The organism is Azospirillum agricola (assembly GCF_020005195.1).
Classification (GTDB): domain Bacteria; phylum Pseudomonadota; class Alphaproteobacteria; order Azospirillales; family Azospirillaceae; genus Azospirillum; species Azospirillum agricola.
Genome location: NZ_JAIFZR010000003.1, coordinates 173,014 through 214,469 on the forward strand (window position 1 = coordinate 173,014; position 41,456 = coordinate 214,469).

General features: G+C 66.9%; 36 protein-coding genes and 1 pseudogene (1 of these 37 running past the window's edge). 31 read left to right on the top strand and 6 right to left on the bottom strand.

Features of this window, described 5'->3' with window-relative positions:
• The 3 genes in view from JN22_RS08810 to JN22_RS08820 are tightly spaced (at most 12 nt apart) and all read left to right on the top strand, a layout consistent with a single transcriptional unit that may run on beyond the window.
• Positions 1-114: the 3' end of a glycosyltransferase gene (locus JN22_RS08810; RefSeq protein WP_085553598.1), read on the top strand. The gene continues 1,593 nt to the left of window position 1, outside the view; the window shows 114 of its 1,707 coding nt (coding positions 1,594-1,707); its start codon lies beyond the left edge, outside the window; the stop codon is at positions 112-114.
• Complete coding sequence (locus JN22_RS08815; protein WP_085553599.1) at positions 111-902, top strand: SDR family NAD(P)-dependent oxidoreductase; 792 nt, start codon at positions 111-113, stop codon at positions 900-902. The genes JN22_RS08810 and JN22_RS08815 overlap by 4 nt, the downstream gene beginning before the upstream one ends.
• A 12-nt stretch (positions 903-914) precedes the next feature.
• Positions 915-1,541, top strand: coding sequence for a GNAT family N-acetyltransferase (locus JN22_RS08820; protein ID WP_085553600.1), 627 nt, complete (start codon positions 915-917; stop codon positions 1,539-1,541).
• Here JN22_RS08820 and JN22_RS08825 read toward each other — a convergent pair.
• Entirely contained in the window at positions 1,460-2,623 is a 1,164-nt protein-coding gene (locus tag JN22_RS08825; protein WP_085553601.1) for an exo-alpha-sialidase, read from the bottom strand. The two genes, JN22_RS08820 and JN22_RS08825, sit on opposite strands and share 82 nt — an antisense overlap.
• A 111-nt stretch (positions 2,624-2,734) precedes the next feature.
• Between JN22_RS08825 and JN22_RS08830 the strand changes: the two genes are divergently transcribed.
• The 7 genes from JN22_RS08830 (at position 2,735) to JN22_RS08860 (ending at position 10,039) form a co-directional block, all read left to right on the top strand.
• Positions 2,735-2,971: a hypothetical protein gene (locus JN22_RS08830; protein WP_143268244.1), complete on the top strand. Its 237-nt coding sequence runs from the start codon at positions 2,735-2,737 to the stop codon at positions 2,969-2,971.
• A 266-nt stretch (positions 2,972-3,237) separates the two neighbouring features.
• Complete coding sequence (locus JN22_RS08835) at positions 3,238-4,176, top strand: thiamine pyrophosphate-dependent dehydrogenase E1 component subunit alpha (RefSeq protein ID WP_085553602.1); 939 nt, start codon at positions 3,238-3,240, stop codon at positions 4,174-4,176.
• 31 nt (positions 4,177-4,207) lie between these two features.
• On the top strand, positions 4,208-5,251 hold the full coding sequence (locus JN22_RS08840) for an alpha-ketoacid dehydrogenase subunit beta (protein WP_223677637.1): 1,044 nt from the start codon (positions 4,208-4,210) through the stop codon (positions 5,249-5,251).
• A 35-nt stretch (positions 5,252-5,286) separates the two neighbouring features.
• Complete coding sequence (locus JN22_RS08845) at positions 5,287-6,456, top strand: DegT/DnrJ/EryC1/StrS family aminotransferase (protein WP_085553604.1); 1,170 nt, start codon at positions 5,287-5,289, stop codon at positions 6,454-6,456.
• Between the two features lie 19 nt (positions 6,457-6,475).
• Positions 6,476-7,420: an NAD-dependent epimerase/dehydratase family protein gene (locus JN22_RS08850; RefSeq protein WP_085553605.1), complete on the top strand. Its 945-nt coding sequence runs from the start codon at positions 6,476-6,478 to the stop codon at positions 7,418-7,420.
• A 24-nt stretch (positions 7,421-7,444) separates the two neighbouring features.
• Positions 7,445-8,980 carry a B12-binding domain-containing radical SAM protein gene (locus JN22_RS08855; RefSeq protein WP_085553606.1) on the top strand — a complete coding sequence of 512 codons (1,536 nt, stop codon included), beginning with the start codon at positions 7,445-7,447 and terminating at the stop codon, positions 8,978-8,980.
• A gap of 54 nt (positions 8,981-9,034) precedes the next feature.
• Positions 9,035-10,039, top strand: a complete 1,005-nt coding sequence (locus JN22_RS08860; RefSeq protein ID WP_085553607.1) for a GHMP family kinase ATP-binding protein — start codon at positions 9,035-9,037, stop codon at positions 10,037-10,039.
• 52 nt (positions 10,040-10,091) lie between these two features.
• Here the strand turns inward: JN22_RS08860 and JN22_RS08865 are convergent, their stop codons facing one another.
• Complete coding sequence (locus JN22_RS08865; RefSeq protein WP_085553608.1) at positions 10,092-11,072, bottom strand: hydrogen peroxide-inducible genes activator; 981 nt, start codon at positions 11,070-11,072, stop codon at positions 10,092-10,094.
• A 231-nt stretch (positions 11,073-11,303) separates the two neighbouring features.
• On the opposite strand from JN22_RS08865, the gene ahpC reads away from it, so the two are divergent.
• From ahpC to JN22_RS08880, 3 genes are all read left to right on the top strand, one after another.
• Positions 11,304-11,867: an alkyl hydroperoxide reductase subunit C gene (ahpC, locus tag JN22_RS08870; RefSeq protein WP_085553609.1), complete on the top strand. Its 564-nt coding sequence runs from the start codon at positions 11,304-11,306 to the stop codon at positions 11,865-11,867.
• 172 nt (positions 11,868-12,039) lie between these two features.
• Entirely contained in the window at positions 12,040-13,632 is a 1,593-nt protein-coding gene (gene ahpF, locus JN22_RS08875) for an alkyl hydroperoxide reductase subunit F (protein WP_085553610.1), read from the top strand.
• Positions 13,633-14,162: 530 nt separating this feature from the next.
• Positions 14,163-15,233 (top strand): IS630 family transposase, encoded by a 1,071-nt coding sequence (locus JN22_RS08880; RefSeq protein WP_085553611.1) that lies wholly within the window; start codon positions 14,163-14,165, stop codon positions 15,231-15,233.
• A 158-nt stretch (positions 15,234-15,391) separates the two neighbouring features.
• On the opposite strand, the gene JN22_RS08885 is transcribed toward JN22_RS08880, so the two are convergent.
• The gene (locus tag JN22_RS08885; protein WP_085553612.1) at positions 15,392-16,288 is read right to left on the bottom strand and encodes a recombinase family protein; all 897 of its coding nucleotides are present in this window, start codon (positions 16,286-16,288) and stop codon (positions 15,392-15,394) included.
• Between the two features lie 594 nt (positions 16,289-16,882).
• Between JN22_RS08885 and JN22_RS08890 the strand changes: the two genes are divergently transcribed.
• The 10 genes from JN22_RS08890 (at position 16,883) to JN22_RS08935 (ending at position 30,452) form a co-directional block, all read left to right on the top strand.
• Entirely contained in the window at positions 16,883-18,415 is a 1,533-nt protein-coding gene (locus JN22_RS08890) for a class I adenylate-forming enzyme family protein (protein WP_211099615.1), read from the top strand.
• A gap of 176 nt (positions 18,416-18,591) precedes the next feature.
• Positions 18,592-19,398, top strand: a complete 807-nt coding sequence (locus JN22_RS08895) for a CmcI family methyltransferase (protein WP_085553614.1) — start codon at positions 18,592-18,594, stop codon at positions 19,396-19,398.
• Complete coding sequence (locus JN22_RS08900) at positions 19,395-19,670, top strand: acyl carrier protein (RefSeq protein WP_085553615.1); 276 nt, start codon at positions 19,395-19,397, stop codon at positions 19,668-19,670. Before JN22_RS08895 ends, JN22_RS08900 begins: the two co-directional genes overlap by 4 nt.
• Positions 19,667-20,812, top strand: coding sequence for a hypothetical protein (locus JN22_RS08905; protein WP_085553616.1), 1,146 nt, complete (start codon positions 19,667-19,669; stop codon positions 20,810-20,812). Before JN22_RS08900 ends, JN22_RS08905 begins: the two co-directional genes overlap by 4 nt.
• A complete protein-coding gene (locus JN22_RS08910) occupies positions 20,809-21,894 on the top strand; it encodes a radical SAM protein (RefSeq protein WP_085553617.1) in 1,086 nt (361 codons plus the stop codon). The genes JN22_RS08905 and JN22_RS08910 overlap by 4 nt, the downstream gene beginning before the upstream one ends.
• Before the next feature lie 10 nt (positions 21,895-21,904).
• Complete coding sequence (locus JN22_RS08915) at positions 21,905-26,074, top strand: non-ribosomal peptide synthetase (protein ID WP_085553618.1); 4,170 nt, start codon at positions 21,905-21,907, stop codon at positions 26,072-26,074.
• A complete protein-coding gene (locus JN22_RS08920) occupies positions 26,071-27,282 on the top strand; it encodes a radical SAM protein (RefSeq protein WP_085553619.1) in 1,212 nt (403 codons plus the stop codon). Before JN22_RS08915 ends, JN22_RS08920 begins: the two co-directional genes overlap by 4 nt.
• Before the next feature lies 1 nt (position 27,283).
• Positions 27,284-28,156 (top strand): glycosyltransferase family 2 protein, encoded by an 873-nt coding sequence (locus JN22_RS08925; RefSeq protein ID WP_085553620.1) that lies wholly within the window; start codon positions 27,284-27,286, stop codon positions 28,154-28,156.
• Entirely contained in the window at positions 28,144-29,094 is a 951-nt protein-coding gene (locus JN22_RS08930; protein ID WP_085553621.1) for an NAD-dependent epimerase/dehydratase family protein, read from the top strand. Before JN22_RS08925 ends, JN22_RS08930 begins: the two co-directional genes overlap by 13 nt.
• A 62-nt stretch (positions 29,095-29,156) precedes the next feature.
• On the top strand, positions 29,157-30,452 hold the full coding sequence (locus JN22_RS08935; protein ID WP_085553622.1) for a nucleotide sugar dehydrogenase: 1,296 nt from the start codon (positions 29,157-29,159) through the stop codon (positions 30,450-30,452).
• Positions 30,453-30,461: 9 nt separating this feature from the next.
• Here JN22_RS08935 and JN22_RS08940 read toward each other — a convergent pair whose 3' ends face one another.
• Positions 30,462-32,234 (bottom strand): hypothetical protein, encoded by a 1,773-nt coding sequence (locus tag JN22_RS08940; RefSeq protein ID WP_085553623.1) that lies wholly within the window; start codon positions 32,232-32,234, stop codon positions 30,462-30,464.
• 320 nt (positions 32,235-32,554) lie between these two features.
• Here JN22_RS08940 and JN22_RS08945 point away from each other — a divergent pair, with 320 nt between their 5' ends.
• From JN22_RS08945 to JN22_RS08955, 3 genes are all read left to right on the top strand, one after another.
• Complete coding sequence (locus tag JN22_RS08945; protein WP_085553624.1) at positions 32,555-33,370, top strand: ABC transporter permease; 816 nt, start codon at positions 32,555-32,557, stop codon at positions 33,368-33,370.
• A 3-nt stretch (positions 33,371-33,373) separates the two neighbouring features.
• On the top strand, positions 33,374-34,156 hold the full coding sequence (locus JN22_RS08950) for an ABC transporter ATP-binding protein (RefSeq protein ID WP_085553625.1): 783 nt from the start codon (positions 33,374-33,376) through the stop codon (positions 34,154-34,156).
• An 82-nt stretch (positions 34,157-34,238) separates the two neighbouring features.
• Positions 34,239-35,231, top strand: a complete 993-nt coding sequence (locus JN22_RS08955) for a glycosyltransferase family 2 protein (RefSeq protein WP_085553626.1) — start codon at positions 34,239-34,241, stop codon at positions 35,229-35,231.
• 22 nt (positions 35,232-35,253) lie between these two features.
• Here JN22_RS08955 and JN22_RS08960 read toward each other — a convergent pair whose 3' ends face one another.
• Positions 35,254-37,182: a tetratricopeptide repeat protein gene (locus JN22_RS08960; protein ID WP_085553627.1), complete on the bottom strand. Its 1,929-nt coding sequence runs from the start codon at positions 37,180-37,182 to the stop codon at positions 35,254-35,256.
• A gap of 537 nt (positions 37,183-37,719) precedes the next feature.
• Between JN22_RS08960 and JN22_RS08965 the strand changes: the two genes are divergently transcribed.
• The 5 genes from JN22_RS08965 to JN22_RS08985 all read left to right on the top strand — a co-directional run bounded on the left by JN22_RS08965 (position 37,720) and on the right by JN22_RS08985 (position 40,779).
• The gene (locus JN22_RS08965) at positions 37,720-38,421 is read left to right on the top strand and encodes a ParA family protein (protein ID WP_085553641.1); all 702 of its coding nucleotides are present in this window, start codon (positions 37,720-37,722) and stop codon (positions 38,419-38,421) included.
• A 138-nt stretch (positions 38,422-38,559) separates the two neighbouring features.
• On the top strand, positions 38,560-38,955 hold the full coding sequence (locus tag JN22_RS08970; protein WP_085553628.1) for a hypothetical protein: 396 nt from the start codon (positions 38,560-38,562) through the stop codon (positions 38,953-38,955).
• Between the two features lie 710 nt (positions 38,956-39,665).
• Positions 39,666-39,848 carry a class I SAM-dependent methyltransferase gene (locus tag JN22_RS08975; RefSeq protein WP_179166096.1) on the top strand — a complete coding sequence of 61 codons (183 nt, stop codon included), beginning with the start codon at positions 39,666-39,668 and terminating at the stop codon, positions 39,846-39,848.
• Positions 39,812-40,135 carry a hypothetical protein gene (locus tag JN22_RS08980; protein ID WP_143268245.1) on the top strand — a complete coding sequence of 108 codons (324 nt, stop codon included), beginning with the start codon at positions 39,812-39,814 and terminating at the stop codon, positions 40,133-40,135. The genes JN22_RS08975 and JN22_RS08980 overlap by 37 nt, the downstream gene beginning before the upstream one ends.
• 26 nt (positions 40,136-40,161) lie before the next feature.
• On the top strand, positions 40,162-40,779 hold the full coding sequence (locus tag JN22_RS08985) for a class I SAM-dependent methyltransferase (RefSeq protein ID WP_223677638.1): 618 nt from the start codon (positions 40,162-40,164) through the stop codon (positions 40,777-40,779).
• A 498-nt stretch (positions 40,780-41,277) separates the two neighbouring features.
• Here JN22_RS08985 and JN22_RS08990 read toward each other — a convergent pair.
• Positions 41,278-41,409, bottom strand: a pseudogene (locus tag JN22_RS08990) (glycosyltransferase); the annotation flags it as partial.
• Between the last annotated feature and the right edge of the window lie 47 nt (positions 41,410-41,456).

Below are 41,456 nucleotides of genomic sequence, written 5' to 3' on the forward strand. Positions count from 1 at the left end.
CGCCGCAACGCCCGCCAAGGCGCCGCACGCGACCACCAGGGCCGGCGCTGGGCAGCCGAGGTCTCGGACTTCATGGAACGGGCGCTGGGCAGCAGGACGGAGCCGTCCCGATGAATGACGCCTCTTCTCCTTCCTGCGCAACCGTAAATCCGCTCGACCTGACCGGTCGCCACCTGCTGGTGACCGGCGCCTCGTCCGGCATCGGGCAGGCGACCGCCATCCTGCTGTCGCAGCTCGGCGCGCGGGTGACGGCGGCCGGGCGCGACGCCGGACGGCTGGCCGGCACGCTGGGGCTCCTGACGGGCGATGGCCATGCGGCGGCCGCGCCGCTCGACCTTGCCGAACTGGACGCCGTGCCGGGCTGGGTCAAGGGCGTCGCGGAAGCCGGCGGGCCGCTCGCCGGGCTGGTCCATTGCGCCGGCGTGCAGGAAACGCGGCCGATCCGCTCCTTCGACGCCGCCTTCTTCGACCGCATCGTCGACGCCAACCTCGGCAGCGCCCTGGCGCTCGCACGCGGCTTCCGGCAGAAGGGCGTCCATGCCGACAGGGCCGCGCTGGTCTATGTCTCCTCGATCGCCGGGCAGATCGGCACGCCGGGCAACGTCGTCTACGCGGCCAGCAAGGGCGGGGTCCAGGCGGCGACCAAGGGGCTGGCCCTGGAGTTGCTGCGCGACGGCATCCGGGTCAACTGCGTCGTGCCCGCGCTCGTGGAAACCGAACTGGTCCGCCAGGCCCGCGTCAAGCTGACCGCCGAGCAGTTCGCCCGGATGCTCGAGCACCAGCCGATGGGCCTCGGCCAGCCGGAGGACGTGGCGGGCGCCATCGCCTTCCTGCTGTCGGACGCCGCGCGCTGGATCACCGGGGTGCTGCTGCCGGTGGACGGCGGCGCGCTCGCCTATTGAGGGAGGCCCGCCATGTTCCGTTTCCGCCCTCCGATTCCGGACGACGCCGCCCTTCTGCTGGAATGGCGCAAGCGGCCGGACGTGACGCGCTGGATGTTCACCGACATCGACCATGGGGTGGAGGCGCAGCGCGGCTGGATCGAGCGCAGCGCGGCACGCGCGGACCTGCGCCATTTCGTGATCGAGGCGTCCGGTGACGGACACCGTCCGGTCGGTTATCTCGCCTTCGCCCAGATCGATGGGACCAGCCGGCATTGCTCGACCGGCCATTATTTCGCCGACGCCGAGGACCGGCGGCGATTCGGCGGCTACATGCACGCCTTCATCCTGGATTACGCCTTCTACCGGCTCGGCATGAACAAGGTGGTGAACAGCTTCATGGCCGGAAACTCCAAGGTGCTGAAGCTCCAGTCCATCCTGCGGTACCGGCCGGTCGGCGTCTACCGCGAGCATGTCTTCAAATACGGGGCGTGGCACGACGTCCATGTCTTCGAGATGATGGAGCGCGAATGGGCGACCCATCCCCACCCCTTCCCGCGCGATGCGACGCTGGGCGCCTATATGGATTGCCCGGAGGACCAGCCGGGCTCGATCAGGCTTCCCGCGATGTGGCGAACGCCTTCCGCGTCGCTTGTGTAGTGGACGACCAGCGCCCGCCCGTCCGGCAGGGCCGTCGCCCAGGGATAGCCGGTGTCGCCCGAAGGGGCGTCGTCGCGCAGCACGAACTCCGACGCGCCGCCGATCCCGCCCGAAGCCGGATCCCACAGCCGGGCGCGCAGCCCGTAGGGCTTGTGGCGGTAGCCGCCGCAGATCAGGATCCGTCCGTCCGGCAGCGGGCAGGCGTCATGGGGATGGCCGATCACCGTCTCCTCGACCCGCCACGCCTCCCAGCTCCGTCCGCCGTCGCGCGACCGGGACGTCGCCAGCCGGTCCTTCAGCCCGGTGGTGCGGTGGAACGCGAGCAGGTCGCCATCGGGAAGCGGCGTGAGGGCGGTCTCGCAGAAACCGGCGACGCCTTCGCGGTCGAAGGCGATGATGCCGCGATACTCCCAGCCTTCGCCCCGGTCGGTCGAGGCGTAGAGATGGCTGGCGTATTGCCCGGTCGCCGGATGATGGGCGTAGGTCGCCTGGAGGATCGTTCCATCGGGACGCTCCACCGCCCGCCCGCGCAGGGCGCCGCCATGCAGCGGCCGCAGCCCCGGCACGAGGTCGCCATGGCCGGGCAGGGGCGGAAGGAAACGGTGCGGCGACCATGTCAGGCCGTTGTCGTCACTCCAGCGGGCGTAGGCGCCCCAGAAGAGATAAAGATCGCCCGCTCCCTGCGGGCTGCCGACCAGCCCGATGCCCAGCGCCCGCAACGCCTGCCCGTCCCTGGCCGGGACGGGGTACCAGCAGAAGCCGGTCAGCAGGATGCGCCCGTCGCGCAGGACCAGCAGGCTGGCGTCCTGGTCGGCCGCCTGCGGGTCGGGCGGGAGGATCCGTGGTTCCGGAACGTCACCGTCTCCGGGCAGCCCGTCCAACAGGACGATCTGCGAGCGGCTGTCGAGATGGTCGACGCTGTTCCGCCCGGCCTCGTCCAGCCGATAGGACGGACTACGCAGCCAGCGGTGATCGCGGGCGCGGCGGAAGGCGATCAGCGGAACTCCGTCCGGCCGCAGGGCGACAGTTGGAAAGGCGGCGTAGAAACGCGGGTCATGGTACAGGATGCGGTGATCGACCATCGGATTATCGGTCTTTCGCGCAGTCATCTCGCCCGCCCCTCTCAACTCACGATCTTCACTCACGATCTTCCATGAACCATCCGCCCGGCGGCAAGCAGAGCGATGGTCAGCATGGACGACAAGGAGAGCATCGTTGGGCGCTCGATGACGGGCCTGAGTCCGCCATGTCGCGTTCCTGCCGAACGATTGAAGGGCGTCCGCATCATGAAAACAAGGGGGGCCGTTTTCCCGCCCCACAGCCGCCAGGTCGCCGGGATGGCGCCAACCGTCGGCTTTGTGCTCTTCCGGCTGTTCACGCCGATTACCCTTTTGGAACGCTCAAGATCGACAGATATTTCCCGAAAATAAAACACCCGTGAGGAAAATCATTGCGCACCCATGAATTATTTCATACGACCAGCACGCCGCTCAAACAAGAAGAGTTTTTCTGCGTTTATTAACATTTCATTAACATAATGAAAATTAACATTTCAAGTTTGCTGTTGCACAAAACAACTCAAGATCTCAATAGCCGTAGGAAGATTGCGCATTGAAACGAAAAACAACAGAGATTAAAATGAGGTACATTTTGTTGGTTGAAGTCGGCCATCGAGTTGAAGTATGAGCGGTAAAGCATGGAACATCATCGTCGCCTGTACCGCACCCTGCGGCTGATCCGCGTGGTCGAGGAGGAGGTGGCGCGCGTCTACCCGACCGACGTCATCAAGAGCCCGGTCCACCTATCGATCGGCCAGGAATTCATCGCGGCCGGGGTCTGCGACGCGCTGGAGCCGCGCGACCATGTCTCCATCACCTACCGCGGGCACGCCGCCTACCTCGCCAAGGGCGGCGACCTGAACGCGATGATCGCCGAGATGTACGGCAAGAAGACCGGCTGCTGCGAGGGGCGCGGCGGGTCGATGCATCTGGTCGACATGAAGGCCGGCGTCATCGGCGCCTCGGCGGTGGTCGGCACCTCGATCCCGGTGGCGACCGGCTTCGCCCTGGCCGCCAGGCGCAAGCGGACGGGCGGCGTGGTCGTCTGCTTCATCGGCGACGGCGCCACCGAGGAGGGCTGCTTCGCCGAGAGCCTGAATTTCGCCGCCCTGCACAAGCTGCCGATCCTGTTCGTCTGCGAGAACAACGGCTACGCCATCCACGAGCCGCTGGCCAAGCGCTGGGCCACCGACCGGCTGTGCGAGCGGGTGGCGACCTACGGCATTCCCGCCCGGCGGATCGAGGATGGCAGCACCGTCACCGTGCACGACGCGGCGGCGGAGGCGGTCACCGCGATGCGCGACGGCGGCGGCCCGGCCTTCCTGGAGATCCTCTGCTACCGTTGGCGCGAGCATGTCGGGCCGAACGAGGATTTTGATCAGGGCTACCGCTCCGCCGCCGAGAAGGCGCCCTGGGCGGAGCGCGACGAGGTCGCCCGGCTGGCCGGCCTGCTGCCGCCCGAAGACGTCGCCGCTATCGAGGTTGAGATCACCGCGACGGTGCGCGCCGCCTTCGCCTTCGCCGAACAGAGCCCCTTCCCGGTGCCCGAGGATCTCCATGACCACGTCTACGCCTGAGTCCCTTCCCGGCGCTGCATCCGGGGGCCGGATGCTGCGCTACGTCGACGCCCTGCGCGAGGCGTTCGCGCAGGAGATGGAGCGTGACGGGGACGTCTTCGTCTTCGGGCTGGACGTTGACGACCACAAGGCGATCCAGGGCTCGACCGCCGGGCTGCTGCAACGGTTCGGGCCGGAGCGGGTGTTCACGACGCCGCTGTCGGAGGACGCCATGACCGGGGTCGCCATCGGCGCCGCCATGGCCGGGATGCGGCCGATCCATGTCCACATCCGCATGGACTTCCTGCTGCTCTGCATGAACCAGCTCGTCAACGTCGCGGCCAAGGCGCGCTACATGTACGGCGGCGCGGTCAAGGTGCCGCTGGTCGTGCGCTCGATGGTCGGCAAATCCTGGGGGCAGGGCGCTCAGCATTCCCAGGGCCTGCAGTCCATGTTCATGCATGTGCCGGGGCTGAAGGTGGTGGCGCCGAGCAACGCGCACGACGCCAAGGGCTGCATGATCGCCGCCATCCGCGACGACAACCCAGTGATCGTGATGGAGCACCGGCTGCTCTACCCGACCGAGGCCTATGTTCCCGAGGCCCCTTATGAGGTGCTGCCGGGCAAGGCGCGGGTGGTGGCGCCGGGCGGCGATGCGACGCTGGTCGGCATCTCCCACATGGTGGTGGAGTGCCTGCGCGCCCGCGAGCTCCTGGCGGAGGTCGGGATATCGGCCGAGGTGATCGACCCGATCTGGCTGTCGCCGTTGGACATTGGCGCCATCGTGGACTCGGTACGGCGGACGCGGCGGCTGGTGGTCGCCGACACCGGCTGGATCGCCTGCGGCGCCGGGGCGGAGATCGTCGCGGCGGTGCTGGAGCAGCTCGGGCCGGAGGGCGGGGTCGCCGTCAAGCGCATCGGCTTCGCCCCGACCACCTGTCCGCCATCGCCGGCGCTGGAGGCCGCCTTCTACCCCAACCCCGGCACGGTGGCCGCCGCCGTCCACGCGCTGGTCCGCCCGCGGGAAGCAGCCTGGACCCCCGACCCGGAACGGACCAAGCTCGCCCATCAGGTGCAGTTCCGCGGTCCTTTCTGAAGTAGGCTGGATCCGGATTCAGGAGAGTGCAAGCGATGTTCTACGAGTTGGCGGCGTCCACCTGGGGACCGGAGGAGATCGCGGCGATCGAGCGGGTGGTCGCCTCGGGCCGCTTCACCATGGGCGAGCAGGTGGCCGCGTTCGAGCGGGAGTTCGCCGAGTATTTCGGTGTCCGCCACGGCATCATGGTCAATTCCGGCTCCTCGGCCAACCTCGTGGCGGTCGCAGCACTCGCCCACCGGAAGGAGCGCCCGCTCCAGCGCGGCGATGAGGTGATCGTCCCGGCGATCTCCTGGGCCACCACCTACCACCCGCTCCAGCAATACGGCCTGAAGCTGCGCTTCGTCGACGTCGAGCTGGACACGCTGAACATCGACGTCTCCAAGCTGGAGCAGGCGCTGACGCCGCGCACAAGGGCCATCGTTCCGGTGTCGATCCTCGGCAACCCGGCGGCGCTCGACGTCATCCGCGCCTTCGCCGACGCCCACGGGCTGTGTGTGCTGGAGGACAATTGCGAATCGATGGACGCCGAGCTGAACGGTCGCAAGGCCGGCACCTTCGGCGACCTCAACACGTTCAGCTTCTTCTTCTCGCACCACATCTCGACCATGGAGGGCGGGATGGTGCTGACCGACGATCTGGAGCTGGCCCATCTCTGCCGCGCCCTGCGCGCCCATGGCTGGACCCGCGACCTGCCGCACGACACGCCGCTCTACCAGCGCGGAGCGTCCGACCATTTCGAGGCCTACCGCTTCATCCTGCCGGGCTACAACGTCCGCCCGCTGGAGATGGAGGGCGTCATCGGACGGGAACAGTTGAAGAAGCTGCCGGCCCTGACCGCCGCCCGCCGCCGCAACATGGCGCTGTTCCACGAGCTGTTCGCCGGGGACGACCGCTTCGTCATCCAGCGCGAGAACGGCGTCTCCTCCTGCTTCAGCTTCACGATCATTCTCAACCCGGACCGCAATCCCGACCGGGAGAAGGTGTTCGCGGCGCTGAAGGAGGCCGACATCGGCTTCCGCATCATCACCGGTGGCTGCTTCCTGCGCCACGACGTGCTGAAATACTATGACTACGACACGGTCGGCGAGATCAGGAACGCCCACACGGCGCATGATCTGGGCTTCTTCGTCGGCAACCACCCCTTCGACCTGACCCCGCAGATCGAGCGGCTGCGCGCCGTGCTCGACCGCGTGTGCTCCTGAACCGATCCCGAGAAACCCCATGGCCGACAGCAAGAGCATCCTCGTCACCGGCGGCGCCGGCTATCTCGGGTCCATCCTGGTTCCGGCCCTGCTCGACGGCGGGCACAAGGTCACGGTGCTGGACAGCTTCCTGTTCCGGCAGGTGTCGCTGGCCCATGTCTGCGCCCACCCGAATTTCGACGTCGTGCGCGGTGACGCCCGCAGCGAGGATGTGCTGAAGCCGCTGCTGAAGAGCGCCGACGTGGTGATCCCGCTGGCGGCGCTGGTCGGCGCCCCGCTGTGCGACGCCGACATGCTGGCGGCGACCAGCACCAACCGCGACGCGGTGCTGACGCTGGTGCGGCTGCTGTCACGCGAGCAGCGGATCATGATGCCGGTCACCAACTCCGGCTACGGCATCGGCGAGACGGGCAAGTTCTGCACCGAGGAGACGCCGCTGCGGCCGATCTCGCTCTACGGGCGCACCAAGGTCGAGGCCGAGGCGGCGGTGCTGGAACGCGGCAACGCCCTCTCCTTCCGGCTGGCCACCGTGTTCGGCATGGCGCCGCGCATGCGGATCGACCTGCTGGTCAACGACTTCGTCCACCGGGCGGTGAACGACCGCGCCGTGGTGCTGTTCGAACCGCACTTCAAGCGCAACTACATCCACATCCGCGACGTCGCCCGCGCCTTCCTGCATGGGCTCGACCGGTTCGAGACGATGAAGGACCGGCCCTACAACGTCGGCCTGTCGGACGCCAACCTGTCGAAGTGGGAGCTGTGCGCGGTCATCGCCCGCCATCTTCCCAAATTCGTCTACCTGGAGGCGCCGATCGGCGAGGACCCGGACAAGCGCGACTACATCGTCTCCAACGAGCGGATCGAGGCGACCGGCTACAAGCCGGCCTTCTCGCTCGACGACGGCATCCGGGAACTGATCAAGGGCTACCGCATGCTGCGCAACGGCCTGTACAGCAACGTCTGAATCGGGAAAGGAAGTCACATTTCCATGACCGCTCCCGCCACTGGCCGCATCGACCTCGTGCTCATCCACCCGGGCGGCCGCCGCCAAGTGTACCAGACCCTGGCCGATGATCTGACAGCGGTCGAGCCGCCTTTGTGGTGTCGGTTGCTTGCGGCCTATTGCCGCATGCGGGGGAACAGCGTCGCCATCATCGACAGCGAAGCCGATGGGCTTGATCCATCCACCGTGGCTGATCGGGTGGCAGAACTCGATCCACGGTTGGTCGCGCTGGTGGTCTACGGCCATCAGCCCTCGGCCTCGACGCAGTCGATGCCGGCAGCGGGTGCTATTGCCCGGACCGTCAAGGAGATTTCGCCTGATTGCCCGATCATCCTGATCGGCGGGCATGTCGCCGCCTTGCCGGAACGCACCCTGCATGAGGAGGCGGTCGATTTCGCCGCAACCGGTGAAGGGCCCGTGACGCTGGATGCGCTGTTGCGAGCGCTGAAATCCGATGGACCGTTCGATGTGGCCGAGGTACCGGGCATCGTCCACTGGCACACCGCCGAGAATGGTTCGCGGGAAATCCGGCGCACTTCGGCGGCGCCATTGGTCGAGGATCTCGACCACGATCTGGGCGGAGATGCCTGGGATCTGCTGCCGATGGAGAAGTACCGCGCGCACAATTGGCAGTGCTTCGGGGCGATGGACACGCGCATGCCCTACGCCTCGATCTACACGACGCTGGGTTGCCCGTACAAATGCAGCTTCTGCTGCATCAACGCGCCCTTCGGCAAAAACGGCTACCGCTTCCGCAGCCCGGACGCCGTGCTGGCTGAGATTGACCTGCTGATCGCACGTTATGGCGTGCGCACCTTCAAGATCGTCGATGAGATGTTCGTGCTGAACGAGCGTCACGTAACGGCGATCTGCGAGGGGCTCATCCCCCGCAACGCGGCGTTGGGGGGGGCGCTGAATTTCTGGGCGTACGCGCGGGTCGACACGGTCAAGCCGGCGATGCTGGAGATGCTGCGCCATGCCGGGATCCGTTGGCTGGCGCTGGGAATCGAATCGGGCAGCAAGCACGTCCGCGATGGGGCGAAAAAAGCGCTACGCTCGGAGGACATCGTCGGCATCGTCCGCGCGATCCAACAGGCCGGGATCAACGTCATCGGCAACTATATCTTCGGGCTGCCGGACGACGATCTGGATTCCATGCGGGAAACGCTGGACCTTGCAAAAGAGCTGAATTGCGAATTCGCGAACTTCTATTCGGCGATGGCCTATCCAGGATCTCCGCTCTACACGCAGGCCGTGGCGAAAGGCTGGGACCTGCCGGACGATTGGAGCGGATATTCCCAGCACAGCTTCAACTGCAAACCGCTGGCAACGGAAAAACTGACCGCTGCCGAGGTGCTGGGCTTTCGTGATCATGCCTTCACAGAATATTTCACCAACCCACGCTATCTCAAGATGGTCGATCAACGATTTGGCAGCAGAACCAATCAGAATATTCAAGATATGGTCAAACACAAACTTGCTCGAAAATTGCTAATAGAACAACATGAAGCCATTATGTAGGCTCAATCAAAATAACAACTATCTTCTGATTCATTATTAATTAACGGGAAGACAATGATCATCAGCCGAACTCCTTTCCGCGTGCCTCTATTCGGGGGATGGACTGATTTTCCACAATGGTATCGCCATCACGGCGGCGCGGTGATTGGGGGATCGATAAACAAGTATTGCTATATCAGCTTGCGCGAATTGCCCCCATTTTTTGAGCACAAGCATCGCATCGTCTACTCCAACATCGAACAAGTTCACAATATCTCTGAAATCAAGCACCCTTCTGTCCGTGCCTGCCTGGGTGAAATGGGCATCGAGACGGGATTGGAAATTCATCATGATGGCGATTTGCCGGCGCGGTCTGGGCTGGGGTCGAGTTCCTCCTTCACAGTCGGGTTGCTGAACGCATTGCACGCCTATCGCGGTCGCATGGCAAGCAAACAGGAGTTGGCCGAGGAAGCGATCCGCATCGAGCAACAGGTGATCGGAGAAAATGTCGGTTCACAGGACCAGGTCTGGGCCGCCTATGGCGGAATCAACCGCATTGATTTCCTCACCGACGGCAGGATCGAGGTGAGCCCCCTGCTCGTCTCTGCGGAGCGGCGGAGCATGCTGGAGCGTAACTTGGTTCTGTATTTCACAGGATTTACTCGGATTGCCTCAGAGATTGAAAAAGATAAGCTCAGAAATTTGAGCAGTCGAGAAACTCATTTGCGTACTTTGTATGCCATGGCGGATGAAGCCACGGAAATACTGAGAACGGAACATCGATCACTGGACGAAATTGGCAGGCTCCTGCATGAAAGCTGGATGATAAAAAGAGATTTATCCTCGTCAGTTTCAAATAAGAGAATTGACGATCTGTACGATACTGCACTTTCCGCTGGTGCTCTTGGCGGAAAATTGCTTGGCGCGGGCGGCGGTGGCTTCCTGTTGCTTTATGTCCCATTCGCATTTCAAACACGCGTGCATGAGTGTTTGAAAGATCTGATCAGTGTCGGCTTCCGTTTCGATGGAGGCTCGAAGATCGTGATCTACGAACCTCAGTTGAACCGAACAGGCGGGTGAAGGGATCGGCATGCAGCGAAGTTCAAGGTGAAAGCGGAGATCCGGACAAGTCTCATCCGGTACCTTGCTCTTGCAACAGCGCCAGTTCCGTTCCGCGGGAAGCATCAACCGACACCGGATCGCCCTCCTCCCGCTCCATCGCCTCCTTCAAAGCGGCTCCCAGGCGCCGAAAAGTCTCCTTGCGGCCCGAGGTCCGGCGCCAGACCAGGGCGATCCGGCGGCCGGGGCTGTCCTCGTCGAGCGGACGCGCAACGAGGTCGAGACCGCGCAGGATCCCTGAATCCACGGCCATCTGCGGCAGCAGCGTCACGCCCAGCCCGTTGGCCGCCATCTGCACCAGCGTGTGAAGGCTGGTGCCTTGGAAAGTGGCGTTGCGGGGAGCGCTCTCCAGCGCGCAGGCGGCGAGCGCGTGGTCACGCAGGCAGTGCCCATCCTCCAGCAGCAGCATCTCCTCCCGCGCCATGTCGACGGGATGCGCCGTCGGTCCAGCGCTCAGCCGATGGCCCGGCGGGCAGACGAAGGAGAAGCGATCCTCGGCGACGTCCAGCGTCTCGATGTCGTTGCCCATCGGGTAGGGCAAGGCCAGCAGGGCGGCGTCCAGCTTGCCCAAGTCGAGCTGGGCCAGCAGCCGTGCGGTCTGGTCCTCGCGCAGATAGAGCTTCAGGTTGGGAAAGGCGGCACGCAGGTCCGGCATCACGCGGGGGATCAGGAAAGGTCCGATGGTCGGGATCACCCCCAGATGCAGCGGTCCGGACATCGGGTCGGCGGCCGAGCGGGTGATGTCAACCAGATCCTCCGCCTCCTTCAGCAGCGCCCGAGCCCGCTCGGCGATCTCCCGCCCCAATGGGGTCGGCATCACCGAACGCCGGGTGCGCTCCAGCAGCGGGGTGCCAAGCAGATCCTCCAGTTCCTGGATGCCGGCGCTGAGGGTGGACTGGCTGACCAGACATGCCTCGGCCGCCTGCCCAAAATGGCAGCGATCAACCACGGCAACCAGATAACGGAGCTGGCGCAGAGTGGGAAGCGGTTTCATGGTGGTATGATTGATCGTTTTTTCCGATCAATTCAATCGGTTTTTTGTGCTTCTCTCGGTCACAGATTTCCCCTATCTCTCCTCTGGTCAAACCAACCAAGGAGATGTCGCACCGATCCTGACGAACCGCACCGCCGCAAGGCCCCTCCGGGGCGCCGCGCGGGGCAGCATCGCGAAGCGGACGCCAAGACCGGCGCGTCTTTCATTGATTATTCCCCCTCGGAGAACGCTATGTCCTTGATCAACACTGAAATTAAGCCGTTCAAGGCGACCGCCTTCAAGAACGGCAAGTTCATCGACGTGACCGATGCCGATCTAAAGGGCAAGTGGTCGGTCGTGTTCTTCTATCCCGCCGACTTCACCTTCGTCTGCCCGACCGAGCTTGAGGATCTGGCGAACAACTACGGCGAGTTCCAGAATCTGGGCGTCGAGATCTACAGCGTCTCGACCGACACCCACTTCTCGCACAAGGCCTGGCACGACACCTCGCCGGCGATCGGCAAGATCGAGTACACGATGGTCGGCGATCCGACCGGCACCATCACCCGCAACTTCGAGGTCATGATCGAAGAAGTCGGCTTGGCTGACCGCGGCACCTTCGTCGTCGACCCCAACGGCAAGATCCAGATCGTCGAGATCACCGCCGGCGGCATCGGCCGTGACGCCCTTGAGCTGCTGCGCAAGGTCAAGGCCGCCCAGTACGTCGCGTCCCACCCGGGCGAAGTTTGCCCGGCCAAGTGGCAGGAAGGCGAGAAGACCCTCGCCCCGTCGCTCGACCTGGTCGGCAAGATCTAAGGTCCCGTGACCGGCGGACGGTTCCGCATCCGGTGTCTTGCCGGGTCCGGGGCCGTCCACCCCCTCCCCTCACCTTCTCTCCACCTCTCACTCCGCCCGGACCAACGCCGACGACGAGTGCCGACGTGCGCACCGGTTCGCTCCGAAAACAACAAGCTCGGGAACCATTGCCATGCTGGATGCCACCCTCAAGACCCAGTTGAAGGGCTACCTTGAGCGAATCACGCAGCCCGTCGAACTGGTTGCGTCTCTCGACGATGCCCCCAAGTCCCAGGAGCTGCTGGGCCTGCTGGAAGACATCGCCTCCCTGTCGGACAGGATCACGCTGCTGCGCCACGACGACGCGCGCACGCCATCCTTCGCGATCCGCCGTGCCGGTACCGACATCGCCGTGCGCTTCGCCGGCCTGCCGATGGGCCATGAATTCAATTCGCTCGTTCTGGCGCTTCTGCAGGTCGGCGGCCATCCGTCCAAGGAAGCGGCGGACCTGATCGAGCGCATCAAGGATCTCGACGGCGATTACCGCTTCGAGACCTACTTCTCGCTGTCCTGCCAGAACTGCCCCGACGTGGTGCAGGCGCTGAACCTGATGAGCGCGCTGAATCCGCGGATTCAGCATGTCGCCATCGACGGCGCCCTGTTCCAGCAGGAGGTCGAGGCGCGCCAGGTGATGGCCGTGCCGACCGTCTTCCTGAACGGCGAGCCCTTCGCCCAGGGCCGCATGGGTCTGGAGCAGATCGTTGCCAAGCTCGACACCGGCGCCGCCGCCCGCGAGGCCGAGAAGATCAAGGCCAAGGCCGCCTTCGAGGTGCTGGTGATCGGCGGTGGCCCGGCCGGTGCCGCGGCTGCGGTCTACGCCGCCCGCAAGGGCATCCGCACCGGTGTCGCCGCCGAGCGCTTCGGCGGCCAGGTGCTGGACACCATGGCGATCGAGAACTTCATCTCGGTGTCACACACCGAGGGGCCGAAGCTGGCCTCGGCGCTGGAGCAGCACGTCAAGGAATACGACGTCGACATCATGAATCTCCAGCTCGCCGAGGCGCTGGTGCCGGCGGCGGAGCCGGGCGGTCTGATCGAGGTCAGGCTGGCCGGCGGCGCCTCGCTGAAGGCGCGCACGGTGGTGCTGTCGACCGGCGCCCGCTGGCGCTCAATGAACGTGCCGGGCGAAGCCGAGTACCGCAACAAGGGCGTGGCCTACTGCCCGCACTGCGACGGCCCGCTGTTCAAGGGCAAGCGCGTGGCGGTGATCGGCGGCGGCAACTCCGGCGTCGAGGCGGCGATCGACCTCGCCGGTCTGGTGGCGCACGTCACGCTGATCGAGTTCGACAGCCAGCTGCGCGCCGACGCGGTGCTCCAGCGCAAGCTGCACAGCCTGCCCAACGTGACGGTCATCACCTCTGGCCAGACCACCGAGGTGCATGGCGATGGCGCCAAGGTCGTCGGCCTGTCCTACAAGGACCGCGTCGGCGGCGAGCTGAAGCGGCTGGAGCTGGAGGGCATCTTTGTGCAGATCGGCTTGGTGCCCAACACCGAATGGCTGAAGGGCGCGGTGGCGCTGTCCCCGCGCGGCGAAATCGAGGTCGACGCCCACGGCCGGACCTCGGTGCCGGGCGTGTTCGCCGCCGGCGACGCGACGACGGCGCCATTCAAGCAGATCATCATCGCCATGGGCGAGGGCGCCAAGGCCGCGCTGTCCGCCTTCGACTATCTCATCCGGACGGTGCCGGTCGAAGAGTCCCGCCCGGCGGCGGTGGCGGCCGAGTAACGGATCGGCGTGAGCGCCCCCGAATCGGACCACGCTGGTCCGATTCGGGGCGTTTTCCGTTGTCAGAACCGATCTTCCCATCGAGAATTGGGCAGCTTGGTTGTCAACCAGAGCGATGATTCACTCTGTGGGCTTCACAGAAACAGGATTGCTGCCGATCCGGCTGAACGGACCGCCCCCTTTTGGAATCTCATCCAAAGCGCTCTCAACAACCTGGATGCTGCGGACTATCGTGACCAAATCAGGCTTCCCATGGTGCCTCAGACAAGCCGCCTGATGGGTGAGACACAGTTGTCGGACCATTTCGGTTGATAATGCGCTTCCCAACTTTAACTTCAGCAAGATAAATAGTCGGTTCGGCATCATCCTATCTGTTTGAAATTCCAAATTTTTTCCTGTGCACGCACTCCCTTGTCGCGAACATTGCCAAACATGAAGTCCCCTTCAAGAAAGACCTTGCCAGCTTCGAGCTAGTGCACTGACGCAGACGTAAGATTCACAAAGGGCCGCCGACGTGCGATTCTGTCGGCATGGCCCAGACCGTCAGCGTCATCGTAGGACCGGAGGATCGCGCGCGCTTGGCTGCGATCCTTGCCGACCGCAACCGCCCGCAGAAGCATGCTCAACGGGCGAACATCATCCTGCTCTCGGCCGAGCGGCTGCCCGTTCTGGAGGTGGCGCGCCGGGGCGGCGTCAGCCGCCCGGCGGTCTGGCGCTGGCAGGTGCGCTACGCCGAACAGGGCGTGGACGGGCTGCTGCGCGACAAGACGCGCAAGCCCGGCCAAGCGCCGCTGCCCACCACAACGGTGGCCAAGGTGCTGGCGCTGACCTGCTCGGAACCACCCGGTGCGGTCACCCACTGGACGGGCCGGGCGATGGCCAAGACGGTCGGCATCAGCCTGCGCGCCGTGCAGCGCATCTGGGAGGCCAACCGCCTCCAGCCCCACCGCCTGCGCACCTTCAAACGGTCGAGCGATCCGGCGTTTGCCGCCAAGGTCGAGGACATCGTCGGCCTCTACATGGACCCGCCCTGCCACGCGGTGGTTCTGTCCATCGACGAGAAGAGCCAGATCCAGGCGCTCGACCGCACCCAGCCGGGCCTGCCGTTGAAGCCCGGCAAGTGCGGGACGATGACGCACGACTACAAGCGCAACGGCACGACCACGCTGTTCGCCGCGCTGAACACCCTGGACGGCACCGTGGTCGGGCGCTGCCTGCCCAAGCACACCCACAAGGAGTTCATCAAGTTCCTGAACGCCGTGGAGCGCACCGTTCCGGTCGGCAAGGTGATCCATGCCATCGTCGACAACTACGCCACCCACAAGCATCCCAAGGTGCTGGACTGGTTGGCCGATCACCCGCGCTGGGTCTTCCATTTTACGCCCACCTCGGCCTCGTGGATCAACGCAATCGAGGGCTTCTTCTCTATCATCACCCGCCGAAGCATCCGGCGTGGCGTGTTCAAGTCCGTGGCCGACCTGCAAGACGCCATCGCCCGCTACATCCGCGCGCACAACAAGGCATCCAAGCCCTTTGTCTGGACAAAGCCCGCCGACACCATCCTCGCCAAAATCGACCGGCTCCCTGCACCTTCTGAATGATTCACTGCACTAGAGACCAAGCCGAAGCCTTGAGCCGCGCCTACGCGGCGTCACTCATCCGACAGCCTTTGACCACCCTCTTGCGGTTATCTGAGAATCGGCAAAAAAGCTTCTGCCTTTACTGGAACGAATGCCACGAGAAAGAAGGGGCAACGGCATCATCCAGGGCTTGTGGCGAGCAGCCCATGCGCACGGGCACGGTCCAGCAGGTTCTTGACCGACGCCGCCGCCCAGGTCCGGCCACCGCGTGGCGTAGTCTCCCGCATCGCCTCCAGCTGGGCACCAATCGCCCGGAGCGACAGCTTGGGGTTCGCCCGGGCGATCCCGGCCACCAGCACCATCAGCCGGTCGTCGCCGCGCACCGACGGCACCTTGTCGAGCAACGACCGGTCGGCCAAGCCCTCCTCGACGAAGGCCCGGACGGCCCGGCGCAGCCGCTCGGCGGTCCAGTGCCGGCCCGGCGGCAGCTTGGCGTTCACGGCGCGCGTCACCGCCACCCACGGGCGGGCCGGCCGGAGCCGCCGCACGGTGGGCAGCCACTCCTCCGCCGTTCGGGTCAGTTCCAGCAGATAGAGCTGGCGCTGCTGGTCGGCCAGACGCTGCGCGGTCACCTTGTCGCCTTGCTTCAGCTTGGGATTGCCACCGACCCGGCCCCGTGCCTTGGCCGCCGCCAGCCCGGCGCGCGTGCGCTCGCGGATGAGCGAGCGCTCGTACTCGGCCACGGCGCCGAGCATCTGCAGCACCAGCGTGCCGTGGGGGCTGGCAGTGTCGATCGGGCTGGTCAGACAGCGGAAGTGGCAGCCACGACCACGCAGGTCTTCGATCACCTCCAGCAGGTGGGACAGGGAGCGACCGAGCCGGTCGAGTTTCCAGATCACCAGCGTGTCGCCGCGGGCGAGGCGGGCGAGAGTCCGTGCCAGCTCCGGCCGCGCCCGCGAGGCGCCGGACGCCTTCTCCTCGAAGATCGCGGCACAGCCGGCGGCGCGCAGCGCGTCCATCTGGGCAGCGGTGGTCTGGTCGTCGGTGGAGACGCGGGCGTAGCCGATGAGCGCCATGGCGTGTTCCAAGCCGTGAAGAGGTTCGGTCACCCCTTTGTAAAGTCCATGAGAACGAAGGCAAACGACCGTTTCGGCCCACGCTACTTTCTTTACAACGCCCTGTAAGAGAACGGCTGAGCGGGCGGAATGAAAGCCGGGACGGGCTCTTTTGGTTGCACCTTTGCATCCCTACCACTCGATACCGTCAACGCTCAGGCGTCCCGCGACAGGACGCCAGACCGGATGGTTGCCGGACAGAAGCTGGCCGATGCTGTGAAAGACGGGAGCCGTTCTGGAATTAGACCCTGTTTTCCAATGAGTTGAAACGGAGCCTATGGCTCTTGAACCGGGCTCTTCGCATGAACTGTCGACATTTTGCATGAACCGGTCTGCAAAACGAGGGGCGGGACTGCTCCAGCCCCTCGGGATCCGGCTTTTCGCCTCAACTACCTGACAACGTCGCACCATCAAAGGAGAGAACTGAAATTGCTGTTTTGTATAATTTTATCCCCTCACCCCCAAGAACAACATGGCCCTGGAAACCGACGGCGCGCTTGGTGATGATCCCAGCAATCTCGCGGGAGGGGACGTCACCACGCCATGCATGATGCGGTGCCACTGCTTCAAGACTTCCTGATTCACGCCGCTCGCACCTGGCCCACCGCCGGGGCGCTGACCTGCGGCAAGCGACGCCTCACCTACGCCGCCCTGTGCGAGCGGGCCTGCCGGCTGGCCTGGGCGTTGCGCCAGCGGGGAGTGGAGCGTGGCGACCGGGTCGTGATCTTCGCCGAGAACGGCGTCGAAGCCGTCACCGCCTTCTGGGGCGGGCTTCTGGCCGGCGCCGTCGTGGTGCCGGTCAACCCGCAGACCAAAACCGACAAGCTTGGCTGGCTGCTCGACGATTGCGGAGCGGCGGCGCTGGTCGCCGATGACCGGCTGGTCCCGGTCTTTGCCCCGGCCGCCGACCGTTGCCCGTCCCTGAAGACCGTGCTGGCAACGGGGAATCCCATCTTCGACGCGGCCCTGGAAGTGGCCCCCGGCAATGAGGACGGGGTGGCGGTTCCTCCGCGCCAAGGCTTGGACATCGACCTCGCGGCGCTGGTCTACACCTCCGGCAGCCGGGGCGAGCCCAAGGGCGTCATGCTGAGCCACCGCAACATGCTGACCGCCGCCGCCTCCATCGGCCAGTATCTCGGCCTTACGGGCAACGACGTGCTTCTGTGCGCCCTGCCGCTGGCCTTCGATTACGGGCTCTACCAGATGATCCTGAGCGCCCGCCACGGCGCCCGCTTGGTGCTGGAGCGCGGGGTCTCCCTGCCGGCGGAGCTGATGAAGCGCATCGCGGCGGAGCGGGTGACCGTGCTGCCCGTGGTGCCGACCATCGCCGCCCTGCTGGCCCAACTGCGGGACCGGTCGCCATGGGACCTGTCGAGCGTCCGGACCGTGACCAACACCGCCGCCGCCCTGCCCGCCAAGCACATCAGCACACTCCAATTCCTCTTCCCAAAGGCTCGCATCTTTTCCATGTACGGCCTGACCGAATGCAAGCGCTGCACCTACCTGCCGCCCGAGGATCTGGCGCGCAAGCCCGGCAGCGTCGGCATCGCCATCCCCAACACCGAGCTGTGGCTGATCGGCGACGACGGCGAGCGGCTGGGGCCCGGACCAGGTCTCGGTCAAACCGGACAGCTGGTGATCCGGGGCGCCACCGTGATGCAGGGTTATTGGAACAAGCCGGAGGAAACCGCCCGCAAGCTCCATCCCGGCCCGCTGCCCGGCGAGCGGGTGCTGCACACCGGTGATCTCTGCCGGCTCGACGAGGAGGGCTATCTCTATTTCGTCGGCCGCATGGACGACATCATCAAGTCACGCGGCGAAAAGGTCGCCCCCGTCGAGGTCGAAGCGGCGCTGCTTGCCATTCCCGGTGTCCGAGAGGCCGCGGTGATCGGCGTTCCCGACCCGCTTCTGGGCGAGGCGGTGAAGGCCTTCGTCGTGGCCGACGACGGGGCGGATCTCGACGAAGCTACCTTGCGCCGTGCCTGCGCCGAACGGCTGGAAAGCGTCATGGTACCCCGGCGGATCAAGTTGGTCCCAGCCCTGCCCCGCACCGACAGCGGGAAGATCCGCAAGGTCGGGCTGGCGTGAGGCGGGAGGCCCGCCGCGTTAAAGCGCCCGTCATCATCCCGTGCGACCATCATGGAACCGGCTTGCCGGCCCGGTTGCCGCTCGGGTACGTTGCGAGCAACAATCATTCCGGGAAGCGACGCTGACATGTCCGGCCTCGCTCCATCCCCGCCGTCCCCGGCGAAGAGGAGAGCGTATTGAACAGCCCGTCATCCAGCGCCACCCAGACCAGCGCCACCCAGCAGGCCGTGGCCTGGGACCAGCGCAAGAAGGCCTGGGCATTGCTGAAGGGGCTGCGCCCATCGGCGCTCGATCTCGACCGCATCGCCCTGGTCCGGCAGATGGAACCGGAACGGCTGCGCGAACCCGGCGTTCTGGAAGAACTGATGCTCGTCCTCGGCCTCAACGACGAGGGCATGGGCGAGTTGCCGCCGCATCTCCATCCCCACTGCGGGCCGGGCCTGCGCGTCTGGCAGTACCCGATCCAGTTCGCACCCTACCTGCGCCATCTCGCCGAACTGGACGTCCGCTCCTATCTGGAAATCGGCATCCGCCACGGCGGCTCCTACGTGCTGACGGTCGAGCTGCTGGACCGCTTCCGGCCACTCGACTGGGCGGTCGGGGTGGACATCATCCCCTGCCCGTCGATGGCGGACTACACCGCCCTCAACCCGCGCTCGCACTTCGCCGGGCTCAACAGCCAGTCGCCGGACTTCGCCGCCCTGCGCGACCGGCTGGCCCCCATCGATCTGGTCTTCATCGACTCCCACCATGAGGAGGAGCAGTGCCGGCGCGAGGTCGCGGCCCTGCTCCCGGTCGCCAACATGATCGCGCTTCACGACGTGTCGAACGTCGGCTGCCCCGGCGTGCGGACGGTGTGGGAGGAGATCCGGGCAATGAACGGGTATGACTGCGTCGAGTTCACCGCCCAGTATGACGGGCTCGGCCCCTTCATGGGCATCGGGCTGGCGGTGCGGAAAGACAGACTGCGGACGGAACCATGAGCACGACCACCCCGGCCACCATCGACAGCATCAAGCGTATCCTGACCAGCGTGAAGGCGCTGCCCGGAGCGCCGGCCGACCTGCCCGACGACACCGACCTCATCGAGGGCATCGGTCTCGATTCCATCGAGCTGCTGACCTTCATGCTGGAGGTCGAGGCGCAGTTGGGCATCCGCATCGACTTCGACCGGATGGAGTTCTCCACCCTGAGCTCCATCGCCACGCTCTCCGCCTTCCTCGACACCATGCCGAAGGCGGAGAGCGCGGCGTGAACAGCGCCCCGCCGCAGTCTCAACCTTGGCTCAGGCAGCGGGCGCCGGTCACCATCCTGACCTCCGGAATCGGGCTGGGCGTCTACATCCCGGCCCTGTTGATCCAGCGCCAACTGGCGGGGCTCGGGATTGCGGCCGAGGTCGAGGTGCTCGAGGGCCATTACACCGCCGACAGCCTGCACCGCCACATCGCCCATCGCGAGGCATGCCGGAAGAACTTCGCCCTCGCTCAGATGGCGCACCGCATGGCCCGCCCGGTGCTGGACAACCTGGATCCGGTGCGCATCGACACCCTGCTCGACGGCTGGGCCGCCGAAGGACGGAGCGACTTCATCGTCTGGTCGGGCTTCTGGCTGCCGCTGCTGGAGGACTACCGCCGGCGTGTGCCGGGGCTGCCGGTGCGGCGGGACCTCTGCCGGATCGATGCCGAGATCTCTGCGTCCTTCAAAGTTCACCGCGCCCTAGAGGGTGACGGGGCCGAGATCTGGCTGTGGAACGCGGCGGACATGGCCCTCCACCATGAAATTCCGGTCACACCCGAACCGCCCATCCCCTTTGTGGAGCGAGGTAACCGGCTGGTCGTCCATGGCGGCGGCTGGGGGCTCGGGACCTACATCGACACGCTGCCCGCCCTGGCACGCGCCGGCCACGCGCTGGACATCGTCGTCCACGACCCGGCAGAGCGGCAATGGTTCGGCCCGGACGACCGCTGCTGGATCGTCGACCCCGCCTGGGAACCGTGGCAGCGCGGCGCGGACGGGCGCCTGACCTTCCCGCCGGTCGGGGCGGTCGCCCGGGATGGCTCCGTGTCCTACAGCCAGAACAAGGATTTCCACGGCTTCCACCGGGTGATCCGGGAGGCGCGGGCGGTGGTCAGCAAGCCCGGCGGCTGCACCCTGATCGACTCGCTGGACGCCGCGACGCCGGTCGTCCTGCTGGACGCCTACGGTTACGCCGAACAGGCGAACGGGGCGGTGTGGGAGCGGCTCGGCTTCGGCATTCCTTTCGCGGGCTGGGCTGAAGGCGGCTTCGATCCGGCGGCGCTGGAGCGGGCACACGCGGCGCTGACGGCACGCGGGCGCAGCCCCGGCGGCTACCCCGCCGCCTACGCCGCGCGGCTCGCCGCCGGAGAGGCGGCATGAACCCGTTCCAGGCGCGGGCCGTCCCCTCCTGGATCGTTTTCCAGCTCCTGGAGCGCTGCAACCTGCGCTGCGCCATGTGCTACGAGTGGGGCGAGGCCGGGGCCTACCACGAACGTGCGGAACTGGCCGAGCTCGACCCCAGTCTCGTGCTGCGGACGGTGCGCGAGTGCCTGCCGGCCAAGCCCTACTTCGAGTTCTTCGGCGGCGAGCCGCTGCTCTACCGCGGCATCTGGGATGTCATCGCCCTGATCCGCGAGGGCGGCTGCGAACTGGCCTTTCCGACCAACGGCACGCTGGTGGAGCGCCACGCCGAGCGGCTGGTCCGCACCGCCCCCACCGGGCTGTGGCTGTCGGTGGACGGTCCGCAGGCGATCAACGACCAGCAGCGCGGCAAGGGCGTGTTCCGGCAGGCGATGAACGGCTTCGCGGCGCTGGAGCGGGCCAAGCGCGCGGCGGGCAGCCGTTTTCCCGAACTCGGCATCACCTATGTGGTGACGCCGCTCAACCACCGGCACATCGCGGACTTCTTCCTGGATGGCATCGACCTGTCGCGGCTGGCCTTCGTCAGCATCGAGCTGCAGAGCTACGCGACCACGGCCGAGCACCAGGACTACGCGGCGGTGGCGGAGCGGGTGTTCGGGGTGACGGCAACGCCCTGCGCCAAGGCCTATGTCCGCGACCCGGCGGTCTTCGCCGGCATGGACGTCGAGGCGGTGGTGGAGCAGATGACCCGAGTCCGCGACGCCTGCGCCCGGCACGGCGTGCGTTTCCACAGCCAGCCGCGCACGCTGGAGGTCGGCAACCTCACCCACTATCTGAGCGCGGAGTGGGACCGCATGGCGGACCGCCGCAGCCGCTGCGGCTTCCCCTGGGCCTACGCCGAAATCTCGGCGCGCGGCGAGGTGACGACCTGCCACTCCTTCTACGACCTCTCCATCGGCAACCTGAACGAGCAGCCCCTGGCCGAGATCTGGCAGGGGGAAAAGGCGAAGCGGATGCGCGCCCATCTGCGCGAGACGCTGTTCCCGATCTGCACCGCCTGCTGCCGCTACCACACCCACAGCACCGCGCCGGGACGCTGAGGCGACCGCCATGGACACGCGGCTCGACGGGGCGATGGCGGAAAAGGCGGCGCGGGAGCGGTGGGAGGCCCTGCGCGGCGTGCTGGCCGCCCAGCGCAGCGGGCCGGCGCTGGAGCCTCGCCCTCCCGGCGCGGCCACGCCAGCCTCCTTCGCGCAACGGCGTCTGTGGTTCCTGGAAAGGCTGGAGCCCGGCACCCCGGCCCATGTGCTGGCGGTGGCGCACCGGCTGGCCGGCCCGCTGGACCCGGCGGCGTTGGCGTGCGCGCTGGGCGAGAGCGTCCGCCGGCACGAGGCGCTGCGCACGACGCTGGCGGAGGTGGACGGCACGGTGATGCAGGTGGTGCGGACACCCGGCGACACCCCATTCCCCCTCCACCGGATCGACCTCCGCCCGCTCGATCCGGACCAGCGCGACGCCGCCCTCCGACAACGCACCGATGCCGAGGCCGCCACCCCCTTCGACCTGGAGCACGGCCCCCTGCTGCGGGCCACGCTGCTGCGGACGGCCGATACCGAGCACCGCCTCTTGATATCAGTCCACCACGCGGTCTTCGACGGCTGGTCCTTCGACGTCTTTATGACCGAGTTGGGCATCCTCTACGGCGCTTTCGCCGCCGGCCGGCCCTCGCCCCTGCCCGACCCGGCGCTGCATTACGCCGACGCCACCCTCTGGCAGCGGCGCCGGCTCCAGGGGGACACGCTCGACCGGCTGCTGGCCTACTGGACGGAACGGATGGCCGGGCCGCCACCGGTGCTGGCGCTGCCCACCGACCGGCCGCGCCACCCCGGCCGCGACCGGCGCGAGGCGTCGCGGGCCGTCACCCTGCCAGCGGATCTCGCCGACGCCCTGAGGGCTCTCAGCCTGGACACCGGCGTCACCCTCTTCTCCACGCTGTTGGCCGGTTTCCAGATCCTGCTGCACCGCCACAGCGGCGAGACGGACATCACCGTCGGTTCCCCCGTCGCCAACCGCAACCGGGCGGAGCTGGCGGGGATGATCGGGCTGCTCGTCAACACCCTGCCGCTCCGGGTCCGCTTCGATGGCCGTCCCTCGGTCCGCGCCCTGCTGGCCCACACGGCGGAGGCCGTCGCCGGAGGCCTCGCCCACCAGGATCTCCCCTTCGAACTGCTGGTCGAGGCGGTCAACCCACCGCGCCTAACCGGCCATCCGCCGCTGGTCCAGGCGGTCTTCGCCTTCCAGAACGTGCCGCGCCGCTGCTGGAGCCTGCCGGGACTGGCGGTCGAGTCCTGGCCGCTCGACAGCCGCCGCGCCGCCTGCGACCTGACTCTCTACATGCAGGACGGGCCGGACGGGCTGACCGCCGCCCTGCATTACGATTCCAGCCTGTTCGACTCAGCGACCGCCGACGCGATGCTCGCGCGCCTCGTTCTGCTGCTCGGCGGGATGGCGGCGGAGCCGGAGCGGCCGGTCGCCACCCTGCCGCTTCTGCCGGCCGCCGAGCGGACCCGGCTGCTAACCGCCTGGAACGCCACGGCGACGCCCTACCCGAAGGCAACCTCGATCCACACCCTGTTCGCCGAGCAGGCGGAGCGGGCGCCCGACGCCGTCGCCGTGATCGGCGACGACGGGGCCGCGCTGACCTACGGCGCGCTCGACCGCCGGGCCAACCGGCTGGCCCGGCATCTCCGCGCGCTGGGTGTGGCGGCGGAGGTGCGGGTCGGCCTGCGGCTGGACCGCACACCCACGCTGGTCGTCGCCCTGCTGGCGATCCTCAAGGCAGGCGGCGCCGGCGTGCCGCTCGACCCGTCCACCCCGCCGCCGCTCGCCGCCAGCCGGCTGCGCGCCGCCGGGGCGGCGGTGCTGGTGGCGGAGGACGACGCGCCGGCGGAGCTGGTGGAGACGCTGGCGGAGACGGGGGTGGCGCTGCTGCGGCCCGGCGCCGACCGCGCCCTGATCGACCGGGAAAGCGACGCCCCGATCGAGGAGGGCGTGCCGGCGGAGCGGCTCGCCTGCGTGCTGTTCACCTCCGGCTCGACCGGCGAGGCAAAGGCGGTCGCGGTCACCCACCGCGGGGTGATCCGGCTGGCGCTGGGCATGGGCGAAGCGGCGCCCGGCCCCGCCGACACGCTGCTGCAACTGGCGCCGCTCTCCTTCGACGCGGCGACCTTCGAGATCTGGGGCGCCCTGCTGAACGGGGCGCGGCTGGCCCTGGCGCCCTCCCCGGACATCGGCAGCGCGCCGACGCCGGACGGGCTAGGCGACGCCATCCGCCGGCACGGCGTCACCCTGTTGTGGCTGACCGCCGGCCTGTTCGAGCTGGTCGTCGAGTTGCGCGTCGCGGCGCTCGCCCCCCTGCGGCGGCTGCTGGTCGGCGGCGACGTGGTGTCGCCCGCCCACGCCGCCCGCCTCCTGGCGTCGGCGCCGGGCTGCCGGCTGTTCAACGGCTACGGCCCGACCGAGGCCACCACCTTCACCTGTCTGCACCCGGTCACGGCGGAGGAGCTGGCCGGCGGTGGCCCGATCCCCATCGGCCGCCCCATCGCCAACACCTGGGTCCACGCGCTGGACGGCGAAGGCCAGCCGGTCCCCGTCGGGGTGGAGGGCGAGTTGTGGATCGGCGGCGACGGGCTGGCGCGCGGCTATCTCAACGACCCGGAGCTGACCCGCCGGCGCTTCGTCCCCGACCCTTTCGACCCGCAACCCGGCGCCCGGCTCTACAAGACGGGCGACCGCGTGCGGCGGCGTCCCGACGGCGTCCTCGACTTCCTCGGGCGGGCCGACGGGCAGGTCAAGATCCGCGGCGTCCGCGTCGAGCCGGAAGCGGTCGAGACCGCCCTGCGGCGCTGCCCCGGCGTCGCCCAGGCCGCCGTCCTGGCCGTCGGAAGCGGAGCGGCGGACAAGTGCTTGGCCGCCTGGATCGTGGCGGAACCGGGCGCGGATTTGGGGACCCATCCGCTACCGGGCCTGCGCGAGCGCCTGCGGGCGTGGCTGCCCGAGGCGATGATCCCGGCCATCGTCACCGTCCTCGACCGCCTGCCCCTGACCGCCAACGGCAAGCTCGACCGCCGGGCCCTGCCCGCGCCAGCAGCAACCGTTGCGACGGGCAGCGCGGCCGGCGACGGCCCGCGCGACGCGGTGGAGCGGACCATGCTGGCCCTGTTCGAGGAGTTGCTGGGTGTCCGCCCGCTCGGCATCCATGACGGCTTCTTCGACCACGGCGGTCATTCCCTGCTGGCGGTCCGGCTCGCCCACCGCATCGAGGAGGCCTTCGGCGACGCCCTGCCGCTCCTCGCCCTGTTCGAGACGCCGACCGTCGCCGGACTGGCCGCACGCCTGCACGCCACGCCGGAACCCAGCCCGGACGACCCGACACTGATCACGGTGCGGCACGGCGATCCGGCGCGGACGGTCTTCCTGGTGCCCGGCGGGCATGGCGGGCTGGTGGAGATGGCGCTCTACGCCCGCCTGCTGCGCCGGCTCGACGGCAACCCCGCCGTCCACGGCCTGCGCGCCTGCGGCATGGACGGGGCGGAACCGCTTCCCCCCAGCGTCGAGGCGATGGCTGCCGCTCATCTGGAGGCGGTGCGCCGCGTCCAGCCCGCGGGCCCCTACCGCATCCTCGGTGAATGCGTCGGCGCCGCCCTCGCCTTCGAGATGGCCCGCCAGCTTGTGGAACGGGGGGAGACGGTCGCCGCCCTGGTCCTGCTCGACGGCTGGTGCCCCAGCGCCGCCGGACAGCGCCATTACGAATGGATCGAGCGGCCGCGCGCCCTCCTGCGCGACCGCCGGACCATCCTGCGGCTGGCCGGGACGGATCTCGCCTCCATCTTCCACGACCACCGGCAGGCGTTGGCCCGGCAGAGCGGGCGGCAGCGCCGCGAGCAGGCTGGCGACGCCGTCGGCAGTCTGGCGCGGGCGGCCAGGCGTTGGGCCAGGAAGCTCGTCACCGTCGCCACCCCGCAGCCGGGCCAGACCGCCGCCGCCGAGCGGGCCTATGTCCGCACCCTGATGAGCCACCGGCCGCGCCGCTACCCCGGTCCCGTCACCCTGATCGCCAGCGGGGAGTCGCTGCGCCAGGGCGTGGCCGAGGGCTGGCGGCCCTGGGCCGGTGGCGGATTGACCGTCCACGCCGTGCCGGGCGACCACGACAGCTACCTGCGCGACCACGCCGCCGCGACGCTCGAACGCATCGGCACCTGCCTGAGGGACCCGCCATGACACCGCCGACCACCGCACAGCCCCACCCGCAGGCCAAGGGGCCGAAGCTCGACGCGAAGGCCTTCGAGAAGGTCCGCCGCATCGCCCCCAACCTGCTGGCCGCCCGGCGGGCCGAGCGCGACGGCGTGGACACGGAGTGGCACGCCCGCCCGCTGCCCGAGGAGGTCGCCTTCAAGCTGACCAACCGCTGCGACCTGCGCTGCGAGCATTGCTACCAGTGGAACGGGAAGGGCTATCACCACGGGCTGGGCGGCGGCGACCTCGACCTCGCGGTGGTGGAGAAGGTGCTGGCAGCGACCCGGGAGCTGAAATCCAACGTCTATCTGTGGGGCGGCGAACCTCTGGTCTACCGCCAGTGGAACGGGTTGGTCGATCTGCTGGAGCGCGAGCGGCGCTGGACCTCGGTCTGCACCAACGGGACGATGATCGAACGCCGGCTGGACGGGCTGCTGCGCATCTCCGAACGGCTGGAGCTGGTGGTCGCCGTCGACGGATTCGAGGCGGAGCACGACGCCCTGCGCGGCCGGGGCGCCTTCGCCCGCATGATGGGCGGCCTGCGCGCCCTGGCCGAGGCGAAACGGGCGGGAACCTACCGGGGCGAGATCACCGTCAACTGCGTGTTCCAGGATGCGATGATCGGCCGCCTGTTCGATCTGGTCGGCTTCCTGGAGGAGGTCGGGGTCGAGACGGTCTATCTCAGCTTTCCCTGGCACCTGTCCGACGCGACCTCGGCCCGGATGGACGGGCATGTCGCCGCGCACTTCCCCTGGCTGGAGATGCCCGCCGGCGAGCGCCGGCCGAGCTGGCATTCCTACAAGTTCCGGATTGACCCCGCCCGGCTGGAGGATCTCCGCGCCGACCTCGCCCGGATCGACGCCCGCCGCGACGCCGGCAGGTGGCGTGTCAAGCTGCGCTACAACCCTAAGCTGGCGGCTGGCGAGATGGCCGAGTTCCTGGCCGGCGGCGACCGCCCGGCGCAGAACAAGACGCGCTGCGTCGTCCACCGGACCCGCATGGACGTCTTTCCCGGCGGCGACGTGGTGTCCTGCAAGTTCTTCCCCGAATTCACCGTCGGCAACCTGACGGAAGCCGAGGTCGCCGAGGTCTGGCAGGGCGCCCCCTACGACCGGGTGCGGGAAACGGTGGCGCGCTGCGGCCTGATGCCGGTCTGCGCCAAATGCAACCTGCTCTACACGCGGGGGCTCTGAGATGAGCACGGTCGAGGATGATCCCAAGACTGATCCCGGAACGGATCCGACGGTGTCCGTCATCGTGCCCTGCCACAATTCGGTTCCCTGGCTGGCCGAGACGGTGGCGAGCCTGACGGCGCAGACCCTGCGGTCGATGGAGATCATCCTGGTCGACGACGGCAGCCGCGACTCCACCCGTGCCCTGATCGGCGAGTTGGTCGCCGCCAACCCGGCGCACCGCATCCGCGCTGTCTTCCAGGACACCACGGGCGTCGGGGCGGCGCGCAACCGGGGAATCGCCATGGCGCGCGGGCGCTACATCCTGCCGGTGGACGCCGACGACCTGATCGCTCCCGACACGCTGGAGATCTGCGCCGCCCGTCTGGACGCCGATCCGGCCATCGGTGTGGTCTACACCGACCGCGAGGAGTTCGGCGACGTCGCGGCGGTCTGGCCAGCCGGACGCTTCGAGCTGGAGCGGCTGAAATACTTCAACCAGCTCTCCTACTGCGCGCTCTACCGCAAGGCGGTGTGGGAGGCGGTCGGCGGCTACCGCACCAACGTCGACGGCTTCGACGACTGGGACTTCTGGATCGCCTCCGCCGCGCTCGGCGTCCGCGGCCGGCACCAGCCCGGCGCCTTCCTGAAGCACCGCAAGCGCGGCGATTCCCAGATGTGGAGCATCATCGACGGTTACGACCGGCTGTTCGCCACCATCATCCTGAACAACCGCAAGGTCTATTCGGCGACGGAGGTGGCCGCCGCCGAGACCCTGCTGGCGACCGGCGTGGCGGCCCCGCTGTTCCGCTCCACCCGCTACGTCTTCATGGGCCATTTCCTGGGAAAGCTGCCGGCACCCGCCCGGCGGGGAGAGACTTCATGCGCCTCCTGATCACCGGATCGAGCGGCCAGATCGGCACCAATCTAGCGCTCCGCTGCCTGGAGGACGGGCATGCGGTGCTGGGGGTCGACCGCCGTCCCAACCCGTGGACCGCGCGGGTGGAGACGGTGGCGGCCGACCTCGCCGTCCCGCAGGCGGCGGAACTCGCCACGCTGGAGCGGCCGGATCTGGTGGTGCATCTCGCCGCCCACGCCAAGGTGCACGAGCTGGTGCGCCGGCCCGAGCTGGCGCTGGAGAACATGGTGGCGACCCAACGGGTGCTGGAGCTGTGCCGGGAGTGGAACGTCCCCATCGTCTTTTCCAGCAGCCGCGAGGTCTATGGCGACATCCACCGCTTCGACACCGAGGAAACCAGCGCCGACTTCGCCTACACCGAGAGCACCTATTCGGCGAGCAAGATCGCCGGCGAGGCGATGGTCTACGCCTACGCCCGCTGCTACGGCCTGCCCTACATCGTCTTCCGCTTCAGCAACGTCTATGGCCGCTACGACAACGATCTGGAGCGGATGGAGCGGGTCATTCCGCTGTTCATCGACCGCATTGGCCGCGGCCTGCCCATCACCATCTATGGGGAGGGCAAGATCCTCGACTTTACCCATGTCGACGACTGCGTCGACGGCATCGCCCGGGGCATCGAGCGCCTCGCCGCCGGGCGGGTCGCCAACCAAACCATCAATCTCGCCCACGGCACCGGCCACAGCTTGGTGGAGATGGCCGGCTTCGTGGGAGCGGCCCTCGGCCGCACCCCGCGAATCACTCTGGCACCAACCCAGGTGGGCGAGGTGACCCGCTACGTTGCCAACCTCGGCAAAGCGCGGAGCCTGCTGGGCTACACGCCGCGCATCCCGCTCGGGGACGGCGTTCCGCTGGCGGTCGCCTGGGGACGGGGATGGGCGACGGGCAAGCACGGAGGAGCAGAAACCTGTTGAGTTCTCCCCCGCAGCGGTGAAGATTCTGGGGGCTTCCAACATCGTCTTCAAAGTGCCCCACCATGCCTCACGCCCGCCGAATCTCGGTCATCGGTCTCGGTTACGTCGGCCTGCCGGTCGCTGTCGCCTTTGGAAGGGCGGGAAACCCGCTGGTCGCTTTCGACATCGACCCCAACCGCATCGACGAACTGCGGAACGGCCATGACCGCACTGGCGAGGTGGAGGGCGATGTCCTGCGCGCCGCCGGCCTGCGCCTGACCGCCGACCCGGCCGATCTCGCGGAAGCCGACTTCCACATCATTGCCGTGCCGACCCCGATCGACGACGCCAAGCTGCCGGACCTGCGCCCGCTGCTGTCGGCCAGCCGGAGCGTTGGGCGCCGGCTGAAGCGCGGCGACATCGTGGTCTACGAATCGACCGTCTACCCCGGTGCGACCGAGCGCGAGTGCGTGCCGATCCTGGAGGCGGAGTCGGGGCTGAGCTTCGGCCGCGACTTCACCGTCGGTTTCTCGCCGGAGCGCATCAACCCGGGCGACCGCGAGCACCGCTTCGAGACCATCGTCAAGGTGGTGTCGGGGTCGGACGCGGCGACCCTGGACACCGTCGCCGCCGTTTATGGCAGCGTGGTCGCCGCCGGCATCCACAAGGCTCCCTCCATCGCCGTCGCCGAGGCCGCCAAGGTGATCGAAAACACCCAGCGCGACCTGAACATCGCGCTGATGAACGAACTGTCGGTCATCCTGCACCGGCTCGGGGTGGACACCCACGACGTGCTGGAGGCCGCCGGCACCAAATGGAACTTCCTGCGCTTCTTCCCCGGTCTGGTCGGCGGCCACTGCATCGGCGTCGATCCCTATTACCTGACCCACCGGGCCCAGCAGGTCGGCCACCAGCCCGAAGTCATCCTGGCCGGACGGCGCATCAACGACTCCATGGGCCAGCACATCGGCCGGGAGACGGTGAAGCGGCTTCTCCAGACCAGGGGAGAAGCGCGGGAAGGCGCCCTGTCGGTCACGGTGCTCGGTCTGACCTTCAAGGAGGACGTTCCGGACATCCGCAACACCCGGGTCATCGACATGGTGCGCGAGATCCAGAGCTTCGGCATCGCGGTCGCCGTCCACGACCCCCACGCCGACCCGGCCGAATGCGCGCACGAGTATGGGCTGACGCTCACCCCCCGAAGCGCGCTGCCCCCCGCCGACGCGGTGGTGCTGGCTGTCGCGCACCGGGAATTCCGGGAAAGCGGCTGGCCACTGGTCGCCGGCCTGCTGAAGGACGGTCGCGGGCTGGCCGTCGACGTGCGGGCCATGCTGGACCGCGCCACCACACCGGACGGCGTCCGATTGTGGCGGCTGTGAGCACGATTCCTACTCCACGAAGCGCCCAGGATTTTCGAACAGGGCGTTGAAGGCACGCAAGCCGTCGATCTCCTCCGGCACGCCGATGGTCCCGTTGGGATTTTCGAATCCGACCGTGGAGCGCAGCGTCCCGACCGGCAGCCCATCGGCCCGCGTGTACAGCACCTCGCGCCCTCCGGAGAAATAGAGCGCCCGGTCAAGACCCGGATCCTCGGAGATCTTGATCGCGGCGGGGCGCCCCATCACCTCGGCGCGGTAGAGCGCCTTCATCGGTGTCGGCAGGATGAAGGTCGCGCCCAGAAGGAACAGCATCCCCAGCGTGAAGAGCCCGGCAACGGCGGCGGCCCAGCTCCGCCGCGCCGCACCCCATTCGACCCGGCCGGCGGGGTCGAGCAGGACCCAGAGCGGTCCCGCATAGAGCGCCAGCACGAATCCATGGACGACCCGGCTGTAATATTTCGTCCCGGTCAGCACCACGAACAGGATCCCCAGCAGATAGACCAGCGCAAAGGCGGCCGGCACCACCCGCCCCGTCGGCAGCGCCCAGGCCAGGGTCAGCCCGCACACCGCCAGCACCACCATCGCCGGCGTGGCGTGGGAGGCGAGCTCCGGCAACAGGGCCGCGGCGATGACGGGGGCGAAGCCGGCCAGGACCAGCCCCAGCTTGACCGGAAAAGCCGGCGTCAGCAGCGCCCGCAGCGGCGAACCGCCCACCCGCCAAGCCGCCCCCGCCGTCAGCGCGGCGTCCAGCATCCAGGCCCCGGCCATCACCAGCGGAAAACCAATCCCGAGCAGCGTGAGCCCATCGATGCCCAGACGCTCCACAAAGGCGCCCCACACGACCCGTCGTCCTTCGTCCGACAGGAGAAAACCGAGATAACCGCGCAGCACCTCCGGGACGCCGGGTCTCAACTCGACGAAACGGAAATAGGCCTCGTTGGTCAGCGTGTGGCTCGGATCCGAATAGAAGGAGTAGAAGGCGATGAGTCCCTGCGCGTCGACCCCGATGGCCGCGCGCAACGCGCTGTCCCCGACCAATGGGGCCAGGAAGGCCAGCCCTGCCGCCGCCGTGACCGTGACCGCGCTCCGCCAAGCGTTGGTCCGGACACGGGCGTGCAGCAGCAGAACGAGCAGGAGCGCGGGGCCGAACAGCATCCCCGGCCCCCGGGTCGCCGCCGCGAAACCCAGGAAGAACCAGCCGACCAGCATCAGCGCACGGGAACCGGCGGTGGGGCTGGGCTGAGCCAGCGGAACCAGCGCCAGCAGCAGCCCGGCCATGGTGAAGGCGAAACCGGGAAAATCGGTGTTCAGACTGTCCGGAGCGAGCGGCCCGATCAGCGGTCCCCGCGCGGCGAGCGCCAGCCCCGACAGACAGAGCAGGGCCAGCCGGCCGCGCGTCTCCAGCAGGGGGAACACGGCGATGAGCGCCAAGCCGTAGAGCCCGGCAAACACAAGCGGAATCGCCCCCAGCCAACCGCCGCCGCCCAGTCCGGTCAAGGTCAGAATGCCGCTGTAGAGCACGGAGATCGACGGGCGCAGCAGCAGCGTGTTGTGGGAAACCCCGTAGAAATAGAAACCCAGCGTTCCATGCAGCCAGCTGGTCAGCGCGTCGGAATGCGGGGCGAGCGCCGTCCCATAGAAGGTCGGTGCCGTTGCGGTGAACACCAGCACTCCCGCAACGGCGATGCCGAACAGGAGGAGTCCGAGCACAGCAGTCAGCAGCAAAGCCGACGGACGGACGGAGGCGGCCCGGCCGGAGAGGAAGGGGGCTGAGACGGTCATGGCCGATGGTCTTGAGGAGTGGAGGGCGGGTCGCCAAGGCGGCGGGTCCGGGATTGTATCGCGCGTGGGCGGCGTGGCAATTGGCGTCTTCCAGCGGAGAGAAGGCGGGGCGGAGACCCGGATTGGTCATAGCGATAATACGTGACGATCCAGGCCATCTGGGTTACCACTCCCCCATGGAATTCCACGCGGTTCCCGGTTCGGTTCCTGGCCAGTTTTCTCCGCAGGCGGATGGACATGCCGATCCAGCCCGCCCGGCCCCGTCGTCGCGCCCGCGCCGTGAAGCGCCGGCATTGCAAGGTTTTTCCCAAGGTTCCTCGATGAGTGCCATCTTCGACTCCGCCGATCGAAGCCAAACCGCCCGCGCGCGCGAGGATCTCACCCAGGGGGCCGCCAGCTGGTCCCTGTGGGGGATGCTGGGGTGGCACGACATCCGCAAGCGCTACCGCCGTTCCGTCCTGGGGCCGTTCTGGCTCACCATGAGCATGGCGGTGATGGTCGCCAGCCTGGGCTACGTCTACGGGTCGCTGTTCCGGTTCGACCTATCCTCATACCTGCCCTATCTGGCGCTGAGCCTCGCGCTGTGGAATTTTGTCGCGGCAACCCTCAACGAGGGCTGCGGCAGCTTCCAGGAGTTCGACAGCCTCATCAAGCATGTGCGCATGCCGCTGTCCGTGCATGCCTTGCGCGTGGTGTGGCGCAACCTGATCATTCTCGCCCACAACGCCGTCATCTTCATCGCCATGGCCCTGTGGCTGGGGCTCGCGCCGGGACTGGGCGGGCTGCTGGCCTTGCCGGGGCTGGGGCTGCTGATCCTGAACGCGGTGTGGATCGCCCTGCTGCTGGGCATGATCTGCGCCCGCTTCCGCGACGTGCCGCCGATCGTCGCCAGCGTGGTACAGTTGCTGTTCTTCGTCACCCCGGTGATGTGGAAGCCGGAATTGATCGCCGAACGCCACCTGATGGTCGCCCTCAATCCGGTCTATTACATCCTGGAGGTCGTGCGCGGCCCGCTGCTGGGCGCGGTGCCGAGCCTGGGAATCTGGGCGATGGCGCTGGGCATCACGGCGACCGGCTGGGCCGTGACCTTCGCCGCCTATGTCCGCTTCCGCAAACGCATCGCATATTGGCTGTAGCACATGGCTTCGATCCATCTCGAAGAGGTTTCCGTCGATTTCGTCGTGTACCAGGGCAGCAGCCGCTCCCTGAAGAAGACGCTGATGCACTCCTCGACCAGTGGCATCATCAAGCACGATGCGCAGCACCGGCTCTTCGTCCAGGCGCTCGACGACGTGTCGATACGGCTGGAGCACGGTGACCGGGTCGGACTGATCGGCGGCAACGGCGCCGGCAAGACGACGCTGCTGCGCACCATGGCCGGCGTCTACGAGCCGACCGAGGGCCGCATCCGCGTCGACGGGCGGGTCACCCCCTTGTTCGACCTGTCGATTGGCTTCGACCCAGACGCGTCGGGCTACGACAACATCCGCATGCGGGCGGCCTATCTCGGCGTGTCGCGGGAGGAGATCGAATCCCGCATGGAGGACATCGCCGCCTTCACCGAACTGGGCCACCATCTTGATTTGCCGGTGCGGACCTACTCCGCCGGCATGATGCTGCGTCTGGCCTTCGGCGCGGCGACTGCGATCGACGCCGAGATCCTCCTGATGGACGAGTGGATCGCCGTCAGCGACGCCCAGTTCCTGGAGAAGGCCGAGCGTCGGGCCGAGGAGTTCGTCCGCCGCGCCAGCATCCTGGTCGTCGCCTCGCATGTGGAAAGCGTGCTGCGGCGGCTGTGCAACAAGCTGCTGTGGCTGGACAACGGCCGGATCGTGACGATGGGCCCGGTGGACGAGATCTTGGCGCTCTACCACGCTAAGACGGGCGCTACGAAGCTGCCGTCCCTGGCCAAGGTATCGTAAGTCCTCGGGGAGAGTGGTCTCAAACGTGACATTCTCCGACGCCTGACCACGCCTCCCCGCTCACAGGACACCCTCTCCCGTCATGCCGCCGAGCCTCGACATCGTCATCGTCAACTGGAACGCCGGCAACCTGCTGCGCCGTTGCATCGGTTCGATCGGATCGGCCTTGACCGGCGGTTTCACCCTGAACCGGCTGGTGGTGGTGGACAACGCCTCGACCGACGGCTCGGCCGACCATCTGCCGGGAAACGGCCTGCCTCTGACGGTCCTGCGCAACGACCGGAACAGAGGCTTCGCCGCCGCCTGCAACCAAGGGGCCGTCGACTCCCGCGCCGATCACATCCTGTTCCTCAATCCGGATACCGAACTCGGCCCTGCCTCGCTGGCCCCGGCCCTGGCCTTCCTGGAGGAACCGGCCAACGCCAGGGTCGGCATCGTCGGCATCCGGCTGCGCGGCGAGGACGGGGCGATCCAGCGCTCATGCGCCCGCGCTCCAACGCCAAGCCGCCTGATGGCCCAGTCCGTCGGGCTCGATCGGGCGATGCCGAAGCAATTTCCCCCCCACTTCATGCAGGAATGGGATCACGGCGACACCCGCCCGGTCGACCAGGTTATGGGGGCCTTCCTCCTGATCCGCTCTTCGCTGTTCGAAAGCCTGGGCGGTTTCGACGAACGCTATTTCGTCTATTTCGACGACGTCGATCTGTGCCTGTCGGCGCGCCGGGCCGGTTGGGAGGTCGTCCACTTCGCCGGAGCGGAAGCCCGCCACAAGGGATGCGGCACAACAGAGGGCATCAAGGACATCCGCCTGTTCTACTCGCTGCGCAGCCGGTTGCTGTTTTCCGGAAAGCATTTCGGTCCGATGGCCACCGTTGCCGTCGCCATCGCGACGGCGATCGTCGAACCCATGGTCCGCATCGCCCACGCCATCCGCCGCGGCGTGCCGGGGGAAGCCGCGGCGGCCTGGCGTGGTGCCCGTCTGCTCTGGGCCGATCTGCCGGCGATCCTGCCGCAGCTCTTCCGCCCCCCTCCCCCCTCCCGTCCAATGGACAATCATCCAACGGGAAACCGGTAGCCACGGCAAAGCAGTGGAGAGGTCAGCCGATCGCTCCGATCTCCCGCAGGACGGCCACCAGACGATCACCGGCACGGTCCCAGCTGAACTCCGTCGCCAGCCGGTCGCGCGCGGAGCGCGGCGGAGCCGCCCCCTCGCGGACGACACGGGTAAGAACGGCGGCGGCCTCGTCCTCATCCGGACTCCACCATTCCAGTCCGGCGTAGGGAGGCCGTCCCGGCGACGGGCGCGACGGAAGCATCAGCGCCACCTCCTCGTCGAGATAGGCCGTGTAGGCACTGTGACTCGGCGCGATCAAGGTCAACCCCATGGCCCCGGCCTGGGTCATCGGCAGATCCCATCCCTCACCGTGCGACAGGCTCCAGTAATGGGTGGTGGCGGCCAGCAACGACAGCATCTCGCCGTCGCTGTAGCTGCCGGACACGACAAAGACCGGCGCCGCGTCCGCCAGCGGTTTGCCCACGGACGCGGCCACGGACGTCATGAACTGCGCGATCCGGGCATCTTCGCCCGGTGTCCCTTTGCCAAGCTTGAGAACCAGAGCCGCATCGTCCTGCCGGCTGGTCGCCCGCAGCCAGACCCGCAACAGCCCATCCAGGTTCTTGCGCAGGGTCAGGTCGGAGATGTTGGCGATTCGCGTTCGGTAATCGGACAGCCGTTGCCCATGACTGTCGCACACCGACATCGGGACGAGCCCCGACGACAAGGGTTGGGGATCGACCCCGAGCGGGCACAGACGCACCCGCTCCTCCGGATAGCCGGCCTCGATCCAGGCCCGGGCGGACGATGGGGTTGGAACGATCAAATGGGACTGGCGCAAGCTGTAGCTCAGCCAGTCCGGTGGCACCCTGCGTGTTTCCGACATGGAAAAAAGGGCGCTGCCGAGACCGGGAACCTGTTCGACCAGATTCGGGATCATGAAGTTCAATATTGTCCGCGCCCGTACCGGCCGGCCAAACCCTTCGAAAAATGGGTCGCGCTGCCGATCCTCCATGGATTTGAGAAAGGACACCGGCACATCCATCAACTGCACCGGAACTCCCCGCGCGTGCAGTTGGCGCACGAACTGACGCACCATGAAAGCGTATCCGCTCGTGTTGCGGAACGTTCCCCGGACGACCAAGCCGTCGGGCATCCCACCGCCACCCGCTGCGGCGGACGTGACGAGCCTGTACTCCCCGGTCCGGTCGCGTGTTTCGGCAATCTCCCGATCGCCCGGATTCTGGAAACCCGCCCAGTTCAGCATTCTCGCCGCTCCGACCAGATCCCCTTGGGCAAGCCGGATCTGGCCGATCCGCAGCATCGCCCGGTCGAAGTCGGGCTGGAGAGCCAGGGCACGGCGGCAAGCGGCTTCCGCCTCAGCCAAGCGGCCAATGATGTAAAGCACGATCCCCAGATTCATCCAGGGAATCAGCATGTCCTTGCGCAAAGTCACCGCACGCCGGAAATGGAGAGCGGCCTCCGCGTTCGCCTGCGCCATCAGAAGACTGTTGTCGCCCTGAACCAGCGCCCCAAGATTGTACCATCCATCGGTGGCATCGGGTTGGAGGACCACCCCCCGGCGGAATGCCTCCGTGGATGGTCCGGTTTGGCCAAGGCGGCGCAAGGCCTCTCCAAGCATCAGAAAATTGGCCGCCTGATCGGGCCGTCGGCGCAGGGCCTCGCGCAGGGAAGCGGCCGCTGGAGCGAAGCGCTGCAAATCGAACAGCAAGCTGCCAAGGTCGGCATGGCGCTGCGCCAAACTCCCGTTCACACGCAGGGAACGGTCCATCAGCGCGGCCGCCTCGTCGAGGCGTTGCCTCTGCCGGCGAACAAGACCAAGCAGATGCAAGGCATCCGGATGCCCCGGTTCGATGACGAGGATCAGGGCGTAGCGGACGGCTGCCGCATCGATCCGGCCAGCCTGATGATTCTGAACAGCGCCGGACAGGATATCGTGAATGGTCACCATCAGGTCTCTTGCACAATCATGAAGGGGCGTGAGAACGGGTTTCGCCCTCCGCGTCAAACGGCAGCTCTTGATCTATCTGATCCCCGATGCCAACGCCATGCCCACCATCCTGGGATGGTGCCGCCCCCCCCTCATGCCGATCGCGTCGCTTCACAAATAGTAAAGGCAGCCGTGCAGCCTTGCTCGGATTCCGGACAACGCTCAAGCGTCCCAAGGCGCAGCCGCATCGGTCCGGTCACCACCAGTTCCACAATCGGTGCGTCAAGACACCGGACGATGTTGTCATGTTTTTATATCATGATTTATTGATCGCAAATCATGCAATCCATTTGGGTAGCCCGCACCTGATTGCGGCCATGGCATTTCAGTCACAGAGAGCGATGACAGTTGATATAAAATCATATCATGAAATATTGTGATGCTTCCCTACCCTGTTATCAGCAAATCATGGCATTCCATCTTTCTCCGTTCCGGAGGCCGTGCTAAGCAAAGCCGCCCCCCTTCATGCACTCCGCCATCGCCCTGGGAGACACCGCCATGACCGCTGTTGCCAGCTTTGCCTCCACCAAAGGCGGCGTCGGAAAGACGAGTCTCGTGATGTCGCTCGCCTCCGATCTGCGCCGCCGAGGCAGAAGCGTCCTGCTGCTCGACTGCGACCCCAATCGGCATCTCGCAGAATGGGCGCACCGACGCAACGACTCCGGTGTCGTCGCCATCGATGAGATCACGGAGGCAAACGTCCGCCAGACCGTGCAGGCTCACGCCCCAAGCTATGATCACACACTGATCGACCTTGCGGGGTTCGGCAACCTGACCATGCTCTACGCGTTCAGTGTCAGCGACGTGGTGCTGATTCCAACCCAGCAGTCCTACATGGACATCAAGGAGACGGTGCGCACCTACAAGGTCGTCTCGGACTCGGTCGGCGTTCTGCGCCATACCCCGTCCTGCAGCATCGTCATCGTCCGTACCCAGGCCGCCATCCAATCGCGGGTCGACCGGCACGCCCGTGGGCTGCTGGCAGAGCAGGGTGTTCCGGTCTTTTCCACCCAGTTGATCGAGCGCTCCCTCGTCAAGGAAATGACCTACACCGGCCACGGCCCCGGTGAGATCGACCCGGGCAGCAACGCTGACATCAATGTCCGAACCCTGACCGACGAGTTCATCGCCTTCACCGCATCCTCGCCAACCAACCCTCTGGTCACGCGCGCCCCGCTTTCAGCGGCAGTTGCACCATAAGGCGGCATAAAAAATTTACATGATTTACTTTCATGATTTATAATTGTAAAGTCATCCCCTGTGAGGTGCCGGCCGTGGTGTCTCATCGCAGGCCACGGCCAGACCTCATTTGCTGGCATTTTTTCATGAGATCATGGCATGAGTAAAAAGGATCGTCCGCCACTTGGCGGCCTCAACAACGATGACGACCTTGCCCGTATCCGCGCCTACGGGCTGAGCCGCGGTTTTCTGCCAACCGATCCTATTCCACCGACACCGCCGGCTTCCATTCCCCCAATCCCCACAACAGCCCCGGTCCTGGCAAGTGTCCCGGAGCAGGCTCCGGTCACGGTCCCACCCGCGCTGCCCGCCCAGATGATCCGCCCAGCGCCCACCAAGCCGTGGCAAGCGATGTTCCCTGATTATCTGATCGAAGAATTGCGCCACGCCGCCGCCCGCGAAGGCACCGCGCAGAAGGTCATTGTCATGCGTGCGCTTCGTGCCGCCGGCTTCCGCGTTGACGACATCGACCTTCAGGATCTTCGCCGCCGCTGATCATCTTGAAAGGGCTTTCTGGGAAGAATCTGACCGGCACGACAGCATCTGGATTTGATGACCAACCTTCTGCAGCACCTCCTCCAAATAAATCCCCAATATCATAAATAAGGGCATTTCATGAAATCATGATTTCATGAAATGCCCTTTTATTCTGCGCCCCATTTCCCAATCCCGACATTGATTCGCGATATCGAGCGGGTATGATCCCAATCCGACCACCGGACCGAGTTGCCCCTTGCCCGACCTCACAGCGACCGACTCCACACCGCGTCCATCGGCCGACGCTCCACCCGACCTCGAGCGCCCTTGGACCGATTGCCCCTGCTGTGGGGGACGTGACCATCGCCAGGATTATGATTTCTCGGTTTCGATCAACCCGTCGGCTGTGCCGGGTCGCATCGTCACCTGCCGGGCCTGCGGTCTTCAGTTCAAGATCCCAGCCCGGCCGGACGTTCCGCTCGACGCCTATTACGCCGATACCACCGTCTACCAGTTCCGCGATGACGAAGCCGAGGCGGACAAGGAGTTCGCGCACATTCTGAGGCTGGCCGGCACGCACACCACCCCCGGTGCCCGGTTGCTTGATGTCGGATCAGGACCAGGACATTTTCTGCGCACCGCCGTGAAAGCCGGCTACCGGTCCACCGGGGTCGAGCTGAACCCCGGCCTCGCCAAGCTCGCCCGCCGAGACCAGCGGAGCGGAGGTGGTGGCCGGCGATGCGCTCGCTCTTCCCCAACTGCTGGCCGGGCGCGAGCGCAGCTTCGACGTGGTGACCCTGCTCGACGTGATCGAGCATGTCCGGGATCCGGTCGGTCTGCTGCGCGACGCCGCCGCTTTCGTGGCGCCGGGCGGGTGCTGCTGGTCTACACACCCAACCACGCCGGCCTGATCACCCGAACCGCTGCCGCCATCCGGGCCTTGAGTCTCGGCCGGATTGAAGGGCCGCTTCGCGGCATCTATGATTGCGACCATATCGTGTTCTTCACCCCCGACACCCTGCGCGATGCCGTTCGGCGAGCCGGACTGGCACCGGGGGCGATGACCATGATCAAGTTCAACCCCTACCGCCGAAGCATCGCCCGTGGCGCCACCGCCGAGGCCCTGCGGCTGATCGAAAGCGCCAGCCCATGGATCGGCGGTGAGTTCCGCATGGCGCTCGCCGTCCACCCGGCCTGAAACGGGCCGCATCGTTCGAGGACCTTATGGTGACCCAGCCCGATCCCGTCACGACCGCCACGCAGGCGGCCCCGCTCGACCTCGCCGGCTACGACGAGGGCTGGGACAGCAAATGGACCGACATGCGCCGGCACGGACCGACCGGGCGGCATCTGCGCCGGATCATCAGCCGTGTCATCGCCGATCTGCCGGTGGAGACCGTGCTGGACGTCGGCTGCGGCGAGGGGTCGCTGATCCAGTCCCTGCGCGCCGGCAAGCCCGCCTGCTATTCCGGAGCCGACTTCTCCGAAAGCGCCTTGCGCATCGCACGCAAGCGCACGCCGGAATCCGAATTCTTCCGCCTGGATCTCACCGAGGGAGCGCTCGACCGCCAGTTCGACCTGGTGCTCTGCACAGACGTGGTCGAACACATCGAAGACGATCGCACCGCCATCGCCAACCTCGCGCGCATGACCGGCAAATACCTGCTGGTGGCAACGATGCAGGGCCGCATGCGCGCTTTCGAGACAAGCGTCGGCCACGTCCGCAACTACCGCCATGGCGAGTTGCAGGAAAAGATCGCTGCCACCGGATTGCGGATCGAGAGGGTGGTGGAGTGGGGCTTTCCTTCTTCTCGCCGCTTTACCGCGACCTTCTGGCGCTAACGGGGGCACGCGGCACGGAGGGCAGCTATGGCCCCGTCCGCCGCACCATCGCCGAAGCCCTGTACACTCTGTTCCTGGCCAACCGATGGAGCAAAGGGGATTACATCTTCGTGCTCGCCAAACGCCCGTAACTGAACCGGTCGCGCAGGGTACTCCTTCATTATCCCTGGGGACACCCCGTCGGTTTGGCTTGCAAATTTGGCTTACCCCGCTACATAGAAGAGTGGATCCGTGATAAATTCTTATTTCTAGGCCATCCTTCGGGATGGCCTTTTTTTTCTCACGAATTTCGGTGTTTTGTTTCCAGAGTTTCCGGCATTCCGGCCGGCACTGGCGCGGCGCCGAGCAGATCAAGAAAACCGGTCGCCGCCGCCCGCCAGGAGAAGGACGCCTCCACCCGCGACCGCCCCCGTGCCCCACACAGCGCGCGCATCTCGCATCACCAACCAAACGGCGGATCGCTTCCGCCAGGGCATCAACGTCTTCGGTCGGAACGAGCAGCCCAGTCGAACCGTCCACCACCAAGTCACGCGCGCCGGCCACGAGGGTGGACACCACCGGAAGCCCCGACGCCATCGCTTCCAGCACCACGTTCGGCATGCCTTCGTCGCGTGAGGAAAGAACGAACAGGTCGGCCCCGCGGTAGACGGCGGCAAGTTCGGCACGATCGAGCCATC

Coding starts and splice junctions, on each gene's coding strand:
- JN22_RS08860 (WP_085553607.1), top strand. CDS start 9,035: ATGATCATCAGCCGAACTCCTTTCCGCGTGCCTCTATTCGGGGGATGG.
- JN22_RS08985 (WP_223677638.1), top strand. CDS start 40,162: ATGGTGACCCAGCCCGATCCCGTCACGACCGCCACGCAGGCGGCCCCG.
- JN22_RS08850 (WP_085553605.1), top strand. CDS start 6,476: ATGGCCGACAGCAAGAGCATCCTCGTCACCGGCGGCGCCGGCTATCTC.
- JN22_RS08915 (WP_085553618.1), top strand. CDS start 21,905: ATGGACACGCGGCTCGACGGGGCGATGGCGGAAAAGGCGGCGCGGGAG.
- JN22_RS08910 (WP_085553617.1), top strand. CDS start 20,809: ATGAACCCGTTCCAGGCGCGGGCCGTCCCCTCCTGGATCGTTTTCCAG.
- JN22_RS08825 (WP_085553601.1), bottom strand. CDS start 2,623: ATGGTCGATCACCGCATCCTGTACCATGACCCGCGTTTCTACGCCGCC.
- JN22_RS08880 (WP_085553611.1), top strand. CDS start 14,163: ATGGCCCAGACCGTCAGCGTCATCGTAGGACCGGAGGATCGCGCGCGC.
- JN22_RS08835 (WP_085553602.1), top strand. CDS start 3,238: ATGGAACATCATCGTCGCCTGTACCGCACCCTGCGGCTGATCCGCGTG.
- JN22_RS08830 (WP_143268244.1), top strand. CDS start 2,735: ATGGACGACAAGGAGAGCATCGTTGGGCGCTCGATGACGGGCCTGAGT.
- JN22_RS08970 (WP_085553628.1), top strand. CDS start 38,560: ATGAGTAAAAAGGATCGTCCGCCACTTGGCGGCCTCAACAACGATGAC.
- JN22_RS08815 (WP_085553599.1), top strand. CDS start 111: ATGAATGACGCCTCTTCTCCTTCCTGCGCAACCGTAAATCCGCTCGAC.
- JN22_RS08955 (WP_085553626.1), top strand. CDS start 34,239: ATGCCGCCGAGCCTCGACATCGTCATCGTCAACTGGAACGCCGGCAAC.
- JN22_RS08820 (WP_085553600.1), top strand. CDS start 915: ATGTTCCGTTTCCGCCCTCCGATTCCGGACGACGCCGCCCTTCTGCTG.
- JN22_RS08965 (WP_085553641.1), top strand. CDS start 37,720: ATGACCGCTGTTGCCAGCTTTGCCTCCACCAAAGGCGGCGTCGGAAAG.
- JN22_RS08945 (WP_085553624.1), top strand. CDS start 32,555: ATGAGTGCCATCTTCGACTCCGCCGATCGAAGCCAAACCGCCCGCGCG.
- JN22_RS08865 (WP_085553608.1), bottom strand. CDS start 11,072: ATGAAACCGCTTCCCACTCTGCGCCAGCTCCGTTATCTGGTTGCCGTG.
- JN22_RS08960 (WP_085553627.1), bottom strand. CDS start 37,182: ATGGTGACCATTCACGATATCCTGTCCGGCGCTGTTCAGAATCATCAG.
- JN22_RS08855 (WP_085553606.1), top strand. CDS start 7,445: ATGACCGCTCCCGCCACTGGCCGCATCGACCTCGTGCTCATCCACCCG.
- JN22_RS08900 (WP_085553615.1), top strand. CDS start 19,395: ATGAGCACGACCACCCCGGCCACCATCGACAGCATCAAGCGTATCCTG.
- JN22_RS08930 (WP_085553621.1), top strand. CDS start 28,144: ATGCGCCTCCTGATCACCGGATCGAGCGGCCAGATCGGCACCAATCTA.
- JN22_RS08925 (WP_085553620.1), top strand. CDS start 27,284: ATGAGCACGGTCGAGGATGATCCCAAGACTGATCCCGGAACGGATCCG.
- JN22_RS08885 (WP_085553612.1), bottom strand. CDS start 16,288: ATGGCGCTCATCGGCTACGCCCGCGTCTCCACCGACGACCAGACCACC.
- ahpC (WP_085553609.1), top strand. CDS start 11,304: ATGTCCTTGATCAACACTGAAATTAAGCCGTTCAAGGCGACCGCCTTC.
- ahpF (WP_085553610.1), top strand. CDS start 12,040: ATGCTGGATGCCACCCTCAAGACCCAGTTGAAGGGCTACCTTGAGCGA.
- JN22_RS08950 (WP_085553625.1), top strand. CDS start 33,374: ATGGCTTCGATCCATCTCGAAGAGGTTTCCGTCGATTTCGTCGTGTAC.
- JN22_RS08845 (WP_085553604.1), top strand. CDS start 5,287: ATGTTCTACGAGTTGGCGGCGTCCACCTGGGGACCGGAGGAGATCGCG.
- JN22_RS08935 (WP_085553622.1), top strand. CDS start 29,157: ATGCCTCACGCCCGCCGAATCTCGGTCATCGGTCTCGGTTACGTCGGC.
- JN22_RS08840 (WP_223677637.1), top strand. CDS start 4,208: ATGCTGCGCTACGTCGACGCCCTGCGCGAGGCGTTCGCGCAGGAGATG.
- JN22_RS08920 (WP_085553619.1), top strand. CDS start 26,071: ATGACACCGCCGACCACCGCACAGCCCCACCCGCAGGCCAAGGGGCCG.
- JN22_RS08940 (WP_085553623.1), bottom strand. CDS start 32,234: ATGACCGTCTCAGCCCCCTTCCTCTCCGGCCGGGCCGCCTCCGTCCGT.